At 46.4% G+C, this 53145-nt stretch carries 40 protein-coding genes, 1 tRNA gene and 1 pseudogene (1 of these 42 only partly in view); 35 read left to right on the top strand and 7 right to left on the bottom strand.

Annotated features, from left to right (window positions below; genetic code table 11):
* Positions 1 to 4044: family 43 glycosylhydrolase (locus tag OCV99_RS07680; RefSeq protein WP_262575175.1), on the bottom strand; the 4044-nt coding region annotated here is incomplete at its 3' end.
* A 271-nt stretch (positions 4045 to 4315) separates the two neighbouring features.
* On the opposite strand from OCV99_RS07680, the gene OCV99_RS07675 reads away from it, so the two are divergent.
* The 8 genes and pseudogenes from OCV99_RS07675 (at position 4316) to OCV99_RS07640 (ending at position 21120) form a co-directional block, all read left to right on the top strand.
* Positions 4316 to 6901, top strand: coding sequence for an S-layer homology domain-containing protein (locus tag OCV99_RS07675; protein WP_158369507.1), 2586 nt, complete (start codon positions 4316 to 4318; stop codon positions 6899 to 6901).
* A 54-nt stretch (positions 6902 to 6955) separates the two neighbouring features.
* A complete protein-coding gene (locus OCV99_RS07670) occupies positions 6956 to 9595 on the top strand; it encodes an S-layer homology domain-containing protein (RefSeq protein WP_262575173.1) in 2640 nt (879 codons plus the stop codon).
* Positions 9596 to 9626: 31 nt separating this feature from the next.
* A complete protein-coding gene (locus OCV99_RS07665) occupies positions 9627 to 10937 on the top strand; it encodes an extracellular solute-binding protein (protein ID WP_158369505.1) in 1311 nt (436 codons plus the stop codon).
* A gap of 27 nt (positions 10938 to 10964) precedes the next feature.
* Positions 10965 to 12743: a sensor histidine kinase gene (locus OCV99_RS07660; protein ID WP_158369504.1), complete on the top strand. Its 1779-nt coding sequence runs from the start codon at positions 10965 to 10967 to the stop codon at positions 12741 to 12743.
* The gene (locus OCV99_RS07655) at positions 12744 to 14312 is read left to right on the top strand and encodes a response regulator transcription factor (RefSeq protein ID WP_158369503.1); all 1569 of its coding nucleotides are present in this window, start codon (positions 12744 to 12746) and stop codon (positions 14310 to 14312) included.
* Between the two features lie 87 nt (positions 14313 to 14399).
* Positions 14400 to 14807 (top strand): annotated as a pseudogene (locus tag OCV99_RS07650) (sugar transporter); the annotation flags it as partial.
* A gap of 166 nt (positions 14808 to 14973) precedes the next feature.
* Positions 14974 to 19767: a CotH kinase family protein gene (locus tag OCV99_RS07645; protein ID WP_262575170.1), complete on the top strand. Its 4794-nt coding sequence runs from the start codon at positions 14974 to 14976 to the stop codon at positions 19765 to 19767.
* Positions 19768 to 19935: 168 nt separating this feature from the next.
* Positions 19936 to 21120: an ATP-binding protein gene (locus tag OCV99_RS07640; RefSeq protein WP_158369500.1), complete on the top strand. Its 1185-nt coding sequence runs from the start codon at positions 19936 to 19938 to the stop codon at positions 21118 to 21120.
* Between the two features lie 186 nt (positions 21121 to 21306).
* Here OCV99_RS07640 and OCV99_RS07635 read toward each other — a convergent pair.
* Positions 21307 to 21389 (bottom strand) — tRNA-Leu (locus OCV99_RS07635).
* Between the two features lie 139 nt (positions 21390 to 21528).
* Here OCV99_RS07635 and sdaAB point away from each other — a divergent pair.
* The 14 genes from sdaAB to OCV99_RS07565 all read left to right on the top strand — a co-directional run bounded on the left by sdaAB (position 21529) and on the right by OCV99_RS07565 (position 33593).
* The gene (gene sdaAB / locus OCV99_RS07630; protein WP_158369499.1) at positions 21529 to 22200 is read left to right on the top strand and encodes an L-serine ammonia-lyase, iron-sulfur-dependent subunit beta; all 672 of its coding nucleotides are present in this window, start codon (positions 21529 to 21531) and stop codon (positions 22198 to 22200) included.
* Positions 22201 to 22243: 43 nt separating this feature from the next.
* A complete protein-coding gene (gene sdaAA / locus OCV99_RS07625; protein ID WP_158369498.1) occupies positions 22244 to 23116 on the top strand; it encodes an L-serine ammonia-lyase, iron-sulfur-dependent, subunit alpha in 873 nt (290 codons plus the stop codon).
* A 143-nt stretch (positions 23117 to 23259) separates the two neighbouring features.
* Positions 23260 to 24237: a beta-ketoacyl-ACP synthase III gene (locus OCV99_RS07620; protein WP_158369497.1), complete on the top strand. Its 978-nt coding sequence runs from the start codon at positions 23260 to 23262 to the stop codon at positions 24235 to 24237.
* Between the two features lie 19 nt (positions 24238 to 24256).
* Positions 24257 to 24481, top strand: coding sequence for an acyl carrier protein (acpP, locus tag OCV99_RS07615; protein WP_158369496.1), 225 nt, complete (start codon positions 24257 to 24259; stop codon positions 24479 to 24481).
* A 24-nt stretch (positions 24482 to 24505) separates the two neighbouring features.
* The gene (gene fabK / locus OCV99_RS07610) at positions 24506 to 25444 is read left to right on the top strand and encodes an enoyl-[acyl-carrier-protein] reductase FabK (RefSeq protein WP_158369495.1); all 939 of its coding nucleotides are present in this window, start codon (positions 24506 to 24508) and stop codon (positions 25442 to 25444) included.
* On the top strand, positions 25437 to 26366 hold the full coding sequence (gene fabD / locus OCV99_RS07605) for an ACP S-malonyltransferase (protein WP_158369494.1): 930 nt from the start codon (positions 25437 to 25439) through the stop codon (positions 26364 to 26366). The genes fabK and fabD overlap by 8 nt, the downstream gene beginning before the upstream one ends.
* Positions 26360 to 27100, top strand: coding sequence for a 3-oxoacyl-[acyl-carrier-protein] reductase (gene fabG, locus OCV99_RS07600; protein ID WP_158369493.1), 741 nt, complete (start codon positions 26360 to 26362; stop codon positions 27098 to 27100). The genes fabD and fabG overlap by 7 nt, the downstream gene beginning before the upstream one ends.
* Positions 27097 to 28338 (top strand): beta-ketoacyl-ACP synthase II, encoded by a 1242-nt coding sequence (fabF, locus tag OCV99_RS07595; protein WP_158369492.1) that lies wholly within the window; start codon positions 27097 to 27099, stop codon positions 28336 to 28338. The genes fabG and fabF overlap by 4 nt, the downstream gene beginning before the upstream one ends.
* Before the next feature lie 14 nt (positions 28339 to 28352).
* Complete coding sequence (gene accB, locus OCV99_RS07590) at positions 28353 to 28772, top strand: acetyl-CoA carboxylase biotin carboxyl carrier protein (RefSeq protein WP_158369491.1); 420 nt, start codon at positions 28353 to 28355, stop codon at positions 28770 to 28772.
* 16 nt (positions 28773 to 28788) lie between these two features.
* The gene (gene fabZ / locus OCV99_RS07585) at positions 28789 to 29235 is read left to right on the top strand and encodes a 3-hydroxyacyl-ACP dehydratase FabZ (RefSeq protein WP_158369490.1); all 447 of its coding nucleotides are present in this window, start codon (positions 28789 to 28791) and stop codon (positions 29233 to 29235) included.
* On the top strand, positions 29228 to 30580 hold the full coding sequence (locus tag OCV99_RS07580) for an acetyl-CoA carboxylase biotin carboxylase subunit (RefSeq protein ID WP_158369489.1): 1353 nt from the start codon (positions 29228 to 29230) through the stop codon (positions 30578 to 30580). Before fabZ ends, OCV99_RS07580 begins: the two co-directional genes overlap by 8 nt.
* A complete protein-coding gene (locus OCV99_RS07575) occupies positions 30570 to 32288 on the top strand; it encodes an acetyl-CoA carboxylase carboxyltransferase subunit alpha (RefSeq protein WP_158369488.1) in 1719 nt (572 codons plus the stop codon). The genes OCV99_RS07580 and OCV99_RS07575 overlap by 11 nt, the downstream gene beginning before the upstream one ends.
* A gap of 97 nt (positions 32289 to 32385) precedes the next feature.
* On the top strand, positions 32386 to 32862 hold the full coding sequence (locus OCV99_RS07570; RefSeq protein WP_158369487.1) for a MarR family winged helix-turn-helix transcriptional regulator: 477 nt from the start codon (positions 32386 to 32388) through the stop codon (positions 32860 to 32862).
* A complete protein-coding gene (locus tag OCV99_RS07565; RefSeq protein ID WP_158369486.1) occupies positions 32862 to 33593 on the top strand; it encodes an NAD-dependent protein deacylase in 732 nt (243 codons plus the stop codon). The genes OCV99_RS07570 and OCV99_RS07565 overlap by 1 nt, the downstream gene beginning before the upstream one ends.
* A gap of 4 nt (positions 33594 to 33597) precedes the next feature.
* Here OCV99_RS07565 and OCV99_RS07560 read toward each other — a convergent pair whose 3' ends face one another.
* Complete coding sequence (locus OCV99_RS07560) at positions 33598 to 34197, bottom strand: putative ABC transporter permease (protein WP_158369485.1); 600 nt, start codon at positions 34195 to 34197, stop codon at positions 33598 to 33600.
* 135 nt (positions 34198 to 34332) lie between these two features.
* Between OCV99_RS07560 and OCV99_RS07555 the strand changes: the two genes are divergently transcribed.
* Both OCV99_RS07555 and OCV99_RS07550 read left to right on the top strand, forming a co-directional pair.
* The gene (locus tag OCV99_RS07555) at positions 34333 to 35049 is read left to right on the top strand and encodes a DUF5714 domain-containing protein (protein ID WP_158369525.1); all 717 of its coding nucleotides are present in this window, start codon (positions 34333 to 34335) and stop codon (positions 35047 to 35049) included.
* Positions 35042 to 35983: a type II CAAX endopeptidase family protein gene (locus tag OCV99_RS07550; RefSeq protein WP_262575161.1), complete on the top strand. Its 942-nt coding sequence runs from the start codon at positions 35042 to 35044 to the stop codon at positions 35981 to 35983. The genes OCV99_RS07555 and OCV99_RS07550 overlap by 8 nt, the downstream gene beginning before the upstream one ends.
* 27 nt (positions 35984 to 36010) lie before the next feature.
* Here OCV99_RS07550 and OCV99_RS07545 read toward each other — a convergent pair whose 3' ends face one another.
* Positions 36011 to 37315, bottom strand: a complete 1305-nt coding sequence (locus OCV99_RS07545) for a glycosyltransferase family 2 protein (protein ID WP_158369483.1) — start codon at positions 37313 to 37315, stop codon at positions 36011 to 36013.
* Between the two features lie 142 nt (positions 37316 to 37457).
* Here OCV99_RS07545 and OCV99_RS07540 point away from each other — a divergent pair, with 142 nt between their 5' ends.
* The 9 genes from OCV99_RS07540 (at position 37458) to OCV99_RS07500 (ending at position 47293) form a co-directional block, all read left to right on the top strand.
* Positions 37458 to 38840, top strand: coding sequence for an NCS2 family permease (locus OCV99_RS07540; RefSeq protein WP_158369482.1), 1383 nt, complete (start codon positions 37458 to 37460; stop codon positions 38838 to 38840).
* Between the two features lie 177 nt (positions 38841 to 39017).
* Positions 39018 to 39878: a YitT family protein gene (locus OCV99_RS07535; protein ID WP_158369481.1), complete on the top strand. Its 861-nt coding sequence runs from the start codon at positions 39018 to 39020 to the stop codon at positions 39876 to 39878.
* A 15-nt stretch (positions 39879 to 39893) separates the two neighbouring features.
* The gene (locus OCV99_RS07530; RefSeq protein WP_158369480.1) at positions 39894 to 40541 is read left to right on the top strand and encodes an endonuclease III domain-containing protein; all 648 of its coding nucleotides are present in this window, start codon (positions 39894 to 39896) and stop codon (positions 40539 to 40541) included.
* Positions 40542 to 40592: 51 nt separating this feature from the next.
* Positions 40593 to 40883 (top strand): hypothetical protein, encoded by a 291-nt coding sequence (locus tag OCV99_RS07525; protein WP_158369479.1) that lies wholly within the window; start codon positions 40593 to 40595, stop codon positions 40881 to 40883.
* A gap of 321 nt (positions 40884 to 41204) precedes the next feature.
* On the top strand, positions 41205 to 41834 hold the full coding sequence (locus OCV99_RS07520; protein ID WP_262575158.1) for a SipW-dependent-type signal peptide-containing protein: 630 nt from the start codon (positions 41205 to 41207) through the stop codon (positions 41832 to 41834).
* Positions 41835 to 41920: 86 nt separating this feature from the next.
* Positions 41921 to 43072: a hypothetical protein gene (locus OCV99_RS07515; RefSeq protein WP_158369477.1), complete on the top strand. Its 1152-nt coding sequence runs from the start codon at positions 41921 to 41923 to the stop codon at positions 43070 to 43072.
* Entirely contained in the window at positions 43044 to 43556 is a 513-nt protein-coding gene (locus OCV99_RS07510) for a signal peptidase I (RefSeq protein WP_158369476.1), read from the top strand. Before OCV99_RS07515 ends, OCV99_RS07510 begins: the two co-directional genes overlap by 29 nt.
* On the top strand, positions 43540 to 44100 hold the full coding sequence (locus tag OCV99_RS07505; protein ID WP_158369475.1) for a hypothetical protein: 561 nt from the start codon (positions 43540 to 43542) through the stop codon (positions 44098 to 44100). Before OCV99_RS07510 ends, OCV99_RS07505 begins: the two co-directional genes overlap by 17 nt.
* Entirely contained in the window at positions 44087 to 47293 is a 3207-nt protein-coding gene (locus OCV99_RS07500) for a Cna B-type domain-containing protein (RefSeq protein ID WP_262575155.1), read from the top strand. The genes OCV99_RS07505 and OCV99_RS07500 overlap by 14 nt, the downstream gene beginning before the upstream one ends.
* A gap of 31 nt (positions 47294 to 47324) precedes the next feature.
* Here OCV99_RS07500 and hydF read toward each other — a convergent pair whose 3' ends face one another.
* From hydF to hydE, 3 genes are all read right to left on the bottom strand, one after another.
* Positions 47325 to 48533 carry a [FeFe] hydrogenase H-cluster maturation GTPase HydF gene (gene hydF / locus OCV99_RS07495; RefSeq protein WP_158369473.1) on the bottom strand — a complete coding sequence of 403 codons (1209 nt, stop codon included), beginning with the start codon at positions 48531 to 48533 and terminating at the stop codon, positions 47325 to 47327.
* A gap of 83 nt (positions 48534 to 48616) precedes the next feature.
* Complete coding sequence (gene hydG / locus OCV99_RS07490; RefSeq protein WP_158369472.1) at positions 48617 to 50038, bottom strand: [FeFe] hydrogenase H-cluster radical SAM maturase HydG; 1422 nt, start codon at positions 50036 to 50038, stop codon at positions 48617 to 48619.
* A gap of 49 nt (positions 50039 to 50087) precedes the next feature.
* A complete protein-coding gene (hydE, locus tag OCV99_RS07485; RefSeq protein ID WP_158369471.1) occupies positions 50088 to 51131 on the bottom strand; it encodes a [FeFe] hydrogenase H-cluster radical SAM maturase HydE in 1044 nt (347 codons plus the stop codon).
* 316 nt (positions 51132 to 51447) lie between these two features.
* Here hydE and OCV99_RS07480 point away from each other — a divergent pair, with 316 nt between their 5' ends.
* On the top strand, positions 51448 to 52356 hold the full coding sequence (locus tag OCV99_RS07480) for a trans-4-hydroxy-L-proline dehydratase activase (RefSeq protein WP_158369470.1): 909 nt from the start codon (positions 51448 to 51450) through the stop codon (positions 52354 to 52356).
* Between the two features lie 5 nt (positions 52357 to 52361).
* A protein-coding gene (gene hypD, locus OCV99_RS07475) for a trans-4-hydroxy-L-proline dehydratase (protein WP_158369469.1) crosses the window boundary here: on the top strand, positions 52362 to 53145 show its 5' portion. The gene runs 1592 nt beyond the window's last position; the window shows 784 of its 2376 coding nt (coding positions 1–784); it begins with the start codon at positions 52362 to 52364; its stop codon lies off the right edge, out of view.

Genomic DNA, 53145 nt, shown 5'->3' with positions numbered 1-53145 from the left:
GTCTTCGCTGTCGACATCATCAAAGATATCGCTAACCGCCTTTGTTGAAACCGTTACCTCAAAGGTTACCGTCTGATCTTCGTAAGTAACTGTAACTTTCTGTGTTCCTGCCTTGGTGTTATCGAAACCAGTTACTGTGCAATCCTTGATGTCGATTTCTTTCTTTGTTCCATCATCGTAAGCCGCTTCGATAACAATTCCGCTCAGATCCAGTTCTTCGCCGACTGTGTATTCCGTTTTCTCAGGAGCAGTTTTTACTGTGATAGACGTAACGGATGGTTCGGATGGTTCTTCTTTTTCCTTTACAGTAATCGTTAAGGAGATGGTCTCGTTCTCTTCTAATAACTCATTTTCATAAGTCATCTTCAGAATCGGAGTACCGTCTGTTGACCAGTGTACACGTTTCAATCTAGCGTGACGGCATGGGTCGTTCAGAGGTTCACTGTTGTAAGTAGATTTGGTTCCATCCCATCCGCATTTTCGGTAATCGTGGCTTGTCGGTCTTGCGTGATATACGAAGATTACATTGCCATCTTTATCTACGGTAAAGGAATTATGTCCGGGTCCTTCTTCACCGTCCACGTCACGGGAAGAGAGAACTGGGTAAGGACTCTTGGTCCATGCACCCTCCGCCAATAAATCAGTTCCGGCCTTTGCTGTCAACATACCAATAGCATACTCAGAACCGGTACTTGCAGCAGAGTAGCACAGGTAGATGTTGCCGTCTTTCTGAAGGACGGTTGCGCCTTCATTTACCGGGATGCCTACATTTTCCCATCCGTATTCCGGCTTTGTAATCATTACGATATCGGAAGTCAGTACCCATGGGGTATCCTCGTCTATTGTTGCCATATACAGGCGAGAGTTTGTATAGGTGTTGGAAGCCCAGATAACATAGGACTTTCCGTTTACTTCGTCTTTAAAATATGTCATATCCAGGCAGAATGAATTGTCAATAGCTCCTGTAAGGCTTCCGCCGGAGTTAGAACCTCTCCGTACCTGATAATCCTTCCACTGTGATGCTTCCGTGGCAGATGTCAGTGCAGTCTCATAAGGATCCAGGTCTCCGTCTAATACAAGTGCGTGGCAGTGGATATCGAAAAGACTGCTATGGCTTTCTGTGAAATGTACAACCCATTTGTCGCCTATGCGGTGGATTTCAGGTGCCCAGATGTAGCGGTAGCCACGATCAACATTTTGCCCCTGAGCATTTTCATAGCCCTGATTGCCGGCTTTCCAGATGGTTACCTGATTGCTTCTGTCCTGAAGTTCTTCCAGTGTTCTTCCTCGTCTCAGAACAACACGGTCGTACTGCTGGCAGCTATCATTTGCGTCAATTTCATCGCCATTTTCCGGGAAATAGGAGCCTGTCATATAGTAGTAACCGGTCTGCTCATCCCAGTAGATCATTGGATCCGCCATACCTTCTACGAACTTGGTGCTGTCATAATACACCGTTCCGGTAGCCGGGTCATAGTTATCCGGGAAGTCAGGATTGTCATTAGCCGGGTCATCTTCCGGAAGTGTGCTTCCATTGAGTTCTTTTAAGTTGTTCAGATACTTGGTCTGTACGACTTTACCAGTTACAGTGTAAGTACCTGCTTTTGAAAGGTCAACATCATCTAAAGCGCCGCTCCAGTCGATGTTGAAATCCTGGGTAGAACCGTCGGTATAGGTTGCGGTTGCGGTTGGGTAGCTCTCAGCCAGATCCTCTTCTGTAAGTGTGTCTCCGGTCTGGATTGTCTTGTCTTCCAGAGCCTCTAATCCGTCATTTACAACAGTTCCCAGTTTGTTTACGATGTAAGTATATTCTTTTTCTGTCAGTTCTACTGCATTTCCGAGAGTCAGGTTGGTATCTGTATCCAGAAGGTTCTCGCCATCCAGTATAAGCTTGAAGGAAGACGAGGTTAATACGCCTGAGGTCTGGGATGCCTTGTCTGTCATGCTCTCATCATAGAACTTAACGCCATCTGTAGATGTAAATTCATGATAACCCTGAGATTTGTCCGCATCGCGGGCGATAACGGTAAAGGTGCCGTTTTCTTTGAATACTTTCGGGTCAGTAAGCCTCTGGGTTCCCATTTTGGAGAAGATCACTGCACCGCCGCTGTTCAATACATCGAAGGTCTTGCCGTCTTTGCTGACTGCCAGGTATACGCTTTGTGCTTCCTGGTCGTTGTATGCTTTGTTTGCATAGAACGGTGTGGTTGTCGTATAGACAGCCAGATAGTAGCCTTCCTCCAGAGAGTCAATATTCGGAATTGATTCTACGGTGATGGTAAGTTCGTTAGAAACGAGACCACCGATGGATGCCGTAATTGTGGTGGTTCCGGCTGCCAGAGCAGTCAGTAAACCATTACGGTCTACCGTTGCAACCTTTTCATCGCTGGACTTCCAGCTTACCATAGATACGCCTGTTGCTCCAGCTGGTTCCAGCGTTGCAGTAAGCTGCATGGTCTTGTCAACATCTACCGTTGTGTCATCGCTGGAAACTACGATTCCGGTTGCAAGCTCAGAAGTAGCTGTCTCGTCGTACAACTGTGATACTTCGCTGGCATTTAAAGCCTTGCCGAAGAAGGAAATATCATCCAGAAGTGCACCTGCGCCAATCCAGTAATTTGCCATGCTGGCACCAAGGCGAATCTGGGTTCTTCCATCGTCAGGAAGAATACTTCCATTACCTGTCAGTTCTGCGAGCATGGTTGCCAGTTCTTCTGTACCGGAGGTTATGGTGTGGCTGATTTTTCGACCATTGCTATAGAAAGCAATTTCGTCTTCCGTTAAGGTCATGGTAACCATTTTCCAGGTGTTTTCTGTACCCAGACCAAGTCCGTTTACATTGTAGTCTGCGAATTTGCCGTCCTGATCAGTTGTGTTCCAGTAAACCATGCTCTGGTTAAAAGCAACGGTTCCGGCTCTGCCTGTCGTAGCAGGAGCAATCTCAAAATCAATCATACAGCGGTTGCCGCCTGCGGCTCCCTGGGTATTTGCCCAGAAGTTCAGAGTGATGCCCTCCACATTCTGTCTCTTAAAAGCATCCTCGAAAGGATTGGTATCAAGCTGTGCGTAGCCGATGTTATTCAGGCCATCATCGCCAGTGCCCTGTCGAACGGTCTGCAGTACCTGACCTCTGTCAGAGTCGGTTGTCAGGGATGGAGCCTGTCCGTTTCCAACTGTTACAAGAGAGATATCTCTGGTGCCGTCGGAGAGAGTAGAAGCATCATCTGCTTTAGCAGTGAAGTCGTCAAAATCATAAGTTGCCAGTGCCTGGTCAGAAACCTTCACATCGTAGCAGTACTTGTATACTTCGGTATCTGTTAAGGTCTGGTCATAAACCTTTACGTCATCGACAGCACCGGCGAATTCAGCATCCCAGTTATTGACAGCGATGTAGATATCCTGATTTTCACCGTCCAGAGCGTAAGCGCCTCTGCTGGTATTGTAGAGTTCGCCATCGATATAAGTTTTAACGGTATTGTCGTTATCGGACTGGGTCAGAGTGATACAATGCCATTCTCCAGCCTTTAAGGTCGGATTATTCAAGGTAATCCAGCGGTAGAATTCAGCTCCCTGGGTACCTTCGCTTGTCCAGACCTTTAATTGGTCGGTGCCGCTTTTATTTCCGGCGATGCTAATCCATTTTTCCGGGTTATGATACCCTAAGAACATCAAGGTTTGGTTCTCGGCAAATGTACCGTCAGCTTTGAACCATGCGGATACCGTGAAGTTCTTGCCGAGATTCTTCTTATTAAGCTGCAGACCGAAATCTCCAAGCTTAATTGCCTTACTGCCTTCGGTACGTCCCTCTACATAGGTAGGGGTGCCGTTATAGCTATTCAGGCCGGTGGTTATTGGTGCAGCTGCATCGTTTTCAGCCATGCTGTTGTTCAGATTATCTTCAAATCTGTATTCAGCAACGGCAACCGGTACGCTGGCTGTGCCGTTTCCCGTATCATCAGTTTCTGCTGCAAGAGAAACTGGTGAAACGGAAGTGAATAGAAGCGCTCCGGTCAGGATACCGGATAAAAGTTTCTTCCATTTCATGTTTTTGTTTCCTCCCTTACTTAAATAATTTGGTTTTGCTGCGCCCATTAATAGGAGCACAACACCCAATTCTATTATACGGTAATTGCCGGGGGCTTTCAACCGAAAAATGGAATATTTTTATATAATATGAATAAATATTCTGGCTTTTTGAACGGAGTTTTTGTGATAAAAATAGTTTCAGGACTTTCCTTTATTAAAATTTGCTGTTATATTATAAAAAGGAAGTTTTTTGGAATTTGGAAAGAGCAAAAGAAGGAAGGAGAAGGCCATGAAGTGTAAAAACAGAACAAGAAGATGGCTAAGACAAATGTTTTCGGGAATGGTAGCGGGATGTCTGACAGCGTCCATGATGTTGACGTCCATACCGGGAATTACAGCTGAGGCAAAGGAAGTGAGCGGACAGGAAGGGATAGAAGTGCAGGAGGAAGAGACGCGCACTTTCGTTCATCCCGGAATGATTCATACAACAGAGAGTTTTGCGGCGATGAAGGAAAATGTGGAGAAGGAAGTCCAGCCCAATCTTGATACCTGGCAGCAGTTGAAGAACAATGGATTCTCAGATCCGGAATGGAACCCCCGTGTGACAGAGACGGTCATCCGCGGCGTAACGGGTGATAATTGTGCGGGTTTTCGGATTGACATCCGCCGGGCATACCAGACGGCTCTGGTTTGGAAGATCAGCGGTGATGAGAAGTACGCAGAGGCGGCATGCAGGATTCTGAACGGATGGTCTTCCGGGATGAAGGAATTGGGCGGGAATGCAGACCGTTTCCTTGCTGCCGGAATCTATGGATATGAGCTTGCGAATGTGGCTGAGATTATGAGAGACCATCCTTCTTTTCATAAGGAAGATATGGAGGAATTGCTGCTGGATGTGTTTTATCCGATGAATGAGGATTTCCTGACGAATCATAATGGGGCGCATATCGGAAATTATTGGGCGAACTGGGATCTGTGCAATATTGCGGCAATGCTGTCTATTGGAATTTTCACAGACCGGGAGGATATTTACAACCGGGCGCTTACCTATTATAAGACCGGACTTGGGAATGGCTCCCTTTACAATGCGATGCCTTATGTATTTGAAGACGGCACGGTACAGTGGCAGGAATCCGGGCGGGATCAGGGACATACAACACTGGGAGTCAGCCTTTGTGAAGTTATTTGCGAGATGGCATGGAATCAGGGCGACGACTTGTATAGTTTATCTGATAACCGATTCTTAAAAGCGACGGAGTATATAGCAAAATATAACAATGGAGAGGAAGTTGCGTATGAACCGTATCAATGGCTGAGCGGACAGAACGGCGCCAGCAATTGGCAGAATGCGGTCAGCGAAGCTAATAGAGGGTTGATTCGTCCGGTGTATTCCATGGTGTATAACCATTACGTGAACCGGATGGGTCTGTCTGCGCCGAATATCAAGAAAATACTGGAGCCGGAAGAGGGGACATACCGGATAGAGACTGAATCGGAAAAGGTAGATGAGCTGGGTTGGCAGACGCTGACCTTTGCCAACACAGGTAAGAGAACCGAAGCGAAGGAGATCCAGGGGGATTTTGCAGATGGAAAATACAGGATCCGTTCGGTGCTGACCGGGAAATCGATTGTCGTAAATGATGAGGGCAATCTGGCGTCAGCGGATGCCGGAACTAGGAAAGATGAGTGGTGGACACTGCAAAATACCGGAGACGGAGAGTATGTGGTTACGAATACGGTGACCGGACAGGCGATGCAGATTAACGGTGATTATTATGATTATGGATCTGTAATTGGTACGGGAAGTCCGGAAGACAGCCTGAACCGGCGGTTTGCATTTGTGAAGAATGATACCGGGGACTACCGGATTATTCCTACGGCCAATTTCTTTGTGCTGGATCTTCAGAGCGCTGGAACGGCGGACGATACGCCGATTATTCAGTACAGGAATCATTCTTCAAACGGGCAGAAATGGATCGTTGAAAGCTGGGATGAAGTGAAAGGCCTGACGGAGCTTAGGGAAGCGATTGCGCAGGCAGTTCCGGCAGACAGAAAGTCAGAGTATACAGAAGAAAGCTGGAGTTTATACGAAGAAGCACTGAACGAGGCAAAGACGGTATATAATAAGGAAGAGCCTTCGCAGGAAGAGGCAGATGCGGCGGTAAAGAAGCTGGCGGAAGCCCAGGGCGCGCTGAAGGAGAAGGAAAAAGAGGAGGAGCCGCAGCCGACGCCGCCGGAACCGTCACAACCGGAGCCATCGCAGCCGTCACAGCCAGAACCATCACAGCCGGAGCCGTCACAGCCGGAACTACCGTTTGTCGATGTTTCTGAAAATGACTGGTACTATTCTACAGTATGCTACAATTATTTTGAAGGATGGATGCAGGGGCTTGACAATACGCATTTCGGGCCTGCAGATCCTCTGGCAAGAGCACAGTTTGCAATGATTCTGTGGAGAATGAGCGGAGGGGAAAAGACAGCATATCAGCCGCTGTTCCCGGATGTCCAGGAGAATGTCTGGTATACGGACGCGATTTTGTGGGCGGCAGGAACGAGGGTTGTAACCGGTTATACAGATACAGGCATGTTCGGACCGGCAGATAAGATCAGTCGTGAACAGATGGCCGTCATGATGTACCGCTATGCGAAGTATCTTGGCTATGACGTCAGCAAGAGGGAAGATTTCAGCCGCTTTGAGGATGCGGCGTCAGTAAGCGGATATGCAGAAGAAGCGATGCAGTGGGCGGTAGCAAACGGAATTATTACCGGGAAGAATAACGGAAGAAGCCTGGATCCGCTTGGCAATGCGGCGCGTGCGGAGTGTGCGGCGATTATCGAGAGATTTATCGCGTTTGAGGAAACGATGACAGATTAGAACATGCGTTGCCGAATTACTGCAGGAATTGTGCGAAATGCAAGGAGGAAAAGAATGATGAAGAAAAGGAAACAGCGTCTGGCGCCGCTTTTTCTGGCAGGTGTCTTGGCGGTTGGAAGCTTATTAATAGGGGGCAGCCTGGAAGCGAAAGCAGCCGGAGCAGACCATCTTGTAAGCACAGCGGATGAAGGTCAGTATCTTGCCGTCAGCGGCGGAAGTACGGCGGAAGATACAGAGCTTATAACATGGACAGGACCGGAAGAGAACCAGAAATGGAATTTTCAGGAGACGTCGGACGGAAGCGGGGAATATTATCTCGTGAACGCCAATAGTAACAAGGTAATTTCCGCACAGGATATGCGGGAAGGCACCCGGCTGGTGCAAAGAAGCACGACGTCCGGTGATGACAGACAGATCTGGAGTTTTATCCGGGTGAAAGAGAATGTATACAGGATAAAGAATAAAGCGACACGTCTCTATCTGACTGCAGATGTAAGCGCAAGTGATTCCAGGATTCTCCAGAAGAACCGGATGGACTCTGCGCTTCAGCAATGGAAGATGAGAGCCGGTACGGAAATACATGCAGTTGCGGATACCACCGATTATGCGGTAAAAATCTGGATTACGGACGGTGTGACGGTTACATCAAGCCAGGGGGCAGCAGTGGAAGGGGGCGGCTCTGTGACATTTACCCTTGCTCCACGTGACGGATACAGGGTAGAAGATATGAAGCTTTTTGTTAACGGCAGGGAGCAGGTTCTTGCGGATGGAGACAATGGTGAGAAGATATGCACGGTGTCCGATATAACGGAAGACCTGACGGCGAAAGCGGAAGCTGATGTTACTTGTCTGGATGGATATGTAACGATTCCCGAGAATGATTATCCCGGAAGAAACCAGTGCCTGTCCCCAAGGGTAGTAGAAGGGCTGGATGGTACTTTATACTGTACATTTGAAAATGGAATTCCATCTGAAATTGTAGAAGGTGAATATAGTTTCCCGATTTACGAAAGTAAGGATAAAGGCGAAACCTGGAAACGAGTGGGAGAGGTTGTGAATGATGATACGGTCCATCCGGATTCTTATTACAAGATTACAAGATACGGAGCGGCAGGGGCGCCAGCGGAGGCAGTGGAAGTGACGGCAGATACGGAAGGAGCGGTTCTTCATCCGTGGAGTCTCCAGTGCTGCCCGCAGTTATTTGTCCTTCCGGAAGATCAGGGAGATTTAAAAGCGGGGACGCTTGTGTGCGCAGGTGTTGCAGTTCCTCTTGAGGATGGTGCGGAGAAGATAGCAGATGCCGGATACGGAGGCCTGTGGGATTCTTCCCTGGACTTCTATTATAGTACGGACGGCGGAAGAAGCTGGGAGTATTTGAGTACGATTGCAGAAGGGGGAGAGAACGGAAGAAATATTATGGGCTATGATCCGGTATGGGAGCCGTTCTTCGTATATCATGAGGGCAATCTGATTTGCTATTATTCCGATGAGACAGATCCGGCTCATAACCAGAAGCTGGTTTATAAGATTACTACAGATGGCGGCAAGACATGGGGAGACGCGGCAGACGTTGTTTCTATGAGTGATTCCAATGCGCGTCCGGGAATGCCTATTGTTACGCAGCTTGAGAATGGTAAGTGGATGTTGGTCTATGAGACAGTCAATATGACCAATCCGATTAAGACAGGTATTAAGATTGCAGATGACCCATATAACTGGAATCCGACAGATGCAGGTACGATGCTTCCGGGAATCAATGGTACGTATGGAGGTTCTCCATATGTGTATACGCTGCAGGATGGCAGAGTCGTGGTGGGGACAGGCTCTCTTTCGGAAGTATTTGTCAACACAGAAAATGACGGCACGGGCGAGTGGGTGGCAAAAGAAACAGGAGCGCCTGCCGGATATAACCGGTGCTTCCTCCAGCTTTCGACCGGTGAATTTTTCATCAGCGGAACCGAAGGGGGCGGATTTGCCACTCAGAATAATAAGATTTTTGTGAAAAGAGTGTGGGAGGAAGAGCTGCCCGGAAGCAGCAAGCCGGGCGAACCGGATGAACCGGACGAACCTGAGAAGCCAGACGAACCGGATGAGCCAGATGAACCGCACGAACCGGATGAGCCGGAAAGAAAGGATGTAAGAGACGTGTTTTTAGATGTAAACGATGGAGATTGGTATGTGGATTATGTACAGTATGTATACGATAAGGGAATTATGACCGGGATGAATCCAACACAGTTTGCACCGGCCGAAAGCCTGTGCCGGGCGCAGTTTGCCGTTATCCTGTATCGTATGGAGGGATGCCCGGAGACGGAGTATGCGAAGAAGTATCCAGATGTTGCGGACGGAGAGTTTTACACAGATGCGGTAATGTGGGCAAGCGAGAATAAAATCGTAACCGGATTTACAGATACGGGACTGTTCAAACCGGCAGATCCGATTTCCCGTGAGCAGATGGCGGCTATGATGTACCGGTATGCAAGATATAAAGAAGCAGAGGATATAGAGGTGAAGGGCGACCTTACGAGGTTCCCGGACAGGCAGAGTATCAGTGATTATGCAAAAGAAGCGGTGGAATGGTCCGTCGGCACGGGCATGATTTCCGGTATGGGAACCGATGGAATGCTGGCGCCGCAGGGAACAGCGAACCGTGCAGAATGCGCGGCGGTTATTCAGAGATATATGGAGCGATAGAATTTGATTTTTGACGGAGGAGGGAAGAGTGATGAGAAGAATCATTCCATACAGGTTAGCTGTACTGGCGGCAGCTATGGCAGTATTACTGACGGCGTGCGGTGTTAAATCGACAGAAGTCACTACCTCCTCTGATGAGAAGATTATTACATACTGGAATATCGGAACAGAGGGAGCTGACAAAGAAGTTTTTCAGTATGCGGTGGATGAATATAATAAAAATACGGAATCCGGCTACACTGTCGAAAGTATTTCCGAGCAGAATGATAATTATAAGGAGAAATTAATCGTGGCAATGAGTTCCGGCGAATGCCCGGATATGTATACAAGCTGGTCTGGCGGACCGATGATAGAGTATATTGAAGCCGGATTTGCGCAGCCGCTGGACGAATTGTATGAGAAGTACGGTTTGAAGGAAAAGTATATGGATGCCGCCCTTGCACAGGCAACTTACGATGGAAAGTTATATGCAGTGCCCGTTTATAATGTGTCGCTTGCGGGGATTTTCTACAATAAAGAAATTTTTGAAAGATATAATCTCGAAGTCCCGTCTACAGTCTCTGAATTGGAGGCGGTATGTGACAGGCTGCTGGAAGAAGGAATCATTCCCTTTGCGCTTGCGAACGCCCCGAAGTGGACCGGGTCTATGTATTACCAGTGCCTGGCGACAAGATACGGAGGACTGGAACCTTTCCGGAAGGCCGCCATGGGAGAAGGTTCTTTTGAAGACGAATGCTTCCGGTATGCGGGTGAGAAGATTCAGGAATGGGCGGCGAAAGGATATTTCCCGGAAGGGACGAATTCTCTGAGTGAGGATGACGGACAGGCAAAGCAGTTGATGTATCAGGAGGAGGCGGGGATGCTTCTTGGCGGTTCCTGGTACATTGGAACTTTTGCTTCTGACAGTCCGGAATTCTATGAGAAGGTCGGCTGGTTCTCCTTTCCTGCGGTAGAAGACTCAGATGCGGATCCATCCATCCAGATTGGAACCATAGGAGATCAGTTTATTTCGTTTAACTGTGAAGGAGAAAAATTAGAAGAAGCATTTCGCTGTGCCACGTATTATACGACAGATGGAGCAAAGGAATTAATGGTGGATGTAGGGAAGATTCCGCCGACAACGGATGCGTCAGAGCTGATTACAGATGGGCTGACAAGACAGATACTGGAAGCGGCAGCCGGGGCGTCGTCTGTTCAGTTGTGGTACGACCAGTATCTTCCGTCTTCAGTAGCTCAGATACATCTTACTACCTGCCAGAAACTGTTTGATTTTACCATAACACCAGAAGAAGCGAGCAGGCAGTTTGAGCAGTCGATGGAAAACTATCTTGCAGGGCAATAGAGAAAGAACAGAGTGTGAGGTTGGGATATGGAATTAAAAGGGAGGATGAATACCTGGAATTTAAAGAAAAAGATGAGTTTTTTTCTGACACTGACGAGTGTAATGACTTCCGTTATTATCTTAAGTGTTTCTACGTTGTCCGCAGTTCATTACATGACGGAGCAGTCGAAGGAGATGACGCGTACACAATTGGAAACACTTGCCTCGAATTATGACAAGACTCTGGAGCAGTATCAAAGCCTGGCGATAGCGCTTGTAATTGAAGAAAGCGTGCAGGAGTATTGTAAGAGTGCCGAATCCTCAGGAGAAGAATATGAGAGAGAGGCGGGGGAGGTATATGATTACCTTCTGAATATGCTGAATGTACAGAGTAATATGAATTTTGCAGTTGTGGAAAAATATAATAAAAATAAATACGTTTATAAAGGAAACAGCAGTGTGGTGGACGCCAGGTTTGAGCTGGTGTATCAGGAAGATTACGAAGAAAGCGTTCCGGCAAAGCAGGAAAGTAAAGTCCACATGAGCTTCAGCAACCGGTATTTTCGTGATGGAAAATACACGTTGACTATATATCACCCAATCTATTCTGCAACTTCTATAGAAGAGGCGAGAGGAATGCTGATCATGAATTTGAATGACAGTCTGATTGAGCAGCTCCATTTGGAGAAAGAGAAGGAAGCAGATAATGAGATGTTCTTGATGGATTGTAATGGAAAGATTGTCTCTGTTGCGAATCAGGAGAGGATTGGCAAGAGAGTTACGTACCAGGAACAGATGCAGGGAGACTCCGGAAGCTTTCAAAAGAATGGTGTGCTGATTAATTATCAAAAAGTTGGAAAATGGAATTATTATCTTGTAAATGAAATCTCTGTTTTTGAATTATATAAAGGTAATATGAAGGTTGCGGCTGTGCTGGTATTTGTAATTGTCGGGATGACTGTCTTATCTATTTTCTTGCTGCGGAAAATGATGAAGGCGTTCTATGAGCCGCTTGACAGGGTAGTCGTTGCAATGGACGATGTGTCCGAGGGACGGCTTGACAAAAGAATCAATCAGAGCAGTATGGATGAAGACAGCAGAAAGCTTGCAGAAGGATTTAACACGATGATGGATGAGATTGACGGATTGATGGAACAGGTGAAGGTTGAGCAGCATCAGATTGAGCAGATACGGTTCAATGCGTTGCAGTCCCAGATTAAACCGCACTTTCTCTATAATACACTGGAATGTATTCACTGGCAGGCGCTGGCGGATGGGAATAAAGAAATCTGTACTATGGTGAAGGCGCTTGCGCAGTATTACCGCATCGTCCTGAGCCGTGGGAAGGAAATTATACCGTTAAAGCAGGAACTGGAGCATATTCGTTCCTATCTGGTTATCCAGAATATGAGGTATGATAATATCATTGAGCTGGAAGACCGGATACCGGAGGAATTCCATTCGCTGCTGATTCCGAAAATGACGCTTCAGCCGTTGATTGAGAATGCCATTTATCATGGCATCCGGATAAAAGAAGGAGAAAAGGGAGTGGTTACCCTCCGCATACACAGAGAGAATCAGGATGTTTATCTGCAGGTGTGCGACAGTGGGAGCGGAATGAGTCAGGAGAAGATTGATGAGATGAATCAGTCCATTTCCCGGCATGATGAGACCTTTGGGTATGGAGTGCGTAATGTAAATAAGAGAATTGAACTTCTGTTTGGCAAAGAGTACGGGCTTCGTTTCTTTAAGAATGAATTTGGCGGCGTGACGGTGGAAATTCATCTTCCAATAGAGGGAAAAACGGAAGATAAGGGGGTTATTTAGATGTATAAGCTGTTGGTGGTCGACGACGAGAAAATGATTCGGATGGGAATCAAAAATGGAATTGACTGGAAAGAAGTCGGGATTGATGAAGTTTTTACTGCGGCTTCGGCGAGGGAAGCGCTGGAAGTGATTGAGAAAGAGCATCCGCAGATTATGCTTACCGATATCAGTATGACGGAGATGACCGGGCTGGATCTGATTGACCGGATCAGAAATGAGAAAAAAGATAAAGAAATGCGGATTCTTGTTCTTACCGGATATGACCGTTTTGATTATGCCCGGCAATGCCTGCGACTGCGGGTGCAGAATTTTCTTCTGAAACCGATTGATGAGGAAGAGTTAAAGAAAAGTGTGTCTGAACAGGTGGAAGCGCTGAAAGCAATTCGGATGCAGCAGGAGATGAACCGCAGGAAACTGCGGACAGAAGGAACCAGAAAGCAGATGGAGATGGAGCAGTTTATGAGGGATCTGGTTCACCAGAGGATTACTGCTGACAGTGCGAAAAGTTACCCTGAGGAATTGGTAAATGAAAGAGAACGCGCAGCGGAGGTTGTGATTCTGATTCCGGAAGTATACGTGGGTAAAGATTCGGAACAGGATTTTCATAAACTGACAGTCAAAAGTATCTGTATGGATATGATAGACGCCAGAAGGGCAGGAATTACATTTTTTGACGACGACGGCAAGATTGTTCTTATATTTTTCGTTTCCGACACGGGGAAAAATGTAGCGGAGAAAGTCGAAGAACTTACTGAAATATTGAAAACAGAGTGTGATATCAAGCCTCGCGCTGTGGTGGGAAGCCAGGTGCAAGGTCTGGATAGTCTGTATGTATCCTACAATGATGCGCTGCGCCTGATGGAGCAGGAGAGAAAAGGATTTCGCAAGATTGTGAGAAGCTCTTCCGAGCAGGACAGAGAACAGATTATCCAGGACATATACAGGGAATTTAAGCAGGCGATGATTGCCGATATTGCAGACGGCGAACGGGTCATGCATGTTTATGAGAAATTTGAAAGGGCGGTGCAGACTTATAATCTTTCGGCGCTTCAGGTACAGCGGTGGTGTGTGGAGCTTGCAGCAGGCATATTCTTCTCCTATATGTTGGAGACGGGAGAGATGGCCGATAACAGGCTGGAAGCATTTATGAAGTCGCTGATCGGAGCGGGGCGGGAAGAAGTGCTGGAGATAACCGGTACATTTATCCGTAAGTTGATTTTCAAAGAAGAGAATAATCAGCATGAGATTATTGCAAATGCAAGGCGCTATATTGACGAGCATATTGAGGAGAATCTGTCGGTTGCTAACCTGGCGGATCGATTCTATGTATCGCCAAATTATTTTTCTAGTCTTTTTAAAAGAGAAATGAAAGAAGGCTGCAGTGAATACATTATTAAGAAAAGAATTGAAAAATCCAAATATCTGCTGGAGACAACAACGATGAAAGCCGGTAAGATTGCGGTGATGGTGGGGTATAATGACACGAATTACTTTTCTCTTGCCTTTAAAAAGCATACCGGAATGTCGCCGATTCGATACCGGGAGAAAATGCATAGAAAACACCTATAAATATATGCTGAAAATCAATTGGAATTCCTTTTTTTAAATGGCTATACTGAAAGATAGATAAATGACCAGTAAGAGGAGGTAATTGGTATGTCCATTACAGCGGAAACCGCAAAAGCACACGCGAAAGACCCGGCAGTATTATGCTGCAGAGCAGAAGCAGGAATTACAATTGAACCGGCAAACCTGGAGGATCCGGCAATTTTTGATGAATTAGTAGATTCAGGACTTTTGTCACTGGACGGATGCCTTACGATTGAACAGGTGCTTGGGGCAAAGCTTACGAAGACCAGCGATTCTCTGTGTCCATTGACCGTAGATAATGTGGACGGAATCAAAGAAGTGTCAGAAGAAGAGGAAGCGGAAGCTCCTGCAGAGGAAGAAGAAGCTCCGGCAGCGCCGGCTGTCAATGTAGAAGGCGCGGCTATGAAAGTTGCGCATGGAAAGGTTGTTATTTCCATCAAAGAAGGTAAAGATATCTATCTTGAACTTCCGGTTTAAAGAAGCCAAAAAAGAAAATCAGAAAGCATGAAACGTCTGTCAGCTCCGGCAGGCGTTTTTTTATGAAAAAAGCAAAAGAAAACTTGTGCATTTTGCAATAAAGTGTTAAGTTTAAAATAGGTCTTTTTAATTATATTTCATGAAAAAAAGGAGGCGTATGAGAATGCAGAAAAAAAGACGGAAGCTTCGTCTGATAAGCTTGCTTTGTGGTGCGGCAATGTTGGCAGGGCTTATCAATCCGGCAATGTTTGGAGGCGGAGCTTCGGAAGTTGAGGCGGCTGATGCGATTGAGATCAGTACGCCGGAGGAGTTACAGAAGATTGGCAAGGATGCAGCATATCCATTATCGGGCGATTATGTCCTGAAGAATGACTTGGATATGGCGGGAAGTGTCTTTACTCCGATCGGAGGAATCGAGGGCGAGAAAGGAACGGTGTCAGGTGATAATGTGTTTTCCGGCACATTTGACGGACAGGGGCATTTGATTTCCAATCTTACGATGGAAGTGAAAGAGGATTTTACAGGCAAAACCAACTATGCGCAGATCGGGTTATTTAGTGTTGTTGCATCTGCAAGCGAGGCGGATTATGCGTCTGTGAAGAATCTTGTATTTGCCAATGTTGACATTACCGTAGACATTACGGGCGGCCTGGCGGCGGCGGGAACTCTTGCAGGGGAAGTGAACGGTTATGCTGCGATTGAGAATATTGCTGTTCTTGACGGAAGCATCAAGGTAAATGGTTCCAACCAGTGTGATACGGTGGGCGCAGGAGGCCTGATTGGGGAATGCCGTACAAGCGCGTCGATGGGCAACAACTTTATTACTGTGAAGAATATTTACAATGGCGCGGAGATTCTTGCCGGAAGTTCTACTGCTAATGAATTCTCCGGCGGTATTATCGGACGGGTGTCTATATCCAATTGTAAAGAAATTTCAGGATGTGTGAATGTGGGTTATACCAGTTTCAGAGGCGAGCTGGGGTATGCGATTGCTCCATTTGCAAATGGTGCGGATAATAGCTGTGTGAAGAATTCTTATTTCCTGTTTGCAACCGGAGAGCCATCCGGTTCCGGAACGGTTGAGGTGTCAGAAGATGAGCTGAAATCCGGTGTGCTTCCGGAGAATCTGGACGCGGAAGTGTGGTATGCATCCACAGACAGTTATCCGCTTCTTCAGATCTGTAAGAACGAAGGACCGTCCGGTTATCTTGGTCTGCTTGCCCTTGCGCCGGAATTTGCAAAGAATGAGAATGCTAACAGTGTTACAAAGGACTTTACACTTCCGGATTCCGTGGGAGATGTGAAAGTCACCTGGACCAGCAGCAATCCGGATGTTATTGCGGTCGAGGGGACGACGGCGAAGGTAAAAGGTGTGTTGTCGCCGGTGAAGGTTGTGCTGACGGCTTCCACAGAAGATGGTAAGACCAGGAAGTACACCATAACAGTTGTGTCCAATATAACGGCGGAATTTGACCAGAATTATGCGAAGGCGGGAACGGCATTGACAGTTTCCGTGCAGAATGCGCCGGAAGATATGGAGTGTACGTATCGGTGGAGTGTTGGCGGCAGTACGTTAAGCGGTGTTACAGGGAATACTTATACACCAACAGAGAATGATCTGGAGAAGTTTATTAAGGTTGTCGTAACAGCCACGAATTATGATGCGTCATGGGAAGTTAGCACGTACATGAGCGAGCTTCCGGTAATCTATATTGACACAGAGGATAACCAGGACGTTATTGTGAAGGATACTTACAAAGATGCGAACATGCGTATCCAGGGAAGTGATAATTTCCAGAAAGATTCGGTTCTGTATGATGGGCTGACGGAGATTAAGGGGCGCGGTAATTCCACGTGGGATTATGCGGCGGCGAATGGCCTGAAGAAGCCATATAAACTGAAGCTGGATAAAAAGACGGATGTCCTTGGTATGGGCAAGAGTAAGCACTGGGTTCTTTTGGCAAATGTGATTGACCATACAAATATGAGAAATGAGCTGGTGTATCAGTTCGCGGCGGATATCGGAATGGAGTGCTATCTGGATGCAGAACCGTGCGTGCTGATTCTGAACGGCGAATACCGTGGATTCTACCAGATCGCAGAGCATAAGCGTGTGGATGAAGGAAGAATCGAAGTATTTGACTGGTGTGCTCTGGGAGAAGATATTGCGGCGGCGATTGCGGATGCCGAAGGATTTTCAAAAAATGATACGTCTGCGTTGGAAGAACAGGTAGGCGAGCTGGATTTGAGCTGGGTTGATACCGGAAATGTGGTATATAAAGGAAAGACTTATAAGGTTTCTGATTATTATACAGAAGAGATTCCGGAATTTACCGGAGGATTTGTATTTGACATGGATTTCCGCCTGGGACAGTCAAAGTTCATCTCCAAATTCTATACGGATTATGGATATCCGATGTTCTTTGAGGCGCCGGAATATGCGAAGACCAGTACAACGATGATGGATTATGCGAAGACTTATCTGCAGGCATTTGAGAATGCGCTTCACGACGATGATTTCTATGCGGAGTATGACGGAGAAGAAGTGCATTACAGTGAGCTGTACGATGTAAAGTCCCTGCTGCAGAACTGGTTTGTGGTAGAGTATACGATGAACTGGGATGCGATGAAGAACAGTACCCTGATGTATAAGGATTTAGATGACGTGATGAAGATGGGGCCTGTCTGGGATTTTGACTGGTGCTGGGGCAATATCAATATGTACAGTAATTCAGCGGTATGGGTAGTGGAAGGCTGGCATACGACACAGGACAGCTTCTGTGAACAAGCTTATCAGCGTCAGAATTGGAATCGTTATCTGATCTCGGATCCGTATTTTGCAATGCTTGCCTATGAAGAGTGGGACAGTGTCCGTGCAGTGATTGAGGATATGATAAAAGACGGCGGAAGAATCGACCAGCTTACAGAGCAGTATCGTGCGGCGTCTGTGGCGAATGATGAAAAATGGAGTTCTACTTATAACAGGTACAGCGGTTATGGCGTGACGAATGGACAGGTAGTTTACAAACAGGGCGAGACCTTTGACGATGCGATAAATACGATGAAGTATTTTATTGAAAACCGTGTGGCATGGCTGGATAAGCAGTTTACGTCCGTAGAGAATCTGCTGAGTTCCTGGGGCCGTTACAAAGGGTCCAATGCACTTACTGTATCGGATATCCAGACATTAGAATCAGGCGAGACATCTATTACAGCAAGTGTTACCAATAATAATATTAAGAAAATTGCTTTCTATGTGAATGGTATCCGTGCGGGAGAAGCGGATGTTACAAATGGAAAGGCAGTTCTTGCGGTGGATGATACAGCATTCAGAAATGGTGAGAATGTCAATAATATGGTTCAGATTCGTGCGATGGATGCGTCCGGGAAATTCTTAACCAGCGGTTCCAGTGTTATGACGAACTATAAGATGTTCCAGAAGACTACGGAAACCGTAACAAAACTGACAGGAAAGGTTTCCGTCGAGGGAGATGCGGTTGTCGGTTCAGAATTAAAGGCGGTTGTGACGGATACGAATAATACGGGTACTCTTTCTTATCAGTGGTACGCGGATGGAAATGCAATTGAGGGCGCTGTAGAAGAAACTTATGTCCTGACAGACGGTGATGCAGGAAAGAAGATCAGCGTTGCGGTTGGAAGTTCTGTGGAAGATGGAACGATTGTGAGCGCAGAGACGGCGGCAGTGGAAGAGAAAGAGCCGGATGTGCCGCCGGTAACGAAGGATGCGTTGAAACAGGCAATCGAAAATACCGCAAAATTAGAGGCGGATGATTATACTGCCGATTCTTGGGAAGTATTCCAGGAGGCTTTGAATAAGGCAAAAGAAATCCTGGGTAAAGAAGATGCAACGCAGGAAGAGGTGGACAATGCAAAGACTACATTGGAAGAGGCGCAGAATGGGCTGAAAGAAAAGCCGGATGTGCCGCTGGTAACGAAAGATGCGTTGAAACAGGCAATCGAAAACACCGCAAAATTAGAGGCGGATGATTATACTGCTGATTCCTGGGAAGCATTCCAGGAGGCTTTAAATAAGGCGCAGGTAATCATGGATAAAGAAGATGCAACGCAGGAAGAGGTAGACAGTGCAAAGACTGCATTGGAAGAGGCACAGAATGGGCTGAAAGAAAAGCCGGTGACACCGCCGGATGACCCGGTTATTACCGTTGACAAGACGAAGCTGGAAGCAGTGATTCAGGAAGCAGAGAAGCTGAAGGAATCTGACTATACAGAAGCTTCCTGGCAGGTATTCCAGGAGGCTCTGCAAGATGCGAAATCTGTGAATGAAGAAAAAGAGCCGAAGCAGGAAGATGTGGATCGGGCGGCAAAGGAGCTGACAGAGGCAATGGAAGCGCTTGTGCCTGTTGGAAAACTGCCCTACATAGATGTTGCAGATACCGATTGGTTCTACAAGGAAGTGGCTTACAACTATTATGCAGGAACTATGACAGGTATAGATGGCACCCATTTCGATCCATACACAACGCTGGTACGTGCGCAGTTTGCAACCATTCTTCACAGAATTGAAGGAACGCCGAAGGTAACGTATACGAACAGATTCCCGGATGTACCGGATGAGCAATTTTATTCAGATGCAGTTTTATGGGCGGCTGAGGCAAAGGTTGTTACAGGTTATACAGACTCCGGTTATTTTGGAACAAACGATCCGATTACCCGTGAGCAGATGGTAGTTATGATGTACCGCTATGCCGATTACAAGGGATACGATACGTCAAAGACTGCAGAAATCAGCAGATTTACAGATGCCGGTACGGTAAGTGAATTTGCAGAAGAAGCCATGAAGTGGGCGGTTGAGAATGAGATTATCTCCGGTAAGAAGAATGACAATGGATCCTACCGCCTGGATCCGCAGGGAAGCACAAGCCGTGCAGAGTGCGCAATCATTATTCAGAGATTCATGGAAAAATTTGAAAAATAAAATAGAAATGTTTTGTTAGATTCACGAGGGCGCTGTCGGGAAATAGGCAGCCCCTTTTTAAATCTATATAAGTCTAGTGGATTTTATAACGAAAATTGACGGAAATGAACGTAAAATGATTGACAATAACGTAAGCTCATGCAATAATATAGTTGGAGGTGGTATTACATGTTCAAAGTGAATCCATACCGACCGGGAGCGGGATTAATGCCGACATATCTTGCTGGCCGTGACGAGGATATAGATAATATTGAGCAAATGTTCATTGCACTAACAATGAATGTTCCAACACAATCTGTTATTTTTAGTGGATTAAGAGGCGTAGGCAAAACGGTTCTTATCAATAAATTACAGAAGATAGCAGAGGATAAGGATATATTTTGTAAACACATAGAAGTAGAAGAACGGAATGATTTCATTTCACAAATTGCAACTTGTTCACAAGCTTTTTTAAGAAAGGTAAGTGCAAAAGAAAAATTTAAGAATTTAATACAGAAACCATTAGATGCAATAAAAGCTTTAGTAGTGTCTTTTGATCCAAATGATAATACTTTTTCGCTATCTTTGCAAGAAAGGGAATTGTATAAATCTACGAATCTAACACAAAGTTTAACAGAAGTGTTCACGACAATTGGAGAAACAGCTTATAAATCAGAGATACCTATATGCTTTTTTATTGATGAAATCCAGTATATGAAAGCAACAGAATTAGGTTCCTTGATTGCCGCATTACATCGCACGAATCAATTAGGATATCCAGTAATGATTATAGGTGCTGGTTTACCTAAGATATACAAAATGTTATCAGATGAAAAATCATATTCAGAAAGACTTTTCTTATATAAAGAAATTGGTTCATTGACAGGAGAACAGTCTCGAAAAGCTATTGAAGAACCTGCAAAAAAATTTGGAATATCATACACAGATGAAGCAATAACTGAAATCATAAATATAACAAAAGGTTATCCATTTTTTATTCAACAATTATGCCAAATCGTGTATAAAGAAACTAATAAAAATATAATAGAGATTGATGACATCAAAAATATTATAGAAATGTTCTTTAATACTCTTGATACTGGATTTTTTAAAGTTAGATATGAGAGATGTTCAGATGGAGATAAAAAATTTATATTCGCAATGGTAAAATGCGATGAACTGCCGTGTACGATTTCAAATATAGCAGGGCAATTAAAAAAGAAAGTAAAAACTATTTCTCCAACTAGAGCGCAGTTAATAAATAAGGGTATTATATACCCGGTTAGGCACTCAGAATTGGATTTTACAGTACCGGAATTTAGCGGATTTGTTCAAAGATCGGACGAATATAAACAATGGTGTAAAGAAAAATAAATAAGTAACAAATACAAAGCATTTGGAGAATAAATATCCAGGTGCTTAATTTTTTACAGAAAAGCAAACTCAGGCGGTCAAGCAAACAGGTTGCATAAGAATTGTAATCACCTGTGATGGTACTTAAAGATGAGATAAAAGAAAAAGAACCCTTGAAAATCAAGGATTCCTTTACCTTATCAACCATGCGGAGAAAGGGACTTGAACCCTCACAGTGTTGCCACCACTAGAACCTGAATCTAGCGCGTCTGCCATTCCGCCATCTCCGCTGACAAAAGCTATTCTATCACAGTTTTTCCAATAAGGCAAATACTTTTTTTGAATTTGTGAAAAAATATTTGTAATGCCTGCGAATCCCCAGTATAATGAAGCTAGTATTAAATGTACGAAAGGTAAGAGGGACGTCATATGGGAAGTATTTTTGACATTTTAGGGCCAATTATGGTGGGACCATCCAGCTCACATACGGCAGGGGCTGTAAAGATTGGTCTGGTTGCCAGGCAGCTTTTGGGAAAACAGCCGAAAAAGGCGGAAATCTATTTGTCAGGTTCTTTTGCGGCAACGGGGGAAGGGCATGGAACAGACAAGGCGATTGTGGCCGGGCTCCTGGGGATGAAACCGGACGATATGAGAATTCCGGACAGTTATGAAGTTGCGAAGGAAGCCGGGATGGAATTTACAATGGGGAAGAAGGAGATTCGGGGCGCGCATCCCAATACAGCGCTGATGATGCTGGAGGCAGACGGGGCGGCGCCGCTTAAGATTCAGGCATATTCCGTTGGAGGCGGAAGGATCAGGGTGAGTATGCTGGATGACATGGCGGTGAATTTCAGTGCGGAAATCAATACTCTGATTGTTCATAATGTGGATCAGCCGGGATGTGTGGCGGATGTGGCGAATGTTCTTAGCAGAAAGAAGATTAATATTGCAACCATGCAGTTGTTCCGTGATAAGAGGGGCGGTTTTGCGGTGATGGTAGTGGAGACGGATCAGATTATATCAGAGCAGGCGCTTGACTGGCTGCGGGGGATGGAAGGAATTAAGAAAGTGACCTTCCTGAATGTGTCGGGCATGGTGTAAGAAAGTGTTCTTGAGAAAAGATTACAGGAGGAAATGAAAGCGTATGTCATATCGATCAATAGAGGCGGTAGAGAAAAAGTGTGAAAAGGATGGCATTGATTTTTGGAAGGCGATTCAGCTTGAAGATTGTGATGAACAGGGGATTACAGAAGAAGCATCCTGGAAGATGATGCAGAAAATGTGGTATGCGATGCGGGATGCGGTGGATGCATATGAGCCGGAACTGGTATCAAGAAGCGGGCTGGTAGGCAGAGAAGGCGGACTGATGGAAGCGTATCAGCAGGCAGGAGATACCTTGTGCGGAGATTTCGTGTCTAAGGTCATGACGGTAGCATTGAAGATGGGGTGCAATAATGCCTGTATGAAGCGGATTGTAGCGGCACCAACGGCAGGTGCGTGCGGAGTAATGCCTGCGGTGCTGGTGACTTATTACCGGGAGCATGAGGTGCCGGAGGAGAGAATGATTGAAGCAATGTATGTGGCTGCCGGAGTAGGGCAGGTGATTGCGAACCGTGCATTTCTGGCAGGCGCGGCGGGAGGATGCCAGGCGGAGATTGGTTCCGGTTCTGCTATGACGGCGGCGGCAATCTGTTACCTGAAAGGCAGCAGCATTCCGCAGATGGGACATGCGGCGGCGATGGCTCTTAAGAACCTGATGGGTCTGGTGTGCGATCCGGTAGCGGGGCTGGTTGAGGTTCCCTGTGTGAAAAGGAATGTAGGCGGGGCAGTCAATGCCCTTGCGGCGGCCGATATGGCGCTGGCAGGTATTAGCAGCCGGATTCCGGTGGACCAGGTCATTGACGCAATGCGGGAAGTCGGGGAGAAGATGGATGTAAGCCTTCGCGAGACAGGTGTTGGTGGCGTGGCAGGAAGCCCTGCCGGGCAAGAAGTTGCGGAGAGAATGATAAAAGCATAGAGGGTGTGAAAAAAAAGATTGCGCTAGGCGCAATCTTTTTTCTTGACAGAGACCTGATCATGATATATACTTTGAAAATCAAATAATTCTAATTACAAAATATTTTATATACAAAATAAATAAAGGGAAATGGAGAAGAAGAAATGACAGGTGTAATATGTGGAACTGGTTCGTGCGTGCCGGTTCATACATTGGACAATCATGACATTGCGAAGCTGGTGGATACCAGTGATGAGTGGATCCGGGAACGGACGGGGGTGGTGCGCCGCCATATTATTGAAAAGGAGACTACGGTATCTATGGCGGCAGAAGCAGGGAAAAGAGCGCTGGAGGATGCCCGGATCGGGGCGGACGAGGTGGATATGATTCTTGTTTCTACCATATCGTCGGATGTGGTCTTGCCCTGTGCGGCATGTGAGGTACAGCGGCTTCTCGGTGCAGAGAATGCGGTGGGCTTTGACTTGAATGCGGCATGCAGCGGTTTCGTATTTGCTTATCAGACGGCGCAGGCATATATTGCAAGTGGAATGTGCCGGACGGTTTTGCTTGTCGGAAGCGAGAGTCTTTCCAATCTTACAGACTGGCAGGACAGGGGAACCTGTATTTTATTTGGCGACGGAGCCGGAGCTGCGGTCGTGAGAGCTGTGGAAGGCAGAAGTTATAAGATAGCAGCCCATTCTGACGGTGGGAAGGGCGAAGCCCTGACCTGCAAGAGCCGGTTTGTGAAGGACTGGAAGAAAATCCCTGAGAAAGATACTTATATGAAGATGGACGGCAGGGCAGTATTTCAATTTGCAGTAAAAAGAGTTACGGAAGTCATCGGGGAAATCCTGCGCAAGAATGAAATGGAGATAGAGGAAATTGATTATTTCATCCTGCATCAGGCAAATCGGAGAATTGTAGAAGCAGTGGCGAAAAGGCTGAAGATAGAGATAGACAGATTCCCCATGAATCTGCAGGAATATGGGAATACGTCTTCAGCCAGTATTCCGATTTTGCTGGATGAGCTGAAGAGGAAAGGAAGCTTAAAAAACGGGCAAAAGATTCTGATGGCAGGATTTGGCGCGGGACTTTCCTGGGGAGCGTGCATTACAGACTGGGTGTCTGATGCAAAAGAATAGATAGAAAAGGAGAAATATCATGGAGGAAAGAATTATTGAAATAACGGCAGAAGCTTTGGGAGCAGACGCGGCAGGTATTACGGCAGACACAGCATTTAAGGAAGACCTGGATGCAGATTCTCTGGATTTATTTGAACTGGTAATGGCGTTGGAAGAAGAATTTGATGTGGAAATTCCGACAGAAGATTTGGAGAAGATTGCAACGGTGGGCGATGTAGAGAAATATATTGAAGAGCATAAATAAGAGAAGTGTAGGTGAGGATTCGTTATGAAGACAGAGATAACAAAGCTGTTGGGAATTGAATATCCAATCATCCAGGGCGGCATGGCATGGGTTGCAGAGTATCATCTTGCGGCCGCAGTATCAAATGCCGGAGGACTGGGGCTGATTGGGGCGGCCAGCGCCCCGGCGAAGTGGGTGAGAGAGCAGATTCAGGAGGCAAAGAAACTAACGGATAAGCCTTTTGGAGTGAACATTATGCTGATGAGCCCTTATGCAGATGATGTGGCAAAGGTAGTTGTGGAAGAAGGCGTGAAGGTTGTGACTACAGGCGCCGGAAGTCCGGAGAAGTATATGAAAATGTGGAAGGAAGCAGGGGTGAAGGTCATCCCCGTGGTGGCGTCGGTTGCCCTTGCAAAGCGGATGGAGCGCTGCGGTGCAGATGCCCTGGTGGCAGAAGGCACGGAGGCGGGCGGCCATATCGGCGAGAACACGACTATGGTACTGGTTCCCCAGGTGGTGGATGCGGTCAGCATCCCGGTCATTGCGGCAGGAGGGATTGCAGACGGCAGAGGAGTAGCGGCTGCATTTATGCTGGGGGCAAGGGGCGTCCAGCTGGGAACTCATTTTGTAGTTACAAAAGAGTCCATCGTACATGAAAATTATAAGGACCGGATTATCAAGGCGAAGGATATTGATTCCCGTGTGACGGGAAGAACCGCCGGACATCCGGTGCGTGCGCTGCGCAATGAGATGACGAAGAAATATCTGGAGCTTGAGAATAAGGGAGCGGGGTTTGAAGAACTGGAGCAGCTTACCCTTGGCGGCCTGCGCAAGGCTGTAGTTGAAGGCGATGTAAAGAACGGCAGTGTCATGGCGGGTCAGAGCGCTGCCATGGTAAAGGAGAAGCTGTCCTGTAAAGAATTGATTGAGAAGCTTGTGCGGGAGACAGACACATTAATAAAAGGAGTCGGTTTGTATGAGTAAGACGGCATTTATTTATCCGGGCCAGGGAGCCCAGACGGCAGGGATGGGAGCGGATTTTTATGAACACAGTGAACTGGCAAGGGAAGTCTTTGACGGAGCATCCCGGCTGCTTAGGCTGGACATGAAGGCGCTGTGCTTTGAAGAAAATGAGAAGCTGGATATTACGGAATATACCCAGGCGGCAATGGTGACAACCTGCCTTGCTATGACGAAAGTGATCGAGGCAGAAGGGCTGAAGCCGGATATTACCGCAGGACTTAGCCTGGGAGAGTATTGTGCCATTGCAGCAGCAGGCGGAATGAGCGCCATGGATGCGGTGAAAACGGTACGTGCAAGAGGGATCCTGATGCAGAATGCAGTTCCGGCAGGTAAGGGCGCTATGATGGCGGTCCTTGGCATGAGCGGAGAAGAAATCGAACAGGTAATTGGAAGGATGGAACAGGTCTCGGTGGCAAATTATAACTGCCCCGGGCAGATTGTTATTACCGGAGAGACAGAAGCGGTAAAGGAAGCGGGCGAGCGGCTGAAGGAAGCCGGGGCAAAGTGCACCGTCCTTTTGAATGTCAGCGGCCCGTTCCATTCTCCTATGCTGAGAGAAGCGGGAGAAGAGCTGGGAAAGGTGCTGGATACGGTCCCATTTACTCCGCTTCAGATCCCTTACGTAACCAATGTAACAGCGGAGGCCGTGGAAGATATTGCATGTACCCGGAAATTGTTGAAGGAGCAGGTAAGTGCTTCCGTACGCTGGCAGCAGAGTATGGAATATATGATAGCAAATGGGGTGGATACGTTTGTAGAAATCGGCCCGGGCAGGACACTGAGCGGATTTATGCGTAAGATTAACCGGGATGTGGAGATGTACCATATCAGTACATGGGAAGATATGGAGGCTGTTTTGAGTAGGAGGAAAGAGCCATGTTAGATGGAAAGATTGCTGTGGTGACTGGAGCGTCCCGGGGCATTGGCAGGGCGATTGCCATAGAGCTTGCGGCAAGAGGCGCGCTGGTGGTGGTTAATTATAGCGGTTCTGAGAGCCGGGCAATGGAAGTGAAACAGGAAATAACGGCACAGGGCGGCAAAGCGGACGTCTGGCAGTGTGATGTGTCTGATTACGGCGCATGCGAAGCTTTCATGCAAGGGGTGATTCAGAAATATGGCAGGATTGATATTTTGATTAATAATGCAGGAATTACACGGGACGGACTTCTGATGAAAATGTCGGAGGAAGATTTTGACCGTGTATTGGATGTGAACCTGAAAGGCGCGTTCCATACGATTCGTTTTGCATCCAGACAGATGTTGAAACAAAGAGGCGGACGGATTGTCAATATGTCTTCGGTAGTTGGAATTGCCGGGAACGCAGGACAAGTCAATTATGCGGCTTCTAAGGCCGGCATTATCGGCCTTACCAAGTCGGCGGCGAAAGAGCTGGCGTCCAGAGGGATTACGGTAAATGCGATTGCGCCGGGATTTATTGATACGGAGATGACGGAAAATCTTTCTGATGCAGTGAAGGAAGCGGCAGCAGCACAGATTCCCCTCGGAAAGTTCGGAAAGCCGGAAGATGTGGCGAAGACGGCAGCTTTTCTGGTATCAGAGGATGCCGGATATATCACCGGACAGGTAATTCAGGTAGATGGAGGAATGGCAATATGAGGAAGCGGAGAGTAGTGGTAACCGGTTTGGGCGCTGTGACGCCTATTGGCAATAATGTGGCGGATTTCTGGAGCGGCGTGAAAGAGGGAAAGGTCGGTATCGGACCGATTACAAAGTTCGATACGACAGATTATAAGGTAAAAAATGCGGCGGAAGTAAAAGGCTTTGTGGCGAAGGAATTTATGGATTTCAAGGCGGCAAAACGGATGGAACCGTTTTCTCAGTATGCGGTTGCAGCAGCGAAGGAAGCGTATGCGGACGCAGGACTTGACATAGAGAAAGAGGATGCCTTCCGTGCTGGGGTAATTATCGGCTCAGGCATCGGAAGCCTGCAGGAAGTGGAGAAGAGTTATGCAAGGATTCTGGAGAAGGGACCCAATAAGGTGAATCCTTTGATGGTGCCTTTGATGATTTCCAATATGGCAGCGGGAAATGTGTCTATCCAGCTTGGATTCCGTGGAAAATGTACCAACGTGGTGACGGCGTGCGCTTCCGGTACCAATTGTATCGGAGATGCCTTCCGTGCCATCCAGTATGGCGATGCGGAAATTATGGCTGCAGGCGGAACTGAGAGCTGCATCTGTCCTACCGGCGTGGCAGGATTTACGGCGCTGACGGCGCTGTCCCAGACAGAAGACCCCATGCGTGCTTCCATTCCATTTGATAAGGAGAGAAATGGTTTCGTAATCGGAGAAGGCGCCGGGGTGGTAATTCTGGAAGAGCTGGAGCACGCAAAAGCACGGGGAGCGAGAATTTATGCAGAAGTGGCAGGATATGGTTCTACCGGAGATGCATATCATATTACCTCTCCGGCAGAGGATGGAAGCGGCGCGGCGAAAGCCATGGAGCTTGCCATGGAAGAAGCGGGAGTGGAGCCGGGAGATGTAGAATATATCAATGCACACGGAACCAGCACCCATCACAATGACCTTTTTGAGACAAGAGCAATTAAGGCGGCTTTTGGTGAGGCGGCGAAGAACGTAATCATCAATTCCACCAAATCTATGATCGGGCATCTTCTGGGGGCAGCAGGAGGAGTGGAATTTATCACTTGTGTGAAATCCCTGGAAGAGGGATTTATACACCAGACGGTTGGTACGAAAGAGACGGACGCGGAATGTGACTTGAATTATGCCATTGGCGCGCCGGTCGAAAAGGAGATTTCGTATGCCATGAGTAATTCTCTGGGGTTCGGCGGGCACAATGCTACGCTTTTGATTAAGAAATATATGGAATAAAAGAGGTTGGAGAGATGGAATTTGAAAATCTGCTGACATTAATGAAGACGATGTCCGATTCCACGCTGACAGAGCTGCGGTATGAAGAAGGCGGCGTGAAAGTCAAGTTGGCGAAACAGTGTGGAAAGAGCCGGGCAGTGGAAAGTGTTTTGGATACTATAGTAGAAAAAGAAAACATAGAAGAAACGATGGATGAAGAGGGGCAGATTGTGAAATCCCCTTTGGTAGGAACCTTCTATGCTGCGCCCTCAGAGGATGCAGAACCCTTCGCAGTGGTAGGCAGTCAGGTGAAAAAAGGGCAGACGCTGGCAATCGTTGAAGCGATGAAACTGATGAATGAGATTGAAAGTGATTATGACGGAACTGTTGCAAAGGTTTATGTAGAAAACGGGCAGGCTGTAGAGTATGGACAGCCTCTGTTCCTTATCGTTTAAGCGGGGAGGATGTAAAGTGAAGCATTTGGATATTAATCAGATAAAAGAAATTATCCCACACCGTCATCCATTTCTTCTGGTGGACTTTATTGAAGATTATGAGCCGGGAGAGTATGCAGTGGGATATAAATGTGTTACATACCGGGAAGATTTTTTCCGGGGGCATTTTCCGCAGGAGCCGGTGATGCCGGGCGTCCTGACGGTGGAAGCGCTTGCACAGGTGGGTGCGGTGGCAATCCTGAGTATGGAAGAAAATCAGGGGAAGACGGCGTATTTCGGTGCAATTAATAACTGTAAATTCAAAGGAAAGATTGTTCCGGGAGATAAAGTCAGGCTGGAGACGCGGATTATAAAAAGAAAAGGACCGATGGGAGTCGGCAGGGCGGAAGCCAGCGTGGATGGAAAGATTGTTGTCAGTGCAGAATTAACCTTTATGGTTGGACAGGCAGGGAAAAATGATTAGGAAAATATTGATTGCAAACCGGGGAGAGATTGCCGTGCGCATTATCCGTGCGTGCAGGGAAATGGGAATTGAGACGGTAGCTGTGTATTCGGAGGCAGATAAAGAGGCGCTGCATACCCAGCTCGCCGACGAGGCGGTCTGTATCGGGCCGGCGCCTTCAAAGGAAAGTTATCTCAACATGGAAAGAATTATCAGTGCCACCATTGTGTCGGGAGCTGACGCTATCCATCCGGGATTCGGATTCCTGTCGGAGAACAGCCGGTTTGCCGAGCTGTGTGAGCAGTGTCATATTACCTTTATCGGACCGGGGTCAGAGGTTATTGCAAAGCTTGGCAACAAGCAGGAGGCAAGGAACACCATGATTGCAGCAGGAGTTCCCGTGATTCCGGGAAGCACGGAACCTATTTATGATGTGGAAACCGGCAGCAGGGAAGCGGAGAAGATTGGGTATCCCGTCATTATCAAGGCGGCGCTGGGCGGCGGAGGTAAAGGGATGCGTGTAGCTGATACGCCGGAGGAATTTGCGGAGAGTTTTCGGACGGCACAGAAGGAAGCGCAGATGGCGTTTGGTGATGACACGATGTATATCGAGCATTTTGTACGGCATCCGAGACATATTGAATTTCAGATTCTGGCAGATGAGATGGGGCATGTAATTCATCTGGGAGAGCGGGATTGCTCTATCCAGAGAAATCATCAGAAGATGATAGAAGAATCGCCCTGCGCTGCGATTTCGGAAGAACTTCGGAAGAAAATGGGCGAGGCAGCAGTGAAAGCGGCGAAGGCGGCTGGATATGTGAATGCCGGGACGATCGAATTTCTGCTGGAGAAAAACCAGAAGTTCTATTTCATGGAAATGAACACCAGGATTCAGGTGGAGCATCCGATGACCGAGTGGGTAACCGGGATTGACTTGGTGAAAGAGCAGATCCGGATTGCATCAGGACTTCCTCTTTCTTACCGGCAGGAGGATGTGCAGTTGAAAGGACATGCAATTGAATGCCGGATTAATGCGGAAAACCCGGCGGAGGGATTTCGTCCGTCTCCCGGTCTGATTACAGATCTGTATCTGCCGGGCGGTAAAGGAATCCGCGTAGATTCTGCTGTTTACAGTGGATGCACGATTCCGCCTTATTACGATTCTATGATTGCGAAGCTGATTGTCTGGGCGCAGAACCGGGAGGAAGCTATCCGCAAAATGCAGAGTGCGCTGGGTGAGGTAATTATAGAAGGAATTGATACGAATGTAGATTATCAGTATGAGATTTTTAATCATCCCGATTATTTGTCAGGGAATATTGATGTGGAGTTTATTGAGAATAAAGTGATTGGTTATGAAGATTGAAAATATGTTTAAGAAAACGAAGCAGTCCCGTATGCGGCGCAGCGGCAGTGCCCTGAAAGGGGCAAGACCCCAGGTGCCGGAAGGGCTGCTTTGCCGATGTAATAAATGCGGTGCTGCGATTATTGCCGAGGATGTAAAGCAGGGTTACTATATTTGTCCAAAATGCGGCGGCTATTTCCGTGTCCATGCCCGGCGCAGGATACAGATGATTGTAGACGCGGGAACATTTGAAGAGTGGGATGAAAACCTGAAGGGGCAAAATCCCATGGATTATAAAGGGTATGAAGAGAAACTGCAGAATGTGCAGGAAAAGACCGGACTTCGGGAAGCAGTTGTGACCGGGCGCGGAAAGATTGAAGGAAATGATGTAGTGTTGGGCGTCTGTGACGGACGTTTTCTGATGGCGAGCATGGGCTGGGCCGTAGGAGAGAAGATTACGAGGGCGGTAGAGCGTGCGACGAAGGAGCAGCTCCCAGTCATACTCTTTGCCTGTTCCGGCGGAGCCAGAATGCAGGAAGGAATCACATCCCTTATGCAGATGGCGAAGACTTCTGCCGCATTGAAGCGGCATAGTGATGCCGGACTTCTTTATATTTCTGTGCTTACAGACCCTACCACCGGAGGGGTGACCGCCAGCTTTGCAATGCTTGGAGACATCATTCTGGCAGAGCCAGGGGCATTGATTGGGTTCGCCGGTCCACGGGTGATTGAACAGACCATCGGACAGAAACTGCCCAAAGGGTTCCAGAGTTCTGAATTCTTGCTGGAGCATGGTTTTATTGATAGAATCATCGGGCGGGAAGAGATGCGTGAGGAGCTTTCACAGTTGATAAAGCAGCATAAGAAGCAGACGGCGCGAGAGTGTCCGGCAGGGACTCCTGCGCAGGCTGGGGAACAGTTTGCGAAAGAGCGGGAATCGGAGCCGGAAAAAACTGCATGGGACAGGGTCCTTTGTTCCAGAGAGAAAAACCGTCCGGTAGGGACGGATTATATAGAGGAACTTTTTGAAGACTTTATGGAATTACATGGAGACCGCTGCTTTGCGGATGACCGGGCAGTCGTAGGAGGAATTGCAAGCTTCCATGGGATTCCGGTTACTGTGATTGCACAGGCAAAGGGAAGAGATACGAAGGAAAATATTGAACGCAATTTCGGTATGCCTTCGCCGGATGGATACCGGAAAGCGCTGCGCCTGATGAAGCAGGCGGAGAAGTTCGGCAGGCCGGTAATCTGTCTGGTAGATACACCGGGAGCCTTCTGTGGGATTGAGGCAGAAGAAAGAGGACAGGGAGAGGCAATCGCAAGAAATATTTATGAAATGTCAGCACTGAAAGTCCCGACGCTGTCCATTGTTATTGGAGAAGGCGGAAGCGGCGGCGCCCTTGCCATGGCAACTTCGGATGAAGTGTGGATGCTGGAGAATGCGGTTTATTCCATTTTATCACCGGAAGGATTTGCAAGTATTCTGTGGAAAGACAGCACGAAGGCGAAAGAAGCGGCGGAGGTAATGAAGCTGACGGCAGCAGATTTGTATGAAAGAAAGATGGTAGAACGGATCATTCCGGAGCCGGAACATCTGACGAAGGATTCGATGGTGCAGGTAACGGAAATCCTGGACGGCGAGATCCTGAAATTCCTGCATAAGTATGGAACGATTACGCCGGATGAACTGGCAGAGAGGCGTTACAAAAGGTTCAGGATGATGTAAAGAATCAATGTAAGAAATCTAAAAAGAAAGGATTGATTCTTTGTGCCGACAGTGGGTATAATAAGAAAAGGAAAGTTTACTGGAAGAGGGAAATGCAATGGATGCGTATAAGACAATCAATGATATTCTGGTTCACCTGATTAATGAAATCTGGGAGTTGGAAGGAAAAGCGATTATTACAGAAGAATTTAAGGATATTACCAACACTGATATGCATATTATGGAAGCAATCGGTCTGGGAGAGGGGAATAATATGTCTTCCGTTGCAAAGAAGCTGAATATTACCGTAGGTACACTTACCACGGCGATTAACAATCTTGTCAGGAAGAAGTATGTAGAGCGGTACAGAAGTGACGAGGATCGGAGAGTCGTGATTATTAAGCTGACGGACAAAGGAATCCATGCCTACCACCATCATGCGGATTATCATCATCAGATGACGCAGGCAATCTTAGATAAACTGACAGAGGATGAGATTCCGGTTCTTATGAAGACATTGGATGGACTGACAGAATTCTTCCATGGCTATAGTAAGCAGGGAGAATCGAAGAGTATGCCGGAGGAGGAAGCGTAATGTATGAGAATGAAGTGAAGAAACTGCAGGAAATGATTGACGACAGCAGCAATATTGTATTTTTTGGCGGGGCGGGAGTATCCACGGAAAGTAATATTCCGGATTTCCGAAGCGCCGACGGGCTGTACCGGCAGAGCTACAAGTATTCGCCGGAGCAGATCGTAAGCCATAGTTTCTTCGTGCATCATACGGAAGCATTTTATGAATTTTATAAAGAGAAGATGATGTTTCTTTCGGCACAGCCGAATCCGGCGCACAGGAAACTGGCGGAACTGGAAGCAAAAGGAAAGCTGACAGCAGTCGTTACTCAGAATATTGACGGCCTTCATCAGGCGGCAGGCAGCAGGAATGTACTGGAACTCCATGGAAGCATCCACCGCAATTACTGTCAAAAATGCGGCAGGTTCTACGATGCGGCATACGTGAAACATGCAGAGGGGGTACCTCGGTGCCAGTGCGGCGGTCTGATTAAGCCGGATGTGGTTCTTTATGAAGAAGGGCTGGATTCTGGAATCATACAGAAAAGCATCCGGGCAATCAGTCAGGCAGATATGCTGATTATCGGCGGAACATCTCTGGTGGTGTATCCGGCGGCCGGATTTATTGATTATTTCAGAGGAAAACATCTGGTGGTGATTAATAAAAGCGCGACAGCAAAGGAAGTGGGGGCTGAGCTTAGCATTGCTGCGCCAATCGGACAGATACTGGGGCAGATCGTCGTTTCACAGTAGCTGTCTATGTGGTTATCCCGAATCCCATGTTGGGGTTCAGGAAGGAATACAGCAGATCTCCCGTAAAGAGAAGAAGCAAAAGCATACAGAGGATTCTGCGTTTTTGGGTGGACAGTTTCTGTATCCGGTTGTCCAGAAACGGGGCAGCGGCATAGACGATGAAGAGTCCGCCGAAGCCGAAGATAGTAAGCCCTTCCAGGCATACCCGTCCCCGGAGCTGGAACAGCATGTCGCTGTAATCCCACCATCTGACGCCGAACAGCATTTCTAACATCACGCTGGTGAAATACTCAATTGTTCCGCATAATAACATAATCATGCCGAACAGATGAAAAGGCTGTCTGCGCCATTTTTTCAGGAGGAGCAGAATCAGGATTCCACCGGCTCCGTAGATTGGAAGCCATGGGCCGGCGAGGACACCGCGGTTAATAATCATTCCATCTTCAATGATATGTAAAATCACTTCCCATATCCATCCCATTCCAGAAAAAATAAAAAACAACAGAATCAGTGAAGAAGCAGAGTAAGTCCGCTGGTAGCCGATTTCTGCGATTGGGCTGACAGATAAGACAAAGTTTTCAAGTTTGGCTGTCGCAGCTCTCATAATGAATCCCCCTTTATGTAAGTGCATCGTTTTTGTATAGGAATAGTGTACAAAAAACAATTAAAGATAAAGGGTGGTAATTTCTGAAGAAATTCTGAATATTTTTGTATAATTATGAAGGAGAAAGGGATACATATGTCAGGAAAAAGAGGCGCATGTCTGGTGTGTGGGAAGCCATTATTATACTATGAGAATGCCAGAGAAATGGAGTGCAGCATTTGTCATAAGAAGTTTGAGAATAATGTAAGCTGTGAGGACGGACATTATGTGTGTGATGTTTGTCACAGCAAGCGTGGGATTGAAGTGATAGAGGAAGTCTGCAGGAAATCAGGCAGCAGGAACCCCATCTGTTTGATGCAGGAAATCATGGATAATCCTTATATCTATATGCATGGACCGGAGCATCACGTGCTGGTGGGAGCCGTTCTTTTGACTGTATACCATAATTGCGGCGGCCAGATAGATTATCCGTGGGCGATGGAAGAGATGGTACGCAGAGGCAGAGAAGTACCGGGCGGCATCTGCGGATTCTGGGGATGCTGCGGGGCGGCGGTCAGTACGGGGATTGCGTTCAGCATTATGAAGAAAGCGACGCCTTTAAGCGGAAAATCCTGGGGACAGGCAAATCTTATGACGGCAAGAGCATTGCAGAAGATTGGTTCCTGTGGCGGACCGAGATGCTGCAAGAGAGATTCCTTCCTGGCGGTACAGGCGGCATCTGAGGGGATTGATGAAGAATTTGGAATCAGGCTGGAGATGCCCCGGAAGACTGTGTGCAGTTTCTGCGGAGAGAATGAACAGTGTATCCGGCATGCATGCCCATTTTACGAAAAGGAGACGGCTTATGAATAGAAAGAAATTAAAACCATATGGAATTGCAGTATTACTGGTTGTTTTGTATGCCATAGATATTTTCTGGCTGAGCGATTTCCTGGGAGCCTGGATGGGGCTTTTGGGTACGGTAGTTAGTGAAGCGCTGCTGGTGGTGATAGCGGTGGGAGTTTTTCTGATTTTCCGGGGCAGGCTGCGGAGCATTTTCCCGTTCAAGAAGCCGGAAGCAGTGAAAATAGCCGGAACGGTGGTGCTCTGGATAGGGGCATACTGGGGCGCATTGCTGATTACCATGGTGATTGCATACTTTTTCCCACAGGAAGTGATGGGGGCAGGACAGGGAATTCAGGATGTTATGGTGAGCGCTCCGGTGCTTCTGTCCTTACTGGTTATTTCGCTTACCCCGGCAATTTGTGAGGAGATGGCTTTCCGCGGAGCGCTTCTTAGCTGTTTTCGGAGTATGAAGAACAGATGGGCGGCAATTATCATTGTATCGGTTATTTTCGGAGCTTTTCACGGCAGTATCTGGCGTATGGTGCCGACAATGCTTTTGGGGATTGCGATGGGGTATCTGCTGTTTGAGACGGAGAATATGTTCTATAATATGCTGTTTCATCTGATAAATAATGCCTTTCCCATTCTGTTACTGGCTGTTTTAAATGCTCTGCTGAAGATGACCGGGACAGACCTGATTCAGGCGGCGGGGACTTCTGCCCAGATGACAGAGCTGCCCCTTGGTTCCGTTGCACTTTATGTTATGTACGGAGGGGCAGCGCCGCTTCTTATTTATCTGGGAAATTATCTGCTCCATAAGGGACAGCCCGGATATGAGAACGGTGTATTCCCGAGAGAAAAGAAACAGACTTTGATTTTGCTGATTGCCGTCGGGATTGGCATGATGGTTTTGGGGATTTTCTTGCTTATGTTTTCTGTCCTGGTTGAGGGGATAGCATAAGCAGAATGCCCGGAAAAATTGGATCCTTTAAAGGATTTTCTGCATATTGTGCTTGATTTTTTCTGTAAAATATGCATATTGAATCAAATCATCCTCTGTAAATCCGGCAAAACGTGCGCGGTCATAATTTCCTTGGGCGGTGGAAATCTCGGCCAGAACCGGTGTGGCAAGGGGGAGGAACACAATCTGAAGCTGTTTGGAGCTTCGTTTATTTTCCACCTTTAGATAATTTTTGGAGGAAAGCTTCTGGAGCAGTACGGACAGGCTTCGCAGAGATAAATTCGCAAAGTCTGCAAGTTCTTTCCGGCTGCTGCTGTGGTGAGGCTGGGTTAAGTACATCAGAAGACGGACTTCATCCAGCGTCAGGTCATTTTTCAGGGCAATGGGTTCCAGATAGTAATCCATAAGCTTCCGGCTCCGGTAGTCATCCATGAGGAAGCCCTCGGCGGCCAGGACATCTGCTGAGACCTGGCTTCTTTCTTCTCCCAATTTCTTGGAACCGGGCAGGATGGTGGGCGGTACGATGCCATCATTTGCAGCATCCACCAGAAAACGGTAGACCTGCAGCCGGTTCTTCTCATAATCTGCTTCGTCCAGGACATGCTTATAAAAATTATGATAATATTCAAAGACCATGAGTTTCATCTTGATAGTCTTGGAAATGTTCATTCCCTGACTGGCAAGAGAACCTTTGGTTTTTACATAATAATAAATTGGCACCTGAAGGGCGAAGAAGACGTCTGCATAACGGATATATTCCAGATTAAACATAAAATCCTCACACCAGCTGATATGAGTGTCCATGCGGAGATGATGGCTTTCAACGATACTGCGGCGGAACAGTTTGTTCCAGAGTACGCCGTAGTAGAAATCTGCCGGATTTTCAAGCATATGTGCAGCAAATTCTTCTCGGGTCAGTACGCAGTCTTCCTCTATATTGCCCTTATGGGATACCCGTTTTCCAACAACCCGGTAGAAATCAGAAATTACCATGTCACAGTGATAGTGCTCGGCAGTTTCTACCAAGAGCCGGGTGGCGTTTGGGGTAATCCAGTCATCGCTGTCCAGAAATTGAAGGTATGTGCCGCGTGCCATGTCAAGAGCAAGATTTCTGGAATCAGAAACGCCCGAATTTACCTTATGGACGACGCGGACACGGGAATCTGCAGAGGCATAGCTGTCGCAGATGGCGCCGGAAGAGTCCTGGCTACCGTCATCAATCAGTAAAAGTTCAAAGTCGTTATATTCTTGGTTCAAAATGCTGTCGATGCAGCGGGTAAGTGTGCCCTCGGCATTGTATACCGGCACAATAATGCTGACGGTTGGCTCCATAATTAATACACTCCTGTCCTCAAATTATTTGACATCTATTTTAACATGGATTGGGAAAAAATTGAAATAATTTTGCAATTGTGTTATGCTGAAATAGTATTTTTGTCAATACTAAAAATTAGAGAAAAGAAGGGGGAAAGAAATGTTAGAAAAATTTTTTAAGCTCAGTGAAAATGGCACGGATGTTAAGACGGAAATTATTGCCGGTATAACCACCTTTATGACGATGGCCTATATTCTGGCGGTTAATCCCAGCATCCTTTCCGCAGCAGGGATGGATCAGGGGGCAGTATTTACAGCTACGGCGGTTGCTTCTTTGATTGGTACGCTTTTGATGGCAGTATTTGCAAATTATCCATTTGCTCTGGCGCCGGGCATGGGGCTGAATGCATATTTTGCCTATACGGTAGTCCTTGGCATGGGTTACAGCTGGCAGTATGCGTTGACGGCAGTGTTTGCAGAGGGTATTATCTTTATCATTCTGTCATTAACGAATGTCCGTGAGGCGATTTTCAATGCAATCCCGCAGAATCTTAAGGCGGCGGTCAGCGTTGGAATCGGTCTGTTCATTGCATTTATCGGTCTGCAGAATGCGAATATTGTTATCGGAGGCTCTACCTTGCTTCAGTTATTTTCTGTTGATGCGTACAATGAAGTGAACGGTACTGCGGCAACCTTTAACGATGTAGGAATTACAGTACTTCTTGCGATCATCGGTATTCTTATTACGGGAATCCTGGTGATTAAAAATGTGAAAGGAAACATTCTGTGGGGAATCTTAATTACCTGGCTTCTTGGTATTATCTGTCAGTTTGCGGGATTATATGTTCCAAATCCAGAGCTGGGTTTTTACGGGCTGCTTCCGGATTTCAGCAGCGGCCTGTCGATCCCAAGTATAGCGCCGGTGTTTGGGAAGCTTGATTTTTCAGGAATCTTCTCCTTGAATTTTGTAGTCATTCTTTTTGCGTTTCTGTTCGTAGATATGTTTGATACTATTGGAACATTGATCGGTGTGTCTGCTAAGGCAGGGATGCTGGACAAGGATGGGAAGCTTCCGCATATCAAAGGAGCTCTGATGGCGGATGCAGTTGCAACGACAGCAGGAGCAATATTGGGGACGTCCACAACAACCACTTTTGTTGAAAGTGCATCCGGTGTGTCAGAAGGCGGAAGAACCGGGCTTACGGCAGTGACTACAGCAATCCTGTTCGGGCTGTCTTTGTTCCTGTCGCCGATTTTCCTTGCAATTCCGTCCTTTGCAACGGCACCCGCATTGGTGGTAGTTGGATTCTATATGTTGACAAATGTGGTGAATATTGACTTCAACGAGTTGTCAGAGGCGATTCCCTGTTATATCTGTATTGGAGCGATGCCGTTCTTCTACAGTATTTCTGAAGGAATTTCCATGGGAGTTATCTCATATGTTGTGCTGAATCTTCTGACTGGTAAGGCGAAAGAAAAGAAAATCAGTCTTTTGATGTATGTGCTTGCCATATTGTTTATCCTCAAATACATTTTGTTATAAAAAGGAAACTCAAAACAATAGAAATGAATGAAGTCCCTGTCTTTGCCGGAGGTTTTCCGATAAGGACAGGGATTTTTTCTGGTACATGGAAATATTGAGAAAAACAAGAGCAATAATTGTCAAATGGTGTTATAATATCTGACGGGGATAGAAAAAAATTTTAAAAGGTGGTAAGTCATGAAGTTTAATCCAAAAGAAGATGTAAAAAGAATCATCGTAGTCTGTCTGGCATCCGTTATTATGGCGCTGAATATCAAATCCTTTGTCAGGACCGGAGGACTTTATCCGGGAGGGGCGACTGGCATTACGCTGTTAATCCAGCGTGTGGCGGAGATGTTTTTTCATGTAGAACTTCCCTATACGCTGATTAATGTAGCGCTGAATGCATTTCCGGTGTACATAGGTTTTCGGTTTATCGGGAAGAAATTCACCATGTATTCCTGTCTGATGATTGTATTGACCAGTGTGCTGACAGACTTCATTCCCGGGTATGTGATTACGTATGATACCCTGCTGATCAGCATTTTCGGCGGCCTGATTAATGGCGCTGTAATCAGTCTCTGTCTTATGGTAAATGCGACTACAGGGGGAACGGATTTTATCGCAATCTTTCTGTCTGACAAGAAGGGGATAGACTCCTGGAACATGGTATTGGGGCTGAACGTAGTCATTCTGGCTGCGGCGGGTATCCTGTTTGGCTGGGACAAGGCGCTTTATTCCATTATTTTCCAGTATACTTCTACACAGGTGCTGCACGTGCTTTACAGGAAGTACCAGCAGGTGACGTTGTTTGTTGTCACGGACAATGCAAAAGATGTTTACAGGGCGATTGCCAGAACCAGTAATCATGGGGCGACAATTATGGAAGGAGAAGGCTCCTACGAGGGAAAGGAAAAAAAGGTTGTGTATTCGGTAGTGTCCGGTGCGGAGAGCAAAATGGTAATCCGCGCGGTCAAAGAAGCAGATGAACATGCTTTTGTAAATGTATTGAAGACAGAGAAACTGGATGGAAAATTCTATTATAAGCCAAATGAGTAGAGCAGGAGGAGAAAAATGGAAGCAGAGGTAAGAGAGAAGCAGGAGCTTGCGCTTGAAGTGATTGCGAGACTCAAAAAAGAGTATCCGGATGCGGGATGCACGCTGGATTATGATCAGGCGTGGAAGCTTCTGGTTAGTGTCCGGCTGGCGGCTCAGTGTACCGATGCCAGAGTGAATGTGGTGGTGGAAGGGCTCTATGAGAAGTACCCCAGCGTGGAAGCCCTGGCGGAGGCTGATGTGGACGATATCGAAGCAATTGTGCGTCCCTGCGGTCTGGGAAAGAGCAAGGCAAGGGATATAAACGGCTGTATGAAAATGCTGCGGGATGAGTATGGAGGAAAGATACCGGAGGATTTTCAGGCTCTTTTGAAACTTCCGGGCGTGGGGAGAAAGAGTGCGAACCTGATTATGGGGGATGTGTTCGGGAAGCCTGCAATCGTAACAGATACACATTGTATCAGACTGGTAAACCGTATAGGGCTTGTGGATGGGATTAAAGATCCGAAGAAGGTGGAGATGGAGTTGTGGAAAATCATTCCGCCGGAGGAGGGCAGTGATTTCTGCCACCGGCTGGTCTATCATGGAAGAGATGTGTGTACGGCAAGGACGAAGCCATATTGTGACAGGTGCTGCCTTGCTGATATATGCCAGAAGAGGATATAAAGAGATGAACCCAGAAAACTTACAGGAAGACAAAAAAGTAAGGAGGCGGCTATGGCAGATATTGTAGGAATGCTGGATGAATTGCAGGGGAAAGCGCTGCAGGATCAGGAAGTAAGGGAGAAGCTTCTCGCAACCAGAAAAGAAAAGGACCCGGTGTCGGCTTTTTGCCGGGTGTGCAGGGAATTGGGATATGAGCTGTATGAGATGGAATTAATCTGTGCAGGAGAAGAATTTCATGCGGCTATGAAGCGGAGTACGAATGGCGGCGGTGAAAATTCGCCTATGCTTTCCGGAGAGGATGATTTTTATGAATTGTTTTTTGCCAGTATTGAAAATTCCTAAGTGACGGACGGGGAGTGCATGTGGGCACTTCCTTTTTTAATAGACATAATTAAAAAAACACTTGTCAACATAACAAAAATGTGTTATGTTAAGTACAACTTATTCATTTCTGTTTCTTGCAGAAAGTGTTCTTAAGTTAAATCGGCGTTTCGCCAATATTTCACATCAATTTATTTCAGTGACAGAATGTAGAGGAGGGAAGAAAATGTATCATTAGTTCACAACAAAAAAAGTATCACAAATGTTTGTAATAGGCTTTATCTGTATTTATATTTTATCGAAATGCTGTCTCCAGATGATTTAGAAAAGGAGAAAAAGCGAATGAAGAAGAAAAGGATAAAAATAATTATTTTGACAGCAGCAATAGTCTGTGTAATGGCAGCAGGCGGTATTATGGCGTATTTTACGGACGAAGAGAGCGTATCCAATACATTTACGGTGGGAAAGATTTCTCTGGAGATTCAGGAACCGAACTGGAATCCGGATGAAGCGAAAGACATTACGCCAATGAAAAATATTTCCAAAGATCCGCGGATTAAGAATAATGGGGTGAATCCGGAGTTTGTTTTTGTAAAGATAGCGGTTCCCTGTAAAAAAATTGTGACAGTGAATGCAGATGGATCGCGGAATGAAGCGAAGGAGACGGAACTGTATCAGTATGAGGTGAATGAAGGCTGGATGGAGATTCTGGAACCTGAAAAGGATGAAAAAGCGGGGACGGTGACCCATCTGTATGCGTATGGTACAGAGCAGGAATGCACGGAGCTTGTGAAGGACGCAGTGACGGAAGCGGTATTTGACAGCGTGACATTTGTAAATGCGGTAGAAGGGCAGGAACTCGAGATGGGAGCCTGTGATATAGGAGTGAGCGCATATGGAATTCAGACGACAGATCTTGGTGGCGGAAAGACAGCGCCCCTTGATGTGTGGTCCATATTGCAAGCCGGATAGGAAGAAAAAGTGAGATAAAAAACAGAGAGAACAAAAGGCGGCAGATAGAAAGAGAAAATACAGACGAAGCGGTAAGGAGGAGAATTGTGAAAAGAAAAAGGAAATGGATGATTGCGCTGGGATTTTTGATTCTGGTGTGCGGCGGCTATATGGCCGTATCCGCAGGAAATGAGGCAGCTGTCAGCAACCATATTTCTACCGGAATCATAGATATTGAGCTGGAGGAGCATCAGATAAAAAATGGGAAGGAAGCCAAGTGGCAGGATAATCCGCTGCTGCTTCCCGGAGCCGACGTATCGAAGATTCCGCGGATACATAATCGTGGCAGTGACTGTTATGTGAGGGCAAGTATCGGATTTCGGGATCTTGCAGTTGACCTTGAGCGTCATATTTATGGGCTCGGCGGAAGCTGGGTAAAGAAAAGCGATGGGTATTATTACTACACGGATATATTGAAAACAGGGGAAAGCACGGATTTGTTCAAAGGAATTCAGATTCCGGCGAATTTTCCACAAGAGGCGGAGGGAAGTGCGTTCCATCTGGATATATCTGTGGATGCAATACAGAGCCAGAATTTTACTCCGGATTTTTCTTCCGGTATGCCGTGGGGACAGGTAGAAATTCTGAAGTGTGAAAAGCAGGGTCCCTATCAGATTACTTCCTACACTCCCGGAACGGGCAGGATATTTCAGGTTGAGTACCGGGGAGAGAGTGATTCGCTTTTCATTAATGAAGAGGATTTTTTTGAGAACTTCCCGGTTCTCATGCCCGGAGATGTGTATAGTGACAGTGCAGAACTCCGTAACAACAGTGAGAAGGAGATGGAACTATATTTTCGGAGTGAAGTATCTGAAAAGCAGGAGCTGACGGAGGAAGTGGAGCTTTTTATTACGGTAGAAACAGATGGAAATGAAAAGATGCTTTATAAGGGACCGCTGAAGGCAGAATCCTTGTCGGAGAACAGGCTTCTTGCAAAAATCCCAAAGTCAGGGCAGGGAAAATTAAGTTTTACAGTGACTGTGCCAAAGGAATTAGATAATCGATATTCTGCGGAAGAAGGCCAGGTAAAATGGATTTTTACGACAAATCCGAAAGACTCAGGCCTGCCGTCCGTCCGGACCGGCGATTTTCAAAGGATTGGAATTTTTCTGGCAGCGGCAGGCGTTTCTTTGGGGCTGATTGTAATTATCATGAAGAGGAAGAAAAGCAATGAAACGAATCATCGTTATAGCCATTAATATGGCGGTCTGTACGGTGGGAATCAGTATTTTGCTGTTTGCCATATTGCTGCTGGCAGGCATAAGACCCTATGTAGTGCTGTCCGGCTCTATGGAGCCCGTAATCAGGACAGGAAGCCTTTGTTTTGTGTACAGGAGAGCCGATTATGAAGATATCTGTACCGGCGATATTATTGCCTTCCATGTGCAGGGAGGGAATCTGGTAACGCATCGGGTAATTGCGGTGACAGAAGAAGGATTGGAGACCAAGGGTGATGCAAATGAACTGTCTGATGGAATTACGACAACGGAGAGGAATTTTGAGGGAAAAACGCTCTTTTGCATTCCGGGGCTGGGATATTTCAGCAGATTCTGTCGGACGGGACGGGGGAGAGCAGTGATGCTGTTTTTGCTGGCAGGTGTTTTCCTTGTGGAAATTTTAGAAAGTACAGGCGGGAAACAAAATAACAGGAGGAAGAAAAAAGAAAATGAAGAAAAGATATAGAAAAGCGCGGTTGTTTCTTTTGGATATGGCAGTTTTATCTGTAAGTATTGTAGGAGTGCATTCCATTTATGCGTATTTTACACATCAGGCGGCATTGGCGAACCAGGTTACTATCGGCGAAAATACGATTGTGCCGGAAGAACCGTTTGATCCTCCGTCTCCCGGGGAGAAAACCGTGAAAGAACCAAGAGCGGTGAATACAGGGAAAACCAATTGTTATGTGAGAGCGAAAGTTCTGTTGTCGGATAGCAGAGTTCAGTCGTTTCTGACCTATGTGAATGAAGGTAATACCGGTGAAGGGCTGTGGATTAAAAATAAGGATGGCTGGCTATATTATGACCGGATATTGGAGACATCGAAAAAAACAGAACCTATTTTTACCCATATTATAACAAATGAAGAAATCCCGGAAGAGTTGAAGGATTTCTCGATTGACGTGCTGTTTGAGTCTGTGCAGGCAGAAGGATTTAAAAATGCGGAAGATGCTTTTGCAGAGATTAAAGGTACGAAAAAAGAAGTGGAGGAAGCTTATGAATCTATTTAGAAGAAAAAGGCGTTTCCCGGCGCTTGTGATGGCGGCTGTTATGCTGCTGTTTACCTGGGATGTTCCGGTCGAAGCCGAGGAAACGGAGGCAGTGGAAACAGAAGAGATGGCCGAAGCTGAGGAAACGGTTTCTTACGGTTCGCCGGAAAATGGGGAGGACTATGATTTTTCGGGGATTGCTCCTTTGTATGAAGAGGCGGAGACAGCAGACCGGTATTTCGGCTTTGCGGAGGAAAATGTCTTTCGGGCAAGGGAAATTACGCGCCGGACAGATTTGGCGGTTCATATCAGAAAACGGGCGGAATGGACGAATCAGGATACGGGAGATGGGGAAATTACACTGCAGTATGCGTCTAATTCAGGTTTGGTCACAGGAACGAAGGATATGAATATCATTCTACTTCAGGACAAATCCGGCTCTATGGATTCCAACTATGGATTTCGCATACAATTGGAGTATGAAGGATTGAGTGCTTCAGCTTATCAAAGTTCGGAGTATTATCCCATAAGAAATCCTTATGGATGGACGGAAGCAGCGGACGAGATGGTAGATGAGATCGTGGAAAACCGTAATTACGTGGGAAATTTAAATTATACAGGAGAGGGATTTAACGGAGGTTACATTCATAATGGGGAAATGGCATATAATTCGCCGTGCCAGGTGGACGCACATTATTATCTGCTGGCTGCGGATGACGCGACTTCCGGAAATACGAAATCAACTTTTATACATGGCAATAATCTGTATAACATTTCCGGCACGGATTATCACCATTATCGGTTACTGAGCAGCCGAGAGGAAGCGCTTGGCTATCTGGCAGCCGGACGAAGAGTCATACGGGCAAAGAAATATTGCGATGAAAATGGAGAGCTTCATTTTGCGGATGAGTATTACTATTTTTTAGATATCAGTAAAATTGTAACATATCATGGTAAGCAGTATTTGAGTACGATTGACACGGAGTGCGAGAAGAATGACAGGCTTTCTAAGTCTCAGGATTTTATGAAAAAACTGACGGAGAATATGAAGAATCTAAATAAGAACAATCAGATTGCATACATCCCTTTCTGGGGCGATGTGCCACAGAATGGAAGCTGGCGCAATTTGTCTGCCAATGGAAGTAATAACGGACTGATTGTTGATACCTATTCACCGCAGATATCAACGAAAGCGGGAGTAGGAACCTATGGATTTCAGCCGGAGAGTAAGTTTGGCGTTATTCTGGAACAGATACAGAATCCGTTTACCTACAATGGAACGAACTGGTCTGCGGCGTTTAATCAGGCGCTGGTTTATCTGAAGCAGCGGAATAATTTGGAGAAGGAAAAGGATACGCTGCTTATATTCCTGACAGATGGTATGCCGCAGGGATTTGCCGGAAAAGCATCCGATATTCATAATCCGGCGATTAACGGGCAGAATCAGATAAAAGAGCTGAAAGGATTGGACGGGGTGAGGATTTACGCCTGCGGCGTTTGCATTAACCAGCAGGATCAGACGGTGACGGACAGGATGAATCAGGTAGATTCTTCCGGAGCTGCTACATTTGCCCGGACGACAAATCAATTTAACGAGCTGATGGAGGCAGTGGAGGAACGTATACAAGAGGAATATGAAGAGGCCATATACGGAAAAGATGGATTCTATATGGATCAGTTGTCAGATGAGGTTTCATTGGATGAAAAGAAACTGGATTCTTCCTGGTCTGTGCTGGAGAAGGAAGATGCGGCGCTGGTAAAGGGCGTTCCGGAAAATGTCTACCGCGAGGTAGCGGATCATCCGCAGGTTACTCATGTATATGTGCGAAAGACAAAGACGGTCTATTGGTATGTAAAAGAGATGACGAATGGTTCTTATGACGCGGAGGGGCATACGTTTTCTTTTCCGGTTACTTACATGGGATATGACGATTCAACGGCAGGAAATAAGAAAAATATACAGACGAATCAGAAGCAGAAATTTACGTATATTTCTTCCGCAAATGAAAATCAGGTGCTGGAAGTAGCGACAGAGGTTCCGAATCTTGTTTTCAGCAGGCAGAATCCTTCGATTTCTATTGAAAAGAAACTGGAAGGTTCTGATTTTAAAAAGGATCAGACATTTTATTTTTCCTGTGCGGACACCAGGCAGAGCTATGCTGTGAAAGATGCAGTTAAAACAGCCAGCGTGACGGTGAAAGCGGGAGAAACCGTGGGAAGGACGATTATCAACGATATGAAGCCCGGAACGTATTATATTTATGAAACAGATAAAGAGGGGAAGATCATAAGCCCGGAGGAAAAATGTGTTTCGATGGGGCAGAAAAAGGAGATCATGACCCTGGAGAAGAATTCCGAAGTTCCGGCATCTGCGACTGCTTCAGATGGATCTTTACTGGAGAATCGAAATAATTATCTGCAGATATCCGCTGTGGATGCAGCAGTTTCTTTTACGAATTCTTATACGTCTGTGATAGGAGAGAAAATGTGGGATGACGGCGGCTCATCAAAGCGTCCTTCCAAGGTTGTGATAAATTTGTATTGCGATGGAAAAAAGGCGGACAGTGCAGAAGTTTCAGAAAAGACAGGATGGAAATTCGGATTCAATAATCTGTCTGTATATGATAGTCAGGGAAAGGAACATGAATATACGGTTGAGGAAGAGCCGGTAGACTGGTATCGGACTTTTGTTCAATACGAGAACCGCAGCGGCGGGAAATATGCAATCATAACCAACAGGCTTGAGGCAGGGGATTTGACTGTTACGAAAACCATAAAATCCGGCGAGGAAGATATCTGGTGGGCGCACGGGAATCCAACTTTCGTTATCCGGGTATCAGGAGACGGGGCGGACGGAGAGCACTGCACTTTCTACCATACTTATGAATTTACGCGGGAGTATGTGCAGGAACATCAGAAGGATGGGGTGGTATCCTTATCCTATACATTTAAAGACATTCCGCTTAGCGGGCAGTATAAAGTAGAAGAGCTGTGTGTGAGCAGATATGGCCCCGGATGGGTAAAAGGAAATGGAGAGAATGTAACGCTTAGAGAAGATACGGCAGGGGAAGAAGAAGGTGTTTTCAGCAAATATGCAGAGGTGAATCTGAAGGAAAGGCCGGAAGGGACGGAAGTAGAGTTTTTCAACGATAAGAAAAATTATGGATGGTACAGTCATAACGCCTTTGTAGAAAATCAGATTCACCTGCAGTAAAATCCCAGATATCCAGTGGCAGGATTATGGGTTAAAGCGTCGGAAATGGTTCGATGCTTCGCGCAAGAATGCCATGCATATGTGCAATGGCGATGCCGTAATTTGTCATAGGGATACCGGCGTCTTCGGCACATTTCAGGCGGTATTTCATTTCACGTTCATTAAGCGTGCAGCCGCCGCAGTGGATGATGACCTTATATTTGGATAAATCCAGTGGAAATTCTGTCCCGCTGGTGAATGCAAAGTTCAATTCTTTGCCGGTGTATTTCCGAAGCCAGTTAGGGAGCTTTACGGTACCGATATCTTCACATTGGCGGTGATGAGTGCAGCCTTCCGATATCAGGATTGTATCACCGTTTTCCAGTGTATCTAATGCACGGGCGCCCGCTACTGCCATTTTCAAATTTCCCTTGTATCTGGCAAACAGGATAGAGAAGGATGTTAGAAGGATGTCTGCCGGGGTATTGGCGGATACCTGCTCAAATGCCTGGCTGTCAGTGATAACCATTTTAGGCTTTTTTCCCAGAGAAGCCAGCGTATCTTTCAATTCGGTTTCTTTTACAACGATTGCAGTGGCATTTGCCTCCAGTACATCGCGGATTGTCTGTTGTTGCGGAAGAATCAGCCGTCCTTTTGGCGCGGCAGAATCAATGGGAACAACAAGGATGACAAAATCAGACGGCTTAAGCAGATCTGCGACGATGCGGCGCCCGGTATCTTCTTTGGGAGCTTGTTTCGCGATGAGTTCCTTCAGTTCATAGATATTTGTTCCGGTAGTTGTACTTACCCGGATGACATTATCTTCGGCACCTGTATGGAGATCAGTGCTTATAGCGTCTTTTGAGGCTAGATCTGACTTATTTATAGCAATGACATAAGGAATCTCTTTTGCCCGTATCCGTTCAAGAATCCGGTGGTCTTCCTGGGTCATTCCCACGGAGCCGTCTACGACCAGAACGGCAATGTCGGTTTTGTTCAGTATTTGATAGGCCTTTTTGATGCGAAGTTCTCCCAGTTCTCCGGAATCATCAAGACCCGGAGTGTCAATTATGACTACCGGTCCCAGAGGCAGAAGTTCCATCGCTTTTAGGACAGGATCGGTGGTGGTTCCTTTTATATCGGATACAATTGCAAGATTTTGACCGGTAATAGCGTTAATGATACTGGATTTTCCGGCATTACGTTTCCCGAAAATGCCAATATGTATACGATCTGCAGATGGGGTAGTGTTTAGGCTCATAGTATATTTCCTCCTGGTGAAAAGAGGGACGGAGCCTGTAATTCTCCGTCCCTGGATTGTATGGTTATATGGTTTTATTGTATTTAGAAGCGAAAATCCCGACGGTTATTCTCACGGATCAGGCGAAGATTCTCCATAACGACAGCTCTTGCTTTTTCGTTGGGAACATTCAGGATTTCTTTGTCAATCAGTTTATCGCCGAGTGCTTTGGTTTCAGGGGAAGCATAATCCATCAGATATTCTTCCAGTGTCATCAGTGCATTGGGATGACAGCAATTCTGAATCTGTCCGCTTTTGCAAAGAGACATGAACCGGTCACCGGTGCGTCCTTCTCTGTAGCAGGCGGTACAAAAGCTTGGAATGTACTCCATCTCCATCAGCCAGCGTACAACCTCGTCCAGTGTACGATTATCAATAACGTCGAACTGTTCGGATTTTTCATCATCAGGTTCGGGTTCACAGTAGCCCCCCACGCTGGTTCTGGAACCGCCGCTGATCTGGGAAATGCCAAGGTGAAGAACGCGTTCTCTCGTCTTCTGGCTTTCCCGGGTGGAAATAATCATACCGGTATAGGGGACCGCGATACGGATACATGCAACGATTTTGGCAAATGTATCGTCATCAATACCATTGGTGAAGGAAGAAGCATCAATATCGTCTGCATTGCGCAGTCTCGGTACACTGATGGTATGAGGTCCCACGCCAAAAGCGGCTTCCAGATGTTCTGCATGCATCAAAAGACCAGCAAATTCATAACGGTATTTATCCAGACCAAATAGAACGCCGACGCCTACATCGTCGATTCCGCCTTCCATAGCACGATCCATCGCTTCGGTGTGGTAGTCATAGTCATGTTTCGGGCCTGTCGGGTGAAGTTTCAGATAACTTTCTTTATGATAGGTCTCCTGGAAGAGAATGTAGGTTCCGATTCCGGCTTCTTTTAATAAGCGGTAATTGTCCACAGTGGTTGCGGCAATATTGATATTGACGCGGCGGATAGCTCCGTTTTTATGTTTGATACTGTAAATGGTATTGATAGAATCCAGGTAGTATTCCATGGTATTGTGTACAGGATCTTCCCCGGCCTCCAGGGCAAGACGCTTATGACCCATATCCTGAAGAGCAATGACCTCCCGGCGGATTTCTTCCTGAGAAAGCTGCTTGCGGGCGATATGCTTATTTTTCATGTGATAAGGACAGTAGGTACATCCGTTGATACAGTAGTTGGACAGATATAAAGGGGCGAACATAACGATACGATTGCCATAAAAGTCTTTCTTAATCTGTTCTGCCAGTTTGAAAATCTTCTGATTCATAGCTTCGTCGTCACAGGCAAGCAGGACGGAAGCTTCCCGGTGGGACAGGCCTTTTCTTTTGCCGGCTTTTTCAATCAGAGATGCAATCAGTTCCAGGTTATTTTTGTTTTCGTCGGCGTAAGCCAGCGTGTCCAGAATTTCTTCATGGTTAATGAAGTCATCGGCGTGTTTTGAGTTTACATCATACATTATTATTTTCCTCCATATTTGTGTATTTATGTTTATTCTTATTTTTATGTTATACATCCATTAAAGAATCGCCCCGTGCGGTTACGACATGATAACCGATAGATTCCATTTGTCGGATTAATTTTGCTTTCCCTTCTGCAGCTTCTTCTCCGGTAGCAATTTTGTTATCATATAAGGAGTAATTTTTTCGGTTATCCCGGGGAGAAAGGTTGGGCATTACCACATTGGCGCCCGCCAGGATGCCAAGTTCCCTGCCGTGCGTATCAATAGTTCCCAGAGCGGTGGTGGCAGGAAGGAGTACTTTGGGAAGCATCAGCCTTAAAAGACCCAACATATACAGGGTCAGTTCCAATGTTCCGGCTTTTTCCCCGGCAAAAACCGTGTCATGATGGGGGATGAAAGGTCCGATCCCTACCATATGGGGCTGCAGCTTTTCAATGAACAGCATATCCTCCGCCAAATGCTCCGCGGTTTGATGAGGTGAACCTACCATGAAGCCGGTTCCTGTCTGGTAGCCTATTTCTTTTAAGTTCCACAGACATTGTTGGCGGTTGGAAGCTGAGAGCTGCGGCGGGTGGAGTGTGCGGTAATGGGTTTCATTAAAGGTTTCATGACGCAGCAAATAGCGATCTGCACCGGCGTTATAATATTCCAGGTAAGAGTCATAAGGCTTCTCGCCGATGGACAGGGTAATGGCACAGTCGGGAAAACTTGTTTTTATCCTGTGTATCAGATGTGTCATTCGCTCATCTGTATAATAGCCGTCTTCGCCGCCCTGCAGCACAAAGGTACGAAAGCCCATATCATAGCCGCTGCGGCAGCAGGATAGAATGGTATCCTCATCCAGGCGGTAGCGGGGGATATTTCCGTTACTTTTGCGGATGCCACAGTAGAAACAGTCATTTTTACAATAGTTTGTAAATTCAATCAGTCCACGGATGTAGACGTCGCGGCCATAATACTTGTGGCGGATTTCTCTTGCCTGTACAAAAAGATAGTCTGCAAGTTCCGGGGTGCGGTTCTCAATCAGCGTTATCCATTCCTCTTTTGTGAGTCGGTGTTCGGTTTTCAGTTTATCAATGAGTTGTTTCATGGATCACCTCTTTAAAATTAAAAAACTGCGTCCTTGCAAAAAGACGCAGATAAAAAGGTATAAAATCTCCTGTTTTTTCTATATAAAGCAGAAAATTTCTTCGGAATTTTTCAGAATCTGTGCGCCTTTTTACGCAGGTATGCTCCTTTGTAATCAGTACGTTTTTTTTCATAATAACATATTGAAAAAAATTACTCAATAAAAGTTTAATATTTGGCAAAGATTTTAGGTGAAAACATTGACAAGGAGCAGGTATTTTGGTACTTTTAGACTAGAGTTTAGACTATAGTACGAAAAGTAAAAAGGAGATAGTAGAATGCCACTGATAACGAGTATTCAGAAGTATTCAATCCACGATGGAGACGGAATCCGGACGACTGTGTTTTTTAAAGGTTGTCCGTTGTCCTGCGTATGGTGCCACAATCCGGAGACCCAGTGTTATGGAAAGGATGTTATGTATGACAGGGAGCGGTGTACCGGCTGTCAGAGTTGTGTAAATGTCTGTCCGCAGCATGCAATTCATGCAGACGGGGATAAAGTAGTAACGGACACAGATGTTTGCGACCGGTGCGGAACTTGTCTGGATTATTGTGTGAATAATCTGCGGGAGCTCGCCGGAAAAGAATATACGGTGGAAGAGCTGGTAAAAGAGCTTAGAAAAGATGAGATGTTCTATGAAGAGTCCGGCGGAGGAGTGACATTATCCGGCGGCGAGGTTATGACCTCCGATATGGATTATGTAGAAAAACTGGTAAAGAAGCTTCATCACATGGGGATTACGGTTACGGTTGATACCTGTGGTTTTGCGCCATATGAAAACTTTAGACGGATTTTACCCTATGTGGATACATTTTTGTATGATATCAAGGTGATGGATCGGGAATTACATAAAAAGTATATTGGTGTAGATAATGAACTGATCTTAAAGAATCTGGAGCAGTTAAGCAAAGACGGGGCAAGGATTTATATCCGTATCCCGACGGTGAAAGAAGTAAATGGAACCAGGGAGCAGATGCAGGAGATTATTTCCTATCTGGATGATAAGAAAATTCATGTGGCTCAGATAAACCTTTTGCCATACCACAATACAGGGGCAGGCAAGTATGGAAAGCTGGGGCAGGCGTATGATGGCAGCGGGCTGCACGCTCCGTCTTCGGAAGAAATGGATGAGTTTGTGATCCTGTTTCAGGAAGCAGGTTATCAGAATACAAAAATAGGAGGATAATGATAATGGAAAAAAGAGGAATGAACGAACGGATTCAGGCGCTCCGCGAATTGAGCGTAAGCACGCAGCCACATATTGATATGGAGCGTGCAAAAAGTGAGACAGAGACTTACAAAAAGTATGAAGGACAGTTGTCTGTACCGGAGCTTCGAGGGCAGGTACTGTATGATTATTTTGCCTCAAAGACTCTGTATATCGGTGATGGGGAATTGATTGTAGGTGAGAAAGGAGATTCCCCGCAGGCATCACCGACTTTTCCTGAATTATGCTGCCACACCGTTGAAGATATGCATGTTATGAATGACCGGGAATTAATTAACTTTACCGTGCAGGAAGAGGATTTTACCGTGCAGGAAGAGGTGATGATTCCTTACTGGGACAAAAGATGTATCCGCAATAAGATCCTGCGTCAGATGACGCCGGAATGGAAGAAGGCTTATGAATGTGGTATTTTTACAGAGTTTATGGAGCAGCGGGGACCGGGGCATACAGTTGGTTCCTTTAAAATCTATGAGAAAGGTTTCCTTGATTATAAAGCAGATATTCAGGCGGCGATTGATGAGTTGGATTTTCTGAATGACAAGGAAGCGCTGGATAAGAAGAACGAGCTGGAAGGCATGAAGATTGCCTGTGACGCTATTATGGTTCTTGGTGAGCGTTATGCTGCTTATGCAAGAGAACTGGCAGAGAAAGAGACGGATGAAAAGAGAAAAGAAGAATTGCTCCAGATTGCGGCGAACTGTGATGTGGTTCCGGCGCACAGACCGCAGACCTACTGGCAGGCAATCC

This window comes from Dorea acetigenes, assembly GCF_025567385.1.
Lineage (GTDB): Bacteria > Bacillota > Clostridia > Lachnospirales > Lachnospiraceae > Claveliimonas > Claveliimonas acetigenes.
The sequence above is the reverse complement of the archived record's forward strand: the minus strand, read 5'-3'. Positions and strand labels throughout refer to the sequence as shown.

Bases quoted from the DNA above. Each gene is read 5' to 3' on its own strand.
- OCV99_RS07675 (WP_158369507.1), top strand. From the start codon at position 4,316: ATGAAGTGTAAAAACAGAACAAGAAGATGGCTAAGACAAATGTTTTCG.
- OCV99_RS07670 (WP_262575173.1), top strand. From the start codon at position 6,956: ATGATGAAGAAAAGGAAACAGCGTCTGGCGCCGCTTTTTCTGGCAGGT.
- OCV99_RS07665 (WP_158369505.1), top strand. From the start codon at position 9,627: ATGAGAAGAATCATTCCATACAGGTTAGCTGTACTGGCGGCAGCTATG.
- OCV99_RS07660 (WP_158369504.1), top strand. From the start codon at position 10,965: ATGGAATTAAAAGGGAGGATGAATACCTGGAATTTAAAGAAAAAGATG.
- OCV99_RS07655 (WP_158369503.1), top strand. From the start codon at position 12,744: ATGTATAAGCTGTTGGTGGTCGACGACGAGAAAATGATTCGGATGGGA.
- OCV99_RS07645 (WP_262575170.1), top strand. From the start codon at position 14,974: ATGCAGAAAAAAAGACGGAAGCTTCGTCTGATAAGCTTGCTTTGTGGT.
- OCV99_RS07640 (WP_158369500.1), top strand. From the start codon at position 19,936: ATGTTCAAAGTGAATCCATACCGACCGGGAGCGGGATTAATGCCGACA.
- sdaAB (WP_158369499.1), top strand. From the start codon at position 21,529: ATGGGAAGTATTTTTGACATTTTAGGGCCAATTATGGTGGGACCATCC.
- sdaAA (WP_158369498.1), top strand. From the start codon at position 22,244: ATGTCATATCGATCAATAGAGGCGGTAGAGAAAAAGTGTGAAAAGGAT.
- OCV99_RS07620 (WP_158369497.1), top strand. From the start codon at position 23,260: ATGACAGGTGTAATATGTGGAACTGGTTCGTGCGTGCCGGTTCATACA.
- acpP (WP_158369496.1), top strand. From the start codon at position 24,257: ATGGAGGAAAGAATTATTGAAATAACGGCAGAAGCTTTGGGAGCAGAC.
- fabK (WP_158369495.1), top strand. From the start codon at position 24,506: ATGAAGACAGAGATAACAAAGCTGTTGGGAATTGAATATCCAATCATC.
- fabD (WP_158369494.1), top strand. From the start codon at position 25,437: ATGAGTAAGACGGCATTTATTTATCCGGGCCAGGGAGCCCAGACGGCA.
- fabG (WP_158369493.1), top strand. From the start codon at position 26,360: ATGTTAGATGGAAAGATTGCTGTGGTGACTGGAGCGTCCCGGGGCATT.
- fabF (WP_158369492.1), top strand. From the start codon at position 27,097: ATGAGGAAGCGGAGAGTAGTGGTAACCGGTTTGGGCGCTGTGACGCCT.
- accB (WP_158369491.1), top strand. From the start codon at position 28,353: ATGGAATTTGAAAATCTGCTGACATTAATGAAGACGATGTCCGATTCC.
- OCV99_RS07580 (WP_158369489.1), top strand. From the start codon at position 29,228: ATGATTAGGAAAATATTGATTGCAAACCGGGGAGAGATTGCCGTGCGC.
- OCV99_RS07575 (WP_158369488.1), top strand. From the start codon at position 30,570: ATGAAGATTGAAAATATGTTTAAGAAAACGAAGCAGTCCCGTATGCGG.
- OCV99_RS07570 (WP_158369487.1), top strand. From the start codon at position 32,386: ATGGATGCGTATAAGACAATCAATGATATTCTGGTTCACCTGATTAAT.
- OCV99_RS07565 (WP_158369486.1), top strand. From the start codon at position 32,862: ATGTATGAGAATGAAGTGAAGAAACTGCAGGAAATGATTGACGACAGC.
- OCV99_RS07560 (WP_158369485.1), bottom strand. From the start codon at position 34,197: ATGAGAGCTGCGACAGCCAAACTTGAAAACTTTGTCTTATCTGTCAGC.
- OCV99_RS07555 (WP_158369525.1), top strand. From the start codon at position 34,333: ATGTCAGGAAAAAGAGGCGCATGTCTGGTGTGTGGGAAGCCATTATTA.
- OCV99_RS07550 (WP_262575161.1), top strand. From the start codon at position 35,042: ATGAATAGAAAGAAATTAAAACCATATGGAATTGCAGTATTACTGGTT.
- OCV99_RS07545 (WP_158369483.1), bottom strand. From the start codon at position 37,315: ATGGAGCCAACCGTCAGCATTATTGTGCCGGTATACAATGCCGAGGGC.
- OCV99_RS07540 (WP_158369482.1), top strand. From the start codon at position 37,458: ATGTTAGAAAAATTTTTTAAGCTCAGTGAAAATGGCACGGATGTTAAG.
- OCV99_RS07535 (WP_158369481.1), top strand. From the start codon at position 39,018: ATGAAGTTTAATCCAAAAGAAGATGTAAAAAGAATCATCGTAGTCTGT.
- OCV99_RS07530 (WP_158369480.1), top strand. From the start codon at position 39,894: ATGGAAGCAGAGGTAAGAGAGAAGCAGGAGCTTGCGCTTGAAGTGATT.
- OCV99_RS07525 (WP_158369479.1), top strand. From the start codon at position 40,593: ATGGCAGATATTGTAGGAATGCTGGATGAATTGCAGGGGAAAGCGCTG.
- OCV99_RS07520 (WP_262575158.1), top strand. From the start codon at position 41,205: ATGAAGAAGAAAAGGATAAAAATAATTATTTTGACAGCAGCAATAGTC.
- OCV99_RS07510 (WP_158369476.1), top strand. From the start codon at position 43,044: ATGAAACGAATCATCGTTATAGCCATTAATATGGCGGTCTGTACGGTG.
- OCV99_RS07505 (WP_158369475.1), top strand. From the start codon at position 43,540: ATGAAGAAAAGATATAGAAAAGCGCGGTTGTTTCTTTTGGATATGGCA.
- OCV99_RS07500 (WP_262575155.1), top strand. From the start codon at position 44,087: ATGAATCTATTTAGAAGAAAAAGGCGTTTCCCGGCGCTTGTGATGGCG.
- hydF (WP_158369473.1), bottom strand. From the start codon at position 48,533: ATGAGCCTAAACACTACCCCATCTGCAGATCGTATACATATTGGCATT.
- hydG (WP_158369472.1), bottom strand. From the start codon at position 50,038: ATGTATGATGTAAACTCAAAACACGCCGATGACTTCATTAACCATGAA.
- hydE (WP_158369471.1), bottom strand. From the start codon at position 51,131: ATGAAACAACTCATTGATAAACTGAAAACCGAACACCGACTCACAAAA.
- OCV99_RS07480 (WP_158369470.1), top strand. From the start codon at position 51,448: ATGCCACTGATAACGAGTATTCAGAAGTATTCAATCCACGATGGAGAC.